This is a genomic window from Acinetobacter sp. SFD (assembly GCF_001647575.1).
Taxonomy (GTDB): Bacteria; Pseudomonadota; Gammaproteobacteria; order Pseudomonadales; family Moraxellaceae; genus Acinetobacter; species Acinetobacter pecorum.
The window spans coordinates 380,370-438,040 of sequence record NZ_LSZJ01000011.1 but is presented as its reverse complement, the minus strand read 5'-3'; the positions used below and the strand labels follow the sequence as shown (position 1 = coordinate 438,040).

General features: G+C 43.2%; 51 protein-coding genes, 1 other RNA gene and 3 pseudogenes (1 of these 55 only partly in view). 41 read left to right on the top strand and 14 right to left on the bottom strand.

Annotated features, from left to right (window positions below):
* A protein-coding gene (locus AY605_RS07425) for a hypothetical protein (protein WP_064095787.1) crosses the window boundary here: on the top strand, positions 1-336 show its final stretch. The gene continues 744 nt to the left of window position 1, outside the view; the window shows 336 of its 1,080 coding nt (coding positions 745-1,080); its start codon lies off the left edge, out of view; its stop codon occupies positions 334-336.
* On the top strand, positions 336-668 hold the full coding sequence (locus AY605_RS07420; RefSeq protein ID WP_064095786.1) for an RnfH family protein: 333 nt from the start codon (positions 336-338) through the stop codon (positions 666-668). The genes AY605_RS07425 and AY605_RS07420 overlap by 1 nt, the downstream gene beginning before the upstream one ends.
* A gap of 100 nt (positions 669-768) precedes the next feature.
* Here AY605_RS07420 and AY605_RS07415 read toward each other — a convergent pair whose 3' ends face one another.
* Complete coding sequence (locus AY605_RS07415; RefSeq protein WP_064095785.1) at positions 769-1,167, bottom strand: outer membrane protein assembly factor BamE; 399 nt, start codon at positions 1,165-1,167, stop codon at positions 769-771.
* Between the two features lie 112 nt (positions 1,168-1,279).
* Here AY605_RS07415 and fur point away from each other — a divergent pair, with 112 nt between their 5' ends.
* Positions 1,280-1,717: a ferric iron uptake transcriptional regulator gene (gene fur, locus AY605_RS07410; RefSeq protein WP_005096051.1), complete on the top strand. Its 438-nt coding sequence runs from the start codon at positions 1,280-1,282 to the stop codon at positions 1,715-1,717.
* A gap of 68 nt (positions 1,718-1,785) precedes the next feature.
* On the opposite strand, the gene AY605_RS07405 is transcribed toward fur, so the two are convergent.
* Both AY605_RS07405 and AY605_RS07400 read right to left on the bottom strand, forming a co-directional pair.
* Positions 1,786-2,907, bottom strand: coding sequence for a PilT/PilU family type 4a pilus ATPase (locus tag AY605_RS07405; protein WP_064095784.1), 1,122 nt, complete (start codon positions 2,905-2,907; stop codon positions 1,786-1,788).
* Positions 2,908-2,934: 27 nt separating this feature from the next.
* The gene (locus AY605_RS07400; RefSeq protein ID WP_064095783.1) at positions 2,935-3,972 is read right to left on the bottom strand and encodes a type IV pilus twitching motility protein PilT; all 1,038 of its coding nucleotides are present in this window, start codon (positions 3,970-3,972) and stop codon (positions 2,935-2,937) included.
* 123 nt (positions 3,973-4,095) lie between these two features.
* Here AY605_RS07400 and AY605_RS07395 point away from each other — a divergent pair, with 123 nt between their 5' ends.
* Positions 4,096-4,785, top strand: a complete 690-nt coding sequence (locus AY605_RS07395) for a YggS family pyridoxal phosphate-dependent enzyme (RefSeq protein ID WP_064095782.1) — start codon at positions 4,096-4,098, stop codon at positions 4,783-4,785.
* Positions 4,786-4,816: 31 nt separating this feature from the next.
* On the opposite strand, the gene AY605_RS07390 is transcribed toward AY605_RS07395, so the two are convergent.
* From AY605_RS07390 to AY605_RS07380, 3 genes are read right to left on the bottom strand one after another with little or no spacing between them, the layout of a single operon-like run.
* Positions 4,817-5,926, bottom strand: coding sequence for an acyltransferase family protein (locus AY605_RS07390; protein ID WP_064095781.1), 1,110 nt, complete (start codon positions 5,924-5,926; stop codon positions 4,817-4,819).
* A gap of 2 nt (positions 5,927-5,928) precedes the next feature.
* The gene (locus tag AY605_RS07385; protein WP_064095780.1) at positions 5,929-9,534 is read right to left on the bottom strand and encodes an AAA family ATPase; all 3,606 of its coding nucleotides are present in this window, start codon (positions 9,532-9,534) and stop codon (positions 5,929-5,931) included.
* A gap of 8 nt (positions 9,535-9,542) precedes the next feature.
* Positions 9,543-10,796: an exonuclease SbcCD subunit D gene (locus AY605_RS07380; protein WP_064095779.1), complete on the bottom strand. Its 1,254-nt coding sequence runs from the start codon at positions 10,794-10,796 to the stop codon at positions 9,543-9,545.
* A gap of 471 nt (positions 10,797-11,267) precedes the next feature.
* Between AY605_RS07380 and AY605_RS07375 the strand changes: the two genes are divergently transcribed.
* Both AY605_RS07375 and AY605_RS07370 read left to right on the top strand, forming a co-directional pair.
* A complete protein-coding gene (locus tag AY605_RS07375; protein ID WP_064095778.1) occupies positions 11,268-11,726 on the top strand; it encodes an ABZJ_00895 family protein in 459 nt (152 codons plus the stop codon).
* A 156-nt stretch (positions 11,727-11,882) separates the two neighbouring features.
* On the top strand, positions 11,883-12,788 hold the full coding sequence (locus AY605_RS07370) for a TIGR01777 family oxidoreductase (RefSeq protein ID WP_064095777.1): 906 nt from the start codon (positions 11,883-11,885) through the stop codon (positions 12,786-12,788).
* Here the strand turns inward: AY605_RS07370 and thiO are convergent.
* A complete protein-coding gene (gene thiO / locus AY605_RS07365; RefSeq protein ID WP_064095776.1) occupies positions 12,777-13,901 on the bottom strand; it encodes a glycine oxidase ThiO in 1,125 nt (374 codons plus the stop codon). The two genes, AY605_RS07370 and thiO, sit on opposite strands and share 12 nt — an antisense overlap.
* A gap of 15 nt (positions 13,902-13,916) precedes the next feature.
* Complete coding sequence (hemB, locus tag AY605_RS07360) at positions 13,917-14,930, bottom strand: porphobilinogen synthase (RefSeq protein WP_064095775.1); 1,014 nt, start codon at positions 14,928-14,930, stop codon at positions 13,917-13,919.
* A gap of 105 nt (positions 14,931-15,035) precedes the next feature.
* On the opposite strand from hemB, the gene AY605_RS07355 reads away from it, so the two are divergent.
* Positions 15,036-15,533: a thioesterase family protein gene (locus AY605_RS07355; protein WP_004646146.1), complete on the top strand. Its 498-nt coding sequence runs from the start codon at positions 15,036-15,038 to the stop codon at positions 15,531-15,533.
* Positions 15,534-15,612: 79 nt separating this feature from the next.
* Here the strand turns inward: AY605_RS07355 and glpK are convergent, their stop codons facing one another.
* The gene (gene glpK / locus AY605_RS07350; RefSeq protein WP_064095774.1) at positions 15,613-17,097 is read right to left on the bottom strand and encodes a glycerol kinase GlpK; all 1,485 of its coding nucleotides are present in this window, start codon (positions 17,095-17,097) and stop codon (positions 15,613-15,615) included.
* A 130-nt stretch (positions 17,098-17,227) separates the two neighbouring features.
* Between glpK and ssrA the strand changes: the two genes are divergently transcribed.
* Together ssrA and AY605_RS07340 are read left to right on the top strand one after the other, a co-directional pair.
* Positions 17,228-17,586: a transfer-messenger RNA gene (gene ssrA / locus AY605_RS07345) on the top strand.
* A 183-nt stretch (positions 17,587-17,769) separates the two neighbouring features.
* A complete protein-coding gene (locus tag AY605_RS07340) occupies positions 17,770-18,906 on the top strand; it encodes a tyrosine-type recombinase/integrase (protein WP_064095819.1) in 1,137 nt (378 codons plus the stop codon).
* 48 nt (positions 18,907-18,954) lie between these two features.
* Here AY605_RS07340 and AY605_RS07335 read toward each other — a convergent pair whose 3' ends face one another.
* From AY605_RS07335 to AY605_RS07330, 3 genes and pseudogenes are all read right to left on the bottom strand, one after another.
* Complete coding sequence (locus AY605_RS07335) at positions 18,955-19,401, bottom strand: hypothetical protein (RefSeq protein WP_212839205.1); 447 nt, start codon at positions 19,399-19,401, stop codon at positions 18,955-18,957.
* Positions 19,343-19,522: pseudogene (locus AY605_RS15245) on the bottom strand (hypothetical protein); the annotation flags it as partial. The pseudogene AY605_RS15245 and the gene AY605_RS07335, both read right to left, overlap by 59 nt.
* A gap of 46 nt (positions 19,523-19,568) precedes the next feature.
* The gene (locus tag AY605_RS07330) at positions 19,569-20,522 is read right to left on the bottom strand and encodes a LysR substrate-binding domain-containing protein (protein WP_064095773.1); all 954 of its coding nucleotides are present in this window, start codon (positions 20,520-20,522) and stop codon (positions 19,569-19,571) included.
* 245 nt (positions 20,523-20,767) lie between these two features.
* Between AY605_RS07330 and AY605_RS07325 the strand changes: the two genes are divergently transcribed.
* From AY605_RS07325 to AY605_RS15400, 15 genes are all read left to right on the top strand, one after another.
* A complete protein-coding gene (locus AY605_RS07325; protein ID WP_064095772.1) occupies positions 20,768-21,991 on the top strand; it encodes an acyl-CoA dehydrogenase in 1,224 nt (407 codons plus the stop codon).
* A 230-nt stretch (positions 21,992-22,221) separates the two neighbouring features.
* Entirely contained in the window at positions 22,222-23,628 is a 1,407-nt protein-coding gene (locus tag AY605_RS07320) for an MFS transporter (RefSeq protein ID WP_064095818.1), read from the top strand.
* 44 nt (positions 23,629-23,672) lie between these two features.
* Entirely contained in the window at positions 23,673-24,926 is a 1,254-nt protein-coding gene (locus AY605_RS07315) for a CaiB/BaiF CoA transferase family protein (protein ID WP_064095771.1), read from the top strand.
* Between the two features lie 315 nt (positions 24,927-25,241).
* Positions 25,242-27,032, top strand: a complete 1,791-nt coding sequence (locus AY605_RS07310) for an IucA/IucC family protein (RefSeq protein WP_064095770.1) — start codon at positions 25,242-25,244, stop codon at positions 27,030-27,032.
* Positions 27,025-28,440: a lysine N(6)-hydroxylase/L-ornithine N(5)-oxygenase family protein gene (locus tag AY605_RS07305; RefSeq protein ID WP_064095769.1), complete on the top strand. Its 1,416-nt coding sequence runs from the start codon at positions 27,025-27,027 to the stop codon at positions 28,438-28,440. Before AY605_RS07310 ends, AY605_RS07305 begins: the two co-directional genes overlap by 8 nt.
* A 13-nt stretch (positions 28,441-28,453) precedes the next feature.
* Positions 28,454-29,890 (top strand): MFS transporter, encoded by a 1,437-nt coding sequence (locus AY605_RS07300; protein WP_064095768.1) that lies wholly within the window; start codon positions 28,454-28,456, stop codon positions 29,888-29,890.
* Positions 29,891-29,913: 23 nt separating this feature from the next.
* Positions 29,914-31,752, top strand: coding sequence for an IucA/IucC family protein (locus AY605_RS07295; protein ID WP_064095767.1), 1,839 nt, complete (start codon positions 29,914-29,916; stop codon positions 31,750-31,752).
* Between the two features lie 10 nt (positions 31,753-31,762).
* Complete coding sequence (locus AY605_RS07290) at positions 31,763-33,679, top strand: IucA/IucC family protein (protein WP_064095766.1); 1,917 nt, start codon at positions 31,763-31,765, stop codon at positions 33,677-33,679.
* Between the two features lie 49 nt (positions 33,680-33,728).
* The gene (locus tag AY605_RS07285; protein WP_064095817.1) at positions 33,729-34,493 is read left to right on the top strand and encodes a (2Fe-2S)-binding protein; all 765 of its coding nucleotides are present in this window, start codon (positions 33,729-33,731) and stop codon (positions 34,491-34,493) included.
* Positions 34,494-34,507: 14 nt separating this feature from the next.
* Entirely contained in the window at positions 34,508-35,143 is a 636-nt protein-coding gene (locus AY605_RS07280; RefSeq protein WP_064095765.1) for an RraA family protein, read from the top strand.
* A gap of 14 nt (positions 35,144-35,157) precedes the next feature.
* Entirely contained in the window at positions 35,158-35,763 is a 606-nt protein-coding gene (locus AY605_RS07275) for a GNAT family N-acetyltransferase (protein WP_064095764.1), read from the top strand.
* A gap of 206 nt (positions 35,764-35,969) precedes the next feature.
* Positions 35,970-38,165: a TonB-dependent receptor gene (locus tag AY605_RS07270; protein WP_064095763.1), complete on the top strand. Its 2,196-nt coding sequence runs from the start codon at positions 35,970-35,972 to the stop codon at positions 38,163-38,165.
* Between the two features lie 73 nt (positions 38,166-38,238).
* Complete coding sequence (locus AY605_RS07265; RefSeq protein WP_004779917.1) at positions 38,239-38,523, top strand: hypothetical protein; 285 nt, start codon at positions 38,239-38,241, stop codon at positions 38,521-38,523.
* The gene (locus AY605_RS07260) at positions 38,524-40,041 is read left to right on the top strand and encodes a PepSY-associated TM helix domain-containing protein (RefSeq protein WP_064095762.1); all 1,518 of its coding nucleotides are present in this window, start codon (positions 38,524-38,526) and stop codon (positions 40,039-40,041) included. It begins immediately after the preceding gene.
* Complete coding sequence (locus tag AY605_RS15400; RefSeq protein ID WP_064095761.1) at positions 40,038-40,376, top strand: DUF3325 family protein; 339 nt, start codon at positions 40,038-40,040, stop codon at positions 40,374-40,376. The genes AY605_RS07260 and AY605_RS15400 overlap by 4 nt, the downstream gene beginning before the upstream one ends.
* A 65-nt stretch (positions 40,377-40,441) precedes the next feature.
* On the opposite strand, the gene AY605_RS07250 is transcribed toward AY605_RS15400, so the two are convergent.
* Positions 40,442-41,173: a Fic family protein gene (locus AY605_RS07250; protein WP_064095760.1), complete on the bottom strand. Its 732-nt coding sequence runs from the start codon at positions 41,171-41,173 to the stop codon at positions 40,442-40,444.
* Positions 41,174-42,462: 1,289 nt separating this feature from the next.
* Here AY605_RS07250 and AY605_RS07245 point away from each other — a divergent pair.
* From AY605_RS07245 to AY605_RS07185, 15 genes and pseudogenes are all read left to right on the top strand, one after another.
* Positions 42,463-43,386, top strand: a complete 924-nt coding sequence (locus tag AY605_RS07245; protein ID WP_064095759.1) for a DnaJ C-terminal domain-containing protein — start codon at positions 42,463-42,465, stop codon at positions 43,384-43,386.
* An 11-nt stretch (positions 43,387-43,397) separates the two neighbouring features.
* Entirely contained in the window at positions 43,398-43,724 is a 327-nt protein-coding gene (locus AY605_RS07240) for a chaperone modulator CbpM (RefSeq protein WP_064095758.1), read from the top strand.
* Positions 43,725-44,646: 922 nt separating this feature from the next.
* On the top strand, positions 44,647-45,594 hold the full coding sequence (locus tag AY605_RS07235; protein WP_064095757.1) for an aldo/keto reductase: 948 nt from the start codon (positions 44,647-44,649) through the stop codon (positions 45,592-45,594).
* Positions 45,595-45,668: 74 nt separating this feature from the next.
* A complete protein-coding gene (locus tag AY605_RS15320) occupies positions 45,669-46,319 on the top strand; it encodes an amidohydrolase family protein (RefSeq protein WP_322843207.1) in 651 nt (216 codons plus the stop codon).
* Positions 46,271-46,753, top strand: coding sequence for an amidohydrolase family protein (locus tag AY605_RS15315; protein ID WP_205630791.1), 483 nt, complete (start codon positions 46,271-46,273; stop codon positions 46,751-46,753). The genes AY605_RS15320 and AY605_RS15315 overlap by 49 nt, the downstream gene beginning before the upstream one ends.
* Positions 46,754-47,053: 300 nt before the next feature.
* Positions 47,054-47,431: a DUF2255 family protein gene (locus AY605_RS07225; protein WP_064095756.1), complete on the top strand. Its 378-nt coding sequence runs from the start codon at positions 47,054-47,056 to the stop codon at positions 47,429-47,431.
* 15 nt (positions 47,432-47,446) lie between these two features.
* Positions 47,447-48,448 carry an aldo/keto reductase gene (locus AY605_RS07220; protein WP_064095755.1) on the top strand — a complete coding sequence of 334 codons (1,002 nt, stop codon included), beginning with the start codon at positions 47,447-47,449 and terminating at the stop codon, positions 48,446-48,448.
* Positions 48,449-48,696: 248 nt separating this feature from the next.
* Positions 48,697-49,110: a RidA family protein gene (locus tag AY605_RS07215; protein ID WP_064095754.1), complete on the top strand. Its 414-nt coding sequence runs from the start codon at positions 48,697-48,699 to the stop codon at positions 49,108-49,110.
* Positions 49,111-49,131: 21 nt separating this feature from the next.
* Positions 49,132-49,803: a DUF1028 domain-containing protein gene (locus AY605_RS07210; RefSeq protein WP_064095753.1), complete on the top strand. Its 672-nt coding sequence runs from the start codon at positions 49,132-49,134 to the stop codon at positions 49,801-49,803.
* A gap of 32 nt (positions 49,804-49,835) precedes the next feature.
* Complete coding sequence (locus AY605_RS07205) at positions 49,836-50,816, top strand: LysR family transcriptional regulator (RefSeq protein ID WP_064095752.1); 981 nt, start codon at positions 49,836-49,838, stop codon at positions 50,814-50,816.
* Between the two features lie 3 nt (positions 50,817-50,819).
* Positions 50,820-51,953, top strand: coding sequence for an acetylornithine deacetylase (gene argE / locus AY605_RS07200; RefSeq protein WP_064095751.1), 1,134 nt, complete (start codon positions 50,820-50,822; stop codon positions 51,951-51,953).
* Between the two features lie 238 nt (positions 51,954-52,191).
* Positions 52,192-52,842: pseudogene (locus AY605_RS15395) on the top strand (amino acid ABC transporter permease); the annotation flags it as partial.
* A gap of 117 nt (positions 52,843-52,959) precedes the next feature.
* Positions 52,960-53,703: an amino acid ABC transporter ATP-binding protein gene (locus AY605_RS15390; protein ID WP_228138647.1), complete on the top strand. Its 744-nt coding sequence runs from the start codon at positions 52,960-52,962 to the stop codon at positions 53,701-53,703.
* A 176-nt stretch (positions 53,704-53,879) separates the two neighbouring features.
* Positions 53,880-54,722 (top strand): ABC transporter substrate-binding protein, encoded by an 843-nt coding sequence (locus AY605_RS07190; RefSeq protein ID WP_064095749.1) that lies wholly within the window; start codon positions 53,880-53,882, stop codon positions 54,720-54,722.
* Positions 54,723-54,750: 28 nt separating this feature from the next.
* Positions 54,751-55,620 (top strand): phytanoyl-CoA dioxygenase family protein, encoded by an 870-nt coding sequence (locus tag AY605_RS07185; RefSeq protein WP_064095748.1) that lies wholly within the window; start codon positions 54,751-54,753, stop codon positions 55,618-55,620.
* Between the two features lie 56 nt (positions 55,621-55,676).
* Here AY605_RS07185 and AY605_RS07180 read toward each other — a convergent pair whose 3' ends face one another.
* Entirely contained in the window at positions 55,677-56,402 is a 726-nt protein-coding gene (locus AY605_RS07180) for a class II aldolase/adducin family protein (protein WP_064095747.1), read from the bottom strand.
* Between the two features lie 164 nt (positions 56,403-56,566).
* On the opposite strand from AY605_RS07180, the gene AY605_RS07175 reads away from it, so the two are divergent.
* Complete coding sequence (locus AY605_RS07175) at positions 56,567-57,415, top strand: ABC transporter substrate-binding protein (protein WP_064095746.1); 849 nt, start codon at positions 56,567-56,569, stop codon at positions 57,413-57,415.
* A gap of 56 nt (positions 57,416-57,471) precedes the next feature.
* Positions 57,472-57,671: pseudogene (locus AY605_RS15075) on the top strand (hypothetical protein); the annotation flags it as partial.

Here is a 57,671-nt window from a genome sequence, read left to right as displayed (position 1 = left end):
GCGGCTGCTGCATTAATGCTGCAAATGGCACGTGAACAGCTACAGCAACGTCAGCTTCATCCTGTAGTGCAATGGGCAATTATCGCTGTAGTCATGCTGATCTGGGCTATTCCAAATCTAAGCCCAATTTTCAATGTGGTCTTGCTCGTCTGGGGGCTAGTGATTTGTCTGATTTATGCACTGTTTGCCGGCTGGATCATGAAGATCAGTCATTTGCGTAAATCAATGAATTTTAGCTCTGAAGCATTCTATAACCTTTGGCGTATTGCAGTACGTGTGGTGTTACCAGTTGGAATTATTCTGGCAATAGCCGCTGTTCTAGGGCAGTCCGTCTGATGAATGAGGCAATGATCTGGGTGGCATATGCGACGCCGCAACAGCAGTTTCATCTGGCTGTGCCATTTCAGCCCGGCATGACGGCACTGGATGCGATTGAGCAAAGTGGAATCCGTGAGCAGGTCGACTTGCCTGAACCGTTATCTTTGGGTATCTTTGGCGTGCGTTTGCAGGATCATCAGCAACCACTGGCAGTAGGGGACCGGGTGGAAATATACCGGCCACTGACCATTAATCCCAAAGATATCAGGCGTAAACGTGCCGAGAGAAATCCGGTAGGACGTTATGCCAGAGGCAATCTTTTAAGAAAGCTGAAACCGTCTTCCGAGTGAAAAGCTGTTGGAAAGAACAGTGTGCTCCATGATCTGCTCAATCAATCAACTTAATCAAAAAAGCCCCTGATGATTCAGGGGCTTTTTTATGAGGAACCGGTTATAGTGGCGGAGCATTTAAAATTGCTTCTTTTGATCCTGGTAAACCGGGTTGAGATTCCGGAATCGTTTCCAGACCTTCAATGCGTTCCACGATCCCAGACTGGTTAAAGTAGATTTTCAAATGCTGGCCTTGGGCCGCCGGGATCTTGGCTTTTTTCGCATAGGTCCCTGGGGTATAGTTATAGATGTAGTCCCAACGTAAAGGATTCAGGGGATCACTTACTGTTGGACTGCCCAGTAAGAAACGCACCTGTTGATGACTCATTCCCACCTGAATTTTAGCGGCTTGTGCCTTGGTTAACGGAGTTCCTTGTGGAATATCTACTTTATAAACACCTAATGTCGAACAGCCGACGAGCAATGAAGTGACGAATAACGTCAGCATGATTTTTTGCATTTTGCTAAACTATCCCAAATTAATTATGATGCATTTGATCCAAGGATAGATCATACTGCATCTAAACTTTGTTGCATATTCCAACTTTGATTTTGTTGAGAGACCTTTTTACATGACTATTTCAAACCAAGATTTACGAAAAGCTGGACTGAAAGTTACCCTTCCACGAATTAAAATATTAGAATTACTAGAAAATTCAAGACAACATCATTTAAGTGCGGAAGATATTTACAAGACTTTACTCGATCAGGGTGAAGATGTAGGTTTAGCAACTGTGTATCGTGTGTTAACGCAGTTTGAAGCCGCGGGCATCATCGAACGCCATAATTTTGAAAATAATCATTCAGTTTTTGAAATTATGCAGGAAGATCACCACGATCACCTGGTATGTTTAAATTGCAGCAAAGTTGTTGAATTTATTAATGATACGATTGAAAAAGAGCAGCATGACGTTGCTGAGAAATTTGGATTTGAATTAACTGGTCACTCACTGAATCTGTATGGCTACTGCGATGCGCCTGCCTGTCAGGAAGTTTTCCGTAAAAAATAATTTGAGCGCTGGTTCAAACAAAAAAACAGGCTTCATGAGAAGCCTGTTTTTTTATGCCTTTACGATCATTAGCTCTGACCATCAAAAGTAATATTGGAATGCGCACGTAATAAGTGGCTGCCACCTTCTTCTGAGAGCTTGATTTGCAGACGCAGGTCGTTGGGTGAGTCCGCATGTTTCAGCGCATCTTTATAGCTGATCTGTTTGGCTTTATACAGATCATACAGCGCCTGATCGAAAGTCTGCATGCCCAGTTCACGGGAACGCTTCATCAGGTCCTTGATCTCATGCACATCACCTTTACGGATCAGGTCGGCAATCAGTGGTGAGTTAATCAGAATCTCAATCGCAGCACGGCGGCCATTGCCATCGATGGTTGGGATCAGTTGCTGCGCCACAATGGCTTTCATATTCAAAGACAGATCCATAAACAGCTGGTTATGCCGGTCTGCTTCAAAGAAGTGAATAATCCGGTCAATCGCCTGGTTGGCATTGTTGGCGTGTAGCGTGGCAAATACCAGATGGCCGGTTTCAGCAAAGGCAATGGCATAGTCCATGGTCTCGCGGGAACGAATCTCACCAATCAGAATCACGTCTGGTGCCTGACGCAAGGTATTTTTCAGAGCAATTTCAAATGAATCCGTATCAATACCGACTTCGCGCTGAGTAATAATACAGCCTTTATGCTGATGCACAAACTCGATCGGATCTTCAATGGTAATGATATGACCTTTGGAATTTTCATTGCGATAACCGACCAAAGATGCCAGCGAGGTTGATTTACCGGTACCGGTTGCCCCGACAAAAATAATGATGCCACGTTTGGTCATCGCCAGTTCTTTCAGAATTGGCGGTAACTTGAGTTCATCCATCGTGGGAATAACCGTTTCAATCCGGCGCAGCACCATCCCCGGTTCATCACGCTGCTGGAAAGCACTGACACGGAAACGCGCGGACTTGTCCGGATTGCTGATCGCGAAGTTACATTCACGCGTTTCGGCAAATTCCTTACGCTGCTTTTCGCTCATGATCGAGTTCAGCAGTTGCCCCACAGCCGGCCCCGGCAATTTCACCGAACCGATGGGTAGAATTTGACCGTTAATTTTGATAGAGGGTTCGACATCGGCTGTGATGAACAGATCCGAGGCCTTTTTCTCTACCATGTAATTGAGTAAGCCGTTAAAGTCCATGATAAAACCCCAATAAAATGAATTTTTTTATAAGAATGATTCAGGCTGTTTTGCTGCAGTACGGGCGACTTGCGGGCTGATAATACCTTTAGACACGAGTGTTTTCAGGCTTTGATCCATGGTAGTCATACCATAATTGGCACCAGTCTGGATTGCAGAATACATTTGAGCCACTTTGTTTTCACGGATCAGGTTACGGATCGCCGGAATACCAATCATGATTTCATGTGCAGCCACACGACCGCCACCATTTTTCTTGAGCAGGGTTTGGGAAATCACCGCTTGCAGCGATTCAGACAACATGGCACGAACCATGTCTTTTTCTTCGGCCGGGAATACATCGATCACACGGTCAATAGTTTTTGCCGCTGAGGTGGTATGCAGGGTCCCGAACACCAGGTGACCGGTTTCTGCTGCAGTTAATGCCAGACGAATCGTTTCAAGGTCACGCATCTCACCGACCAGAATAATATCCGGGTCTTCACGTAATGCAGAACGTAATGCTTCATTAAATCCATGAGTATCACGATGCACTTCACGCTGGTTGATCAGGCATTTTTTGGATTGGTGTACAAATTCGATTGGATCTTCAACTGTTAAAATATGGTCATAGCGGTTGTCATTGATATAGTCTAGCATCGCTGCAAGCGTGGTCGATTTACCTGAGCCGGTAGGTCCTGTGACGAGGACCAAGCCACGTGGGTATTCGCAAAGATCTTTAAAGATTTGGCCCATGCCAAGGTCTTCAATGGTCAAGACTTTAGATGGAATGGTACGGAAGACTGCACCTGCACCGCGGTTCTGGTTAAATGCGTTGACACGGAAACGGGCCACGCCGGGAACTTCAAAGGAAAAGTCAGTTTCCAGATTTTCCTCATAATCGCGGCGTTGCTTGTCGTTCATAATGTCGTACACCAGTTTGTGTACTTCTTTATGTTCCAGTGCAGGCAGGTTGATGCGACGGACTTCCCCGTCTACACGGATCATTGGTGGTAAACCTGCTGATAAGTGTAAATCCGACGCACCATTTTTAGCAGAAAAGGCTAACAGTTCTGTAATATCCATAAGGTCCCCGAGTTCATTAAAATGTTATTTATTTTGCTAGAATAATAAGGCTTTCCCACAGCTTAACCAACACTTAGTTCACGAGCAAGGGAAAAAAATCCGGACGAAATGAGAACCCCATCAATGAATATGCTGCAACAGTCACGAAATCAGGTTTTAGCTCAGATCCAGGCCGCGTGCACTCAGGCCGGGCGTGAGCCCGATTCGGTACAACTATTGGCCGTGTCCAAAACCCAGCCAAGTAGTGTGCTGGCAGAGATGTATCAGACAGGCCAGCGGGCCTTTGGTGAAAATTATTTGCAGGAAGCATTGGAAAAAATCACCGAACTGAAAAACCTGGAGATTGAGTGGCATTTTATTGGACATGTACAGCGTAACAAGACCAAGCATCTGGCAGAAAATTTTGCCTGGGTACATGGAGTCGATCGCCTGATTATTGCCGAGCGTTTATCAAATCAGCGTGGAGATAATCAGTCCGCACTGAATATCTGTATTCAGGTGAATATTGATGGTCAGGATACCAAAGATGGTTGCCAGCCGGCAGAAGTTGCAGCTCTGGTGGCACAGATCAGCCAACTGCCGAATGTACGTTTACGTGGTTTGATGGTGATTCCAGCACCGAATAATCCTCAAGCCTTTGCTGATGCCAAAGTTTTATTTGATGTAGTAAAAACACAACATGCTCATCCTGAAGACTGGGATACTTTAAGTATGGGCATGTCTGGGGATATGACCGAAGCGATTGCTGCGGGTTCTACCTTGGTTCGTGTTGGCACAGCCCTATTTGGTGCTCGGCCTAAAAAAGATGTATAAACTACTAATGTCAGTTTTTTGCAGCAAAGCGTTATCGCAGGGTATTGGATAACGCTTTTTTTCTGGCTGGTTCGAGCCATTTAGCCATCAGCCAGGCAAAAACTATTAAGCTGCACATGCTCGCAAGCAAGGCTAAAATTGCTCCGCCCAGACCATAGGCCAAAGTTGCCGGGATACACCCCAAAATAAATAAAAGTAAAGGAAAATGGGTGACATACAAAGTATAGGAAAAGTCTGCAGATTGAACCCAAACCGGATGATAGTGACTGCGGTGATGCTGGAGTTGTACCAGCCAGCAACTAAATGCCAGACCCAGACAGAAATTAAAAGGGACAAAATTCACAGCACGGTATTGCTGGGCCTCATCCATCACCTGAAACTGGTAAGCATCAAAACAGGCGATTAAAAATGCCAAGCCGAATAGGGCTAATTTGACCGATTGTAAGCGGTTTAAAAAACGTAGCTGGATATATCGAAATGAACAAGCAAAGGCACTAAGCCAGACCAGAAAATAAATAAAAAACTGGATGTTCAGTAATGACAGTATAGCCAGAACCATAAAAAATCCGATTTTGGCTATTTCCGAATTTTTTAAAAAAGGTAGGAATCCGGCCAGCACATAAAACCACACTTCATAGCTCAGGCTCCAGAGCGCGGCATTGGCTGAAACCGTTGGTGTTACAAAGCCATTCAAAAATAGCAGCGAACCAACAAATTCCATCATGTCTACACTATAGTCAGTCCGTATCATCATGCCAAAACTGTGTTGAAAAGCATGAGTATGGCTGGCAAATAATAGTGGAGCGAGTAGATAGAGAACCAGGGTCATCCCCATGGCAAACAGAAAGGGTGGTAAAATTCTGCGGCAACGCTGTCGGGCATATCGGTGCAGATTGAACTGACCATGCTGATGAATGTTGTGCTGGATAGAATAGCCGATCAGATAGCCACTTAGGGCAAAGAAAATCATGACTGCAGCCTGCCCAAGCAGGCGTATCCATGAATAAATGCTGGTATCGAAAGGCGCAATAAATGCCTGAAAGCAGTGACTGAACAGCACCACAATGGCACTGATACCCCGTAGGCTCTCAAGCTGTAGGCTGAAATAGTGCGAGAGCGTGTTCGGGGCTGGGTGACTCATCGTTAACCTATAATCTGAATGGTACTGGCGCCTGCACCGACAGGCTTGACCTGAATTTGTACCGGAATCCGTTCATGCATTTCCTGTATATGTGAGATCAAGACGACTTTACGGCCCTGGCTTTGCAAATGATCCAGCGCATTCATGACCATATGTAAGGATGCTGGATCTAGTGTTCCGAAACCTTCATCAATAAACAGTGATTCCAGTTTCATGGAGCCGGAGGCCATATTGGCAATCGCCAAAGCCAAAGCCAATGAAACCAGGAAGGTTTCACCCCCCGATAGGGACAGCACAGGGCGGACTTCACTATTCATGTCCAGATCAATAATCGCCAGACTCAGGCTGTCCGGAATACGGTGTAACTGATAGCGGGGTGCCAACGGTTGCAACTGCTGATTTGCATATTCCACCAGAATATCCAGATGATGTTCCTGGGCAATTTTCTGGAATTTGGTGCCTTCCTTATGTCCGATCAGATCGTAAATACGTCCCCAACGGTATTCTTCGGCTTTGATCTGCTCAATTTGCTGCTGATATTTGGCATAGGTGTTTTGATTGTTGGCATTCATACGCAGTTTGGCATCAGTTTCATTGAGCACTTCCTGCTGCATTGTTTTTTCCTGATGCAGCCTGCCAAGCTTTTGTTCAATTTCCTCAAATTCATGTTCTGGCTGTAGTTTTAAATGGGCCTGATATTGTTCTTCCAGTAATTGCCAGGCTGTTCTGGCATTTTCGAGTGCCTGTTTCTGGTTAGCCAAATTCTGACGAATCCGTTGATGGTTGCTCAGATCAATACTGAGCCATTGTTCAATTTGAGCTGCCGTCACTTGCGGATGTGATGCTTGCCATGCCTGAATATCTTGCTGATATTGAGCCAATTGCCGATCGATCTGCTGAAGTTGGCTGATAAATTCTTGCAATTTCAAGTGGGTTTGATGCCACTTTTTTTCAGCCTGGGCCGTGCATTGACGCTGTTGTTCCAAATCCTGCTCTAAGGTTTTGGCTTGCTGATCCAGTGCATCACGCCATTCTGCAGCGACACGGTAGACTTGTCCTGCATGCTCTTTGGTCAGTTCAGCCAGTTGTTGACGCAGATCTTTGCCTTGCTGAATCAACTGCTCTACAGACTGGCTCAATTGAGCAAAATTTTGCTGTTCCAATTGTAGTTGATACTGGCTCTTTTCCAATATCTGCTGCTGTTGATGCAGGTCAGATTCCAGCTGCTTTTGTACTGCCAAGTGCTGCATGCGCTGCTCTAATTGTCGTTGCAACTGAGGTAAGCAGAGCATAGGTGGCTGTGACTGGTACTGCTCGGGCAGTACGCTTAAAACTGGATGTATCAGCTGGTCGAGTTGCTGACGTTGCTGTAGAGCCAGTTGTAATTGGTGCAATTGCTGTTGTTGTTGACGCCATTGTTGTAATTGTTGCTGGAGCTGTTGTTCCTGCTGTTGGGACAGTTCTAGCTGCTGGACCAGACTTTGAGTGTGATTTGCCAGTAACTGGATGAATGTAGGAAGATCATTGTGCTGCTCGGTAACCACTTCCAGTTTGAGTAGTTGAGATTTACAGTCAGCAGAGGATTGTTGAATCTGGTTTTGCAGGACCTGGCAACGCTGTTGCTGTTGCTCAATTACTGTTTGTGCTTTGGATATTTCAATGCGTTGCTGCTGCTGAGATTGCAGTTGCTGATCGAGCTGCTGTTTTGCCTGCCGTAACTGTTGCTCCTGTAACTGGCTCAGGCTCTGTTCCAGACGTTCATGGGCGGCATCGACAAAAGGATGGATCATACTCCCACAGACCATGCATGGCTCATCCGGTTTTAACTGGGTACGAAGATCCTGCACACTTTGCGCATGCAATAAACGTTGCTGGGCAAGTATTTGTTCCAGGTGTTCATATGCCTGTTGTTTAGTCTGAATCTGCTGATGCAGTGCCTGTTCGGCCTCTTGCTGCATTTTCAGTTGCTGCTGTTGGCTATGTACAGCAGATTGCAGTTGTTCAAATTCTTGTGATTGTTGAACGATCTGTTGTACCTGCTGTTGCAGCAGGTCGAGCTGACGCTGTTCCGCTTGGCGTTGCTGATGCATTTCCTGAATGGTTTTGAGCTGCTCTTCCAGCTGTTCCAGACTATGATGCTGTTGTATCCACTGGTTCAGATTTTCTGAAAGTGCTGTAACGGTTTTTTCCAGTTCAGGCAAAGGCTGCTTCAGGCTGTCCGGATTCTGTTGCTGCAGTTGCTGATACTGACGCATAAAGTCTTGTATACGTTGCAAGGTACTTTGCGGTTCCAGATCGAACACATTTAAAAAGCCAGATTCAGCCAATTGTTGTGCAACCTTTTCTTGCCGAGCTTGTAGCTGATTCAAAGTCTGCTGTTGCTGTCGAAGTTGTTCTTCTAAAGGCTGTAGACGAAGGATTTGAAACTGGCTTTGTTCTGCATGCAGTTTTTTGTACTGCTCTGATACCGTATCAATTGCATGATCCAGTCTTAAACCTGCTTCCAGATGCGGTTTCAGGCCTGCCAAGTATTGCTGAAACTGTTGCTGCTTTTGTTGTAAGGCTGTAAGTTTGGCTTCTTCTGCTACAAAGCTCTGTTTGAGCGTTTCAAATTCCAGCGTAAATTGGGTGTGCTGGTGCTGAATCTGCTCTTTTTGAGGGGCTAGACGGGTACGACTCACAAACTGATCCCGGATCGACTGGAATTCATCCAGCTGCTCCAGTAGCTGTTGCTGTCCTGCAGACTTATTTACTGCATCCTGTTGTACTTCGTAGACTTCTTTTTTGGCATGGACTTCTGCATAAAGTTTATGTCGGTCCAGATGCCATTGTTTCTCATTTTCCAGCAGTTTTTCAGATTGCTGCAAATTCTGAAGTTGCAAAGACAAAGAGTTCTGCTGCTGTTGTAAAGCGCTGATGTCTTCTTCAGACAAAATTTCAATATGCCCGATCAGCTTTTCCAGATCGTTGCGCTTGTTTTTGACTTCGCTGAATTTCTCTGCGGCTTTCTGACTGACCAGACTGAAAATCTGTGAATTAGTCAGATATTCCAGCAAATCTGCACGCTCATTGTCTTTGGCTTTAAGAAAGGCACCGACTTCCGACTGTGCGAGCAACACTGCGCGAGTAAACTGCTCAAAACTTAAGCCCACCAGTTTTTCAATGAGGGGGGTGACTTCCGATATTTTTTGCGTCAGTGTCGTGTCATCATCCAGACATTTGACGTAGCGGTCTACTTTTAGATTGCCATCGACTTTCTGGCGTGCCCGTTTAATTTCCCAGCGTGCCATATAGCGTTTGCTGTCGAGTGCAATAAATTCCAGTTCGGCAAAACCATGCACGCAGCCACGGCGCAGAATATTTTTGGAATCCTTGATGGACACATCCTGACCGCCAGCATCTTTGAGGCTGCCTGTGGCACCTTTTAGGCGAGGAATTTCATTATATAGCGCCAGGCACATGGCATCGAGCAGGGTGGATTTCCCGGCACCAGTTTTTCCGGTGATGGCAATCAGCCCGGCATGAGCCAAAGGACTCGATTCAAAATCAATATGATGGGTGCCGGTGAGGGAGGCCAGATTATTAAGACTTAGACGTAAAATTTTCATGGCCGATCCTAGGCTTGTTGTTTTTGTGCAAGTTCGTGTTGGGCTTCATTCAGTAATTCCTGAAAATCCCGTTGTACCGAATGATCCTGCTCATAGCCCATTTTTTTCCAGATATTGAAAAATAGCGATTCCGGGGTAGGGGGTGCCAGATCAATTTTAGACTGGCTTGAACTAAGGTCGACCTGTTGCTGGTAAATCCGGCTGATGCGTAGCAGTCGGTAACGGTTAGCAGGTAGGGCCTGTTCTATTTGCTGACGCAGATCTACCGGAGGCGGCGCATCAGTGGTGTATTCTACTTCCAGAAAATGCCGTGCAGAAAGCTGCTCGATTTCTCCGGCAGGCAAGGCCTGAATTGTAGTGATTAAATTTTCCAGCTTTTCACGAATGCGGAACAGCTCGACAGTACGCGGAATGCTTAAGGCATCGTACTGAAAGCGATTTTCCGGGTTTTGTTCGGGATCAATCCGGACTTCAACCACCTGATGCTGGTAATGGATTTCACTAAATGACAGCGGAATCGGGGAGCCACTATAACGAATATGCGGCTGACCGACTTTTTGTGGTTTATGCAAATGCCCCAGCGCGACATAATCAATCACGTCATCAAACAGCGCCGTCGACAGGGCTTCTTCATTGCCGACAATAATCGGACGCTCAGAGTCTGAGGTCTCACCACCTTGCATGTGCGCATGTGACATTAAAATCAGTGCCTGATGTGGCTGTTTGCGGGCTTTGGCTTCGGCAATCAGTTGTTGATGCAGATAACTGATCGCGTTCTGGTTATTGCTGGTATGTTCATTCAGTCCGGTAATTTCGGCACTGCGTAAATAGGGCAGGGTCAGACACCAGGCGATGATATTTTTATCCTGATCATAAATAGGAATAAGCAGACGATCTAGGTTCAAGGTATTTTCTGCCGTGCGGCCTACAATTCCCACTGCTTTGGCATTGAATTTGGTCAGCAAAGGTTCAACCTGCTCAATCCGGTAACCGGAATCATGATTGCCTGCAATCATCAGGGTCTGCATATGTGGCGCCAGGTCGTGGGCATCGGCCAGAAACTGGTACAGCTGTCTTTGCGCACTGGATGCAGGATTGATCACATCAAAAATATCACCGGCAATCAGCAGGGCATGCGGTTGCTTTGCTTGGATTTGCTCAAGTAGCCAAGTCAAAAACTGTGCATGTTCAAATTCACGGTCATGGTTATGGAAAAATTGTCCCAGATGCCAATCGGAAGTGTGAAGAAAATGAACTGCCATGTAATGAACCCCAAGATATCTGCCTTGCTACTATAGGAAAAAGCACAGGTAAAAATCTACTTGTAAAACGATATTTCAGCGAATTGTTAGTGATGTTGAAGCTGAATTTATTTTGATCAGTATGGATATTACTGGACGGTTGTATCCAGGTCATCAGATTTTAAAGGCTCTGCAAGCCCTGAGATTTTAAAAATAGGGATTTAAAAAAATAAAAACCGACGATTCGAGTGATGATGAAATCGTCGGTCAAATTTGTGTTACAGGAAGATTTTGGCTGCTATTCAAAATTTTCCTGTACACTAAGACTTATTGCTTTAGCTCTAAAGGTCAGCAAAAATTCGTGGATGCCAGTCCAAATTTTTGCCCCTTGTACTCTATATAACGTCACCCTCTAGTGGATGGTTGACAATAAAATGAAAAAAAATTTAATTTTTTTTATACTCACCTGTTGAAGATCACCGAGTCATGCACATGTTGCCACTAAGTCGTTATTTTACCTGGTTTTTCTTTATCTGTTTTATTTTTACCTGTATTTGTGGTGTGGTGGCAGCCCTATTACCGATGGGTATGGGCGCAATCTTGACGATTGTTCCCTATCTGGTGGCCATGATTTGGGTGCTTTTTAAATTTCTAAAACAGCAAAAACGTGCGCCGACCCAAGCAGAACGTAAAAAATTCACGCTCGGTTTTAGCCTGATTTATTGGGGCTATAATTTATTGTTTCTCTTGCTCGGTATTGTGATCGCCACCCGTTCCAATCCGAATGCCTGGCAGGACTTTCTGCTGTATCTACAGCAACCACAGTTTATGAGCATAGTGCTGATCATGTTTTTGATGATTGCGATTCCGCTGTATCTGCTGACGTACTGGTTTTATGGCAAGCAGGCCCAGCGTATGGCAGAGAAAATGTTTGGCCATTCGCCTCAGTGAGTATTGATGAATCATTGTGTGACAGCCGATCTTCATAAATTGATTGAATGATGAAAGATACAAATTCTCCACTACAAAAATATTCCTGCTTTAAAAAAGCTGAAGATGAGTGGCGTATAATTTAAACCAAGAAAATAATAAGGCGAAGAATGACTGATGTATAAACCTGTAGTGCTGGTGACGGGAGCGAGTGGTTTTATTGGCAGTCATCTCGTACGGTTTTTATTGGATCGTGATTATCGGGTGACTGGTCTGACCCGTCAGAAAAATAAACCTGAACCACATCCGGACTTTCACTGGATTAACCAGTTGGATGAATTAAAACAGCATCAGCTTGATTATGTGGTCAATCTGGCTGGCGAAAGCATTGGTCAAGGCCGCTGGACGGCAGCACGTAAAAAGAAATTGCTGGATAGCCGTTTAGACACCACCAAACAGGTTTTTGATTATTTAGAAAAAAATCAGCTTAAACCGAAACGAATTATTTCAACATCGGCCGTTGGTTATTATGGCATTGACCCCAATGAGCGCTGGGAACAGGTCTGCACGGAGCAAAGTCCGCCACAAGATATTTTTATGTCTGAACTTTGTGCAAAGTGGGAACAGCTGGCCTTGTCCTATACTAACCAGAACACCAAGATTGTTCGCTTTGCGGTGGTGTTTGGCAAAGGTGGCGGGATTCTTCCGCAGATGCTATTGCCGATTAAATTGAATCTGTTCGGGCGGATTGGTCATGGACGTCAGCCAGTGACCTGGGTGCATCTAGAGGATGTACTGCGAGCGATTGAATTCTTGATGCTCGAGGATACAACAGAGCAGATCTTTAATGTGATCGCGCCAGAAAAGAGCAGTCAGGCCCAGTTTGCGCGAACCGCGGCCCAGATTCTGCAGCGTAAATCCTTACTGCCACTGCCGGCATGCAGTCTGAAAATGATGCTGGGAGAACAGTCACAACTGGTATTGAACGGTCAGTATGTACAGCCCAAAGCCTTGCAGGAGGCTGGATTCCAGTTTCATTATCCAACCCTGAAAGAGGCGATGGATAATATCCTAAAGCACTAAGCGACTGGGCTCGAATAAACGGACTGGATCATAAGGATCTGGATCAACGATTGGCGCTTGTTCAAGGATGAGTTGAGCGAGTAGTTTTCCTGATGCCGGCCCCATACATAAACCATTCCGGAAATGTCCAAAATTGGCCCAGACATTGTGTAGCTTGGGAATTTTTCCAATATAGGGAATACCATCGGGTGAGCTGGGTCTTAATCCGGCCCATTGCTTGACCAGCGGAAAATCTGCCAGTTCCGGTACCATCTCGATACACGCCTGTAAAATATCCTGCCGGATTTCGCTAGAAGGCGAGGTGTCAAAACCGACCTGACGCATACTGGAACCACATAAAACATGTCCATCCTGACGTGGAATCAGGTACATCACCTTATGCATGCACATGGTCGGCAGCCAGTTTTCTGGCGTTTTAAACAGCAGCATCTGGCCCTGAACCGGCTGTACCGGAATTTCCAAACCAAGTTGCTGTGACCAGTGTTGCGACCATGCTCCGGTTGTGAACACATATTGATCTGCCTGAAAAACCTGGCTATGTTCATCTGAGATACTTTTTACACGGCCTTGCTGAATATTGAGCCGAGTGATTTTACAGTCTTCTTGCCAGGTGACACGAGGATGGTGCTTCAAATAGCGAATGATCGACTGTAATAACCGTGGATTACGGATATTGGCCAGTTCAGGGAAATAAATCGCCTGTTTGAATTTGCTCTGATTAATTCTGGGATTGATCTGTTGCAGTTTAGCTTGATCAAGTAATTTTGCCTGTTGCTGCGGCTCTTGATGTGTTGCGGCATAACTTAAACCGATTTCAAAATCGGATTCATCAAAAATCAGCATACCTGTTTCATGAATCTGGAAATCGATGCCAGTGAAAGGTTGCAGTTTTTGATTCCAGTCCTGATACATGGGTTTGGCATGTCGGGCCAAAGCATTTACAGCAGCGGGATAACGCCAGGGATACATCGGGGAGAGGATGCCTCCTCCAGCCCAGGATGCAGCCTGTCCGGCGGCCTGCTGATCAAAAAGGGTAACAGAACATCCCTGTTCAAGCAGTTCCAGCGCCGACATCAGACCGGTGATGCCAGCGCCGATAATGGCAATATGCATTACGCCGAAATCCTTTTACTTCATGTCTTTCAGTTTAAGCGCAGCTTCTTCAGCAAAATAGGTCCAGATACCATCTGCACCGGCACGACGACAGCTCATCAATGATTCTAAAATGACGCTATCAGATAACCAGCCATTTTGAATTGCCGCAGCCAGCATCGCGTATTCGCCACTGACCTGATAAACAAAGGTCGGTACGCCAAAAGTGTCTTTGACTTCGCGGACAATATCCAGATAAGGCATGCCTGGTTTGACAATCACCATGTCCGCACCTTCCTGAATATCCAGCGCAATTTCATGCAGGGCTTCAGCACGGTTACCGACATCCATCTGGTAATTGTATTTATTGCCGCCTTTTAAGTTGCTGGCAGAACCGACTGCATCACGGAACGGGCCATAGAAACTTGATGCATATTTGGCTGAATAGGCCATGATCGAAGTATAGATATGACCATTTTGCTCAAAGGCCTGACGAATCGCACCGATCCGGCCATCCATCATGTCACTTGGAGCAAACACATCTGCACCGGCTTCGGCATGGCTCAAGCCCTGTTTAATCAGGCACTCAACCGTTTCATCATTTAAGACATAACCGTTCTCATCAATAATGCCATCCTGACCATGCGTGGTATACGGGTCTAATGCGCCGTCAGTAATCAGCACCATTTCTGGCAGTTCTTTTTTCAATAAACGTAAGGTGTTTTGCACCAGACCATCTTCACGCCATGCGGCTTCTGCAGTCAGGCTTTTATCTTCTTGTGGGGTGACCGGAAATAGCGCCAGTTTATTGACACCGAGTTCCAGCAGACGTTCTGATTTTTTTAACAGCAAGTCCGCTGACAGACGCTGGATATTCGGCATGCTTGGAATATTTTGGGTCTGGTTTTGTCCTGGCAGGACAAATACTGGATAAATGAGATGATCTGCCGCGAGATGGGTTTCACGAACCATCGAACGTAAATGTTCATTTTTACGAATACGACGCATGCGAGTTGCAGGAAACGCGGGACGATTGAACGTATAAGTCATAAAAATCTCAGTAATCAGTATTAAACTAGGCCTCTATTGTAGCCCTAACTCAAATTTTTGGGCATAAATTAGCGGTTTTTTATTGTGGTGGATTCGGGCAGAGTGATGAGTAAGACAGAGAGAAACTGGACAGGTAATATACATCTGGGCTCGAAAGTGGATATTGATGTAGTCCTGAACCAGCTGGTACATGCTTTTAATAGCTCTCCTTTTTTTAAGCATAACGGCATGACCATGCGGGTGGTTGAGGGCCAGATTGAAGCCTATGTAGAAATGCAGGATTTCATGATTGGTAATGTGGCTTTCCAGATTCTGCATGGCGGTCTGGCTGCAACTGTACTGGATAGCGTCGGTGGTATTGTGGCCATGGGCGAACTGTATAAAAAAGCTGAACCGGAAACGATTGCAGATACCATTAAAAAAGTGTCGCGTCTGGCGACGGTCGATATGCGGGTGGATTATCTGGCGCCTGGACGTGGCAAATATTTTATTGCACGTGCAGAAACCTTACGTTTGGGGCGTAAGGGCTGCACCATGCGCATGACCATGGTCAATGATGAAGATAAGGCAATTGCAACAGCGATTGCTTCTTATGCCTATTAATGAAATCGTGAATTGAGGAAGTTAAAAAGCACTGTTTAACAGTGCTTTTTTATGATGATCAAATATGAACCTAGAGGGTTTAGAGATCAGATTTAGCCCGTTTCAAGGCATTTTTCCATTTGGCTAAATGCATTTCTCTTTCGTCATTTTGCATTTTGGGTTCAAAAGCACGGTCTAGCTGCCAAGACTGGGAAATTTCATCCAGGTTTGAAAATACGCCAGCTTTTAATCCGGCCATAGCGGCCGCACCCCAAGCAGTAGCTTCCAGCATTTTCGGACGCAGTACCGGTACATTCAGAATATCGGCCTGAAATTGCATCAGCATGTCATTGCTGCTGGCACCACCATCAACTCGCAGTTCTTTAAGTGGATGTGCAATATCAGATTGCATCGCACTGAGCACATCCGATACCTGAAAGGCGATTGATTCTAATGCTGCACGAGCGATATGCGCTTTGGTCGTACCGCGGGACATGCCACAGAGTAGGGCACGTGCTTCACTATCCCAATGCGGCGCGCCCAGACCGGTAAATGCCGGAACCACAACCACGCCGTCACTATGCTCGACCTGGTGTGCCAGTTTTTCCACATCACTGCTTTTTTGAATAATTCCGAGGCCATCGCGTAACCATTGCACTACAGCACCAGCCATAAATACGCTGCCTTCGAGCGCATAGGTAGTTTGGCCCTGGGCTTGCCAGGCGAGAGTAGAAAGCAGCTTGTTCTGGCTGAGCTGAATATTATGCCCGGTATTGAATAGCATAAAGCAGCCAGTACCATAGGTGTTTTTAGCGCTGCCCACCTCAAAACAGGACTGGCCAAAAAGTGCAGACTGCTGATCCCCCAAAATTCCGGTAATGGGAATATTGGCCCCAAGTAAGCCAGAAGCAGTGTCAGCGACATAACTATCAGAAGAGATAATTTTCGGTAAGACCGAAGCCGGGATATTAAACAGCTCGAGTAGCTCTTCATCCCACGATTGTTGCTGCAGATTCATTAACATGGTACGTGAAGCGTTACTGGCTTCAATGACGTGCTCTGCGCCTTGGGTCAGATTCCAGATCAGCCAGCTATCGATCGTACCAAATGCCACATGGCCTTGTTCAGCGAGTGCCCGTACTCCCTCGACATGCTCTAAAAACCAGACCAATTTTCCCGCACTAAAATAAGGGTCAATCCGTAAGCCTGTTTTTTGCTGAATTTTGGACATCAAGCCTTGATCAATCAGCCGGTTACACCAGTCAGAAGTACGACGATCCTGCCAGACGATTGCCGGGGCGAGCGGTTTGCCATTTCGACGATCCCAGACTACAGTCGTTTCGCGCTGGTTAGTCAGGCCAATGGCCTGAATGTCTTTTGCCAGAATACCTGCAGTGGCTAAAGCTTGCTGTACCACAGCAATCTGTGAGCTCCAGATTTCTTGGGCATCCTGTTCTATCCAACCGGAGTGAGGGGTGTGGATCTGTGTTTCATGCTGCGCTGTGGCTTGAACTTGCCCGTGTTCATTAAAAATAATGGCCCGGCTTGAAGTGGTTCCCTGGTCCAGGGCCAGTAAATAGCTCATAATTTTTCTGTTATTCGGCTTGAAAAGTAAAATATTAGCGCAATAATGTAATTAAGCGCATCAAGTTGTGTAAATGTTCAGAAAAGGCATCGTAATTTTTGACATTTATGCTATGATTGCCTTGTACTTTGGGGGTGTTTCTGGCTTCGACGCTGGTGATGAAACTCATAGATGCATGCCGAGAGCGCATTTTCTCTCGTAAATCAAATTTGCATTTTTTAGTCGCAAACGACGAATCATACGCTCTAGCTGCCTAAGGGCAGCTTGTCCGCCTCTCCGAATACTTGTGGTTAGAGAGTCCGACTGAAGCGCACGCACACAAGTCCGTATAAAGCCAAGCCTCGGGGCTTTGTACTAAATTAAGAGGATCGCGATTTGTATCCTGTTCGTCGGGTCACAAAGAGTTAAAACAATAGACGATATCTAAGCATGTAGTATTCTCGAGCGTAATGCTGGCGGACGCGGGTTCAACTCCCGCCACCTCCACCAAAATTCTTTCCGAAGTAATCCATCGGAATCTAAAAAAGCCTTTAAACTCAATGTCTAAAGGCTTTTTTATTGGCTGTATTGTCCGACCCTATCCTAAGCTGTTTGACCCTATTTTTGCTTTATGTGGGTCAAAATTGGGACAATTTGACCCACTAAATAAGTTTAATTATGTGGGACAAAGATATGTCACTTACTGATGTGCAATGTAAAAAAGCACTACCGCAGGAAAAACAGTACCGCCTTTCTGATATTAATGGTCTGTCTTTACGAATCGATCCGAATGGCAAAAAATATTGGTCTATCAGATACACGGAAAATGGACAAAGGAAGTCCAAAGCATTAGGTATCTATCCTGAGCTAAGTTTAAAGCGTGCAAGGGAGATCGCGCTTGATCTGAGATATAAACTCAAAAATACAACTGAGGTTGAGCAGGAGCAGCCTTATTTTAAGGAAGTCGCAGAGGATTGGTTCAATAATCAAAAAGAAACCTGGTCATCCAAACATATTAGTAATGTTCGAGCTTCCTTGGATGAGCTTTATATTTCTCTTGCTAATAAGCGTATTAATCAAATTCAGGCACCTGAGATTCTGCAGATCATTAAGAAGATTGAAGCTAGAGGGGCGTTTGAAATTGCAAAACGTACCTTGTCTCGTTGCGGCATGGTCATGAAATACGCTATTGCCCATGGATATCGCTATGACAATCCGGCAGGTGATTTAGTCTATGCCCTCAAGAATAAAAGGGTCAAAAACCTGGCTTCGCTTTCTGCCTCTGAGATGCCTGAATTTCTTAGACGTATTAAGGCTTATCCTGCCGATGCTCAAACACATCATGCCATTGTCCTGATTATGCTGACAGGCGTTCGGGTCAGTGAGTTACTGCAAGCACGTTGGGAAGAGTTTGATTTGGAGGGGCGTAAGTGGGATATTCCTGAAGAACGAATGAAGAACCGACTTCCACATCGTGTGCCGTTGACTGACATGATGATTGCTGAGCTTCATGCTTTGAGACTTACTCATAATCAGGAACTGCTATTTCCACATCGTTTGAATAACAAAGAACCTATGCGTAGCGAGTCTATTTTGGCTGTGATCAAACGTTCAGGCTATGCAGGTCGAATGACCACACATGGTTTTAGATCGTTATTCAGTACAGTTGTAAACGAATCGAATCTGTTTAATCCAGATGCCATTGAACGCCAGCTTGCTCATGTGCCACAGAATAGAATTCGCTCGGCCTATAACCGAGCACAGTACTGGGATGAGAGGGTAAGGTTGATGGAGTGGTATGGAGAAATGGTCAGGATTTGGTTGAATTAAAATGAGTAAATATACCAAGGATTAAGTTCCTTGGTATGAGAATTATGCTCAATATTTTGATCTTCCATTTTCATCTAAAATGGTTATTCGATATTTTTCTTCAATCAGATTTTCTAAAATCTGGCTTTCTGTCTTATTGAGTACTTCACTAAGAGCTTTGAGTTTTCTGTTTGTCTCTTTTGTCAAAGGGATGTGATAAGCTTTTTTAGCTTTTCCACTCATTCTAAATTTCTGTTGGGACCATGCTTTTTTTAATTTTAGAATTAATAGCTCTTGATTTGATAATGGAATTGAAGCTATCAGTAAAAAAATGATTTCATAATGATTACATTTTCTCTTGATAGTATTTAGATAATGAAGTTGATTTAAAGGGATATCAAACTTCAAAGTGTTTTGGAAATAATATAGTATCCATTGAAGTTGTTCATGATTTTCTTTATCTATCCAATTGTAATTTTTTTTCTTGGTCTGGACTGCCACCACTCTCGTAGACAAATATCTTCCATTCTTTGAGTACTGGATCTGATATTAATTTGATGAAGGTTTCAGTGTTTTTGTAAGTCATTGATTGATCAAGAGCTTCATAGCAAGCCAATCGATTTTCCACAGTGATGACATAGGTTTGTGTTAATCCCTCTGATTTTGGGTGCTAAGTCTCTTTGTTATCTTGGGTCATGCAGAGCATATTCACTACTTAATTCTTTCTGAATCCACTCTACAAATTTTTCAATCAGTGGTGAATTTTCTTGACTAGAATGCATTAAATAATAAGCACGCTTTTTTTCGAGTTTCTTGGTGGAAACCATAACCAGTTCACCTTTCTGTAACTCTTTTTCAATCAGCATCTGTGGAATTAGTGCCATTCCCATACCATGATTGGCTGCAACCGCTAACATTGAAAATAATTCATGTCGTTGGCCATGATTAGGGTTTGGATGTTTTATTGGATAGAGACTAAACCATTCCTCCCAAATATGTGGTCTAGTCGTTTGCTGTAATAAAGGGAGCTCTATTAATTGTTGTGCACTTAAATCAAAGCTATTGATATTGATCATAGTTGCATCCGGAAAATAGTGTTTGATTAATCTAGGTGCGCATACGGCAACCACATCTTCATACATTAAAAAGTGACTATATGTACCAGGCCATTGTTCAACTTGTTGAGGGGTGCCTGCATAAATAGCAGCATCTAAAATATGGTCATTAAATAAAAAAGGTCGTGTGCTCGTTTCTAGATGGATCGTAATTTCAGGATAAAGCTGGTTAAAGCTTGGTAATTTGGGTAACAACCACCGTGTAGCGAATGTTGGTACCACACCTAATTTTAGAGTACCTCCTTGTCCTTTATGTGCAATGACATCCAGAGTGGTTTGTTCCAATCCCTTTAAATAAGGAGTGATACTTTTGTAATATTGTTTTCCTACATAAGTTAATTCTACGCCATGACGTGTTCGGGTAAATAAGAGAGCATTTAAATAATTTTCTAATTGTTGTATTTGTCGAGAAACCGCACTTTGACTTAGAAATAGTTCTTGTGATGCGTGGGTATAACTCGCATGCCGTGCTGCTGATTCAAAGCATAAAAGTGCTTGTAGAGGCGGAATTTTACGGCGCATAAATTCATCCTTGAAAATATTAAGATATTAATAAATTACATATGAGTATTCTTTGACTATAAGACATTAGTGTTAAACATGCCCCAATAGGTCAGTCATTTATATTTGAGAGTTGTTAATTTTAATAAGATATGCGGTTTTTGCATAACTGCATGCATATTTATTGTTTGAAAGAAAGATTATTCACGCATACAGTCAGTTCCAGAATAATACAACGTATGGATAGAAAGGACTGGTAGGACACTATGAATCAGATGGTAAATACAAAGAAAGTAAATCAATCAAATTTTAATTGGCAAGACCCATTTTTAATCGAACAGCAACTGACGTCAGAAGAGCGTATGATCCGCGATGCAGCGGCAGCGTACTGTCAAGACAAACTGATGCCGCGTGTACTGGAACAGTTTCGTCATGAAAAAACCGATCCGGCTATTTTCCGTGAGATGGGCGAACTCGGTTTATTAGGACCAACCATTCCGGAACAGTACGGCGGTGCAGGTTTAAATTATGTCAGTTATGGCCTGATTGCCCGTGAAGTTGAACGTGTCGATTCAGGTTATCGCTCAATGGCCAGCGTACAAAGTTCACTGGTGATGGTGCCTATTAATGAATTTGGTTCTGAAGAACAAAAGCAGAAGTATTTACCAAAATTAGCCACCGGTGAATATATTGGCTGTTTTGGTCTGACCGAACCGGATCATGGATCAGATCCTGGCAGCATGATTAGCCGTGCTAAAAAAGTCGAGGGTGGTTACCGTTTAACTGGCGCAAAAATGTGGATTACCAATAGTCCGATTGCCGATGTATTTGTAGTTTGGGCCAAAGAAGTTTCTGCCGAAGGTAATGTCGGTGACATTCGTGGCTTTATTTTAGAAAAAGGCTGGGAAGGGCTTTCTGCTCCAGCAATTCACGGCAAGGTTGGTCTGCGTGCCTCGATCACCGGTGAAATTGTAATGGATAACGTCTTTGTTCCGGAAGAAAATGCATTTCCGGAAGTGCGTGGTTTAAAAGGGCCTTTTACCTGCTTGAACAGTGCGCGTTACGGGATTGCCTGGGGTGCGATGGGTGCAGCAGAATTCTGCTGGCATACCGCGCATCAGTACACCATGGACCGGAAACAGTTTGGCCGACCACTTGCTGCGAATCAGCTGATCCAGAAAAAACTGGCAGACATGCAAACTGAAATTGCCCTTGGCTTACAGGTGGCTTTACGTTTTGGCCGTATGAAGGATGAGGGCGTTGCTTCAGTTGAAGGTACGTCTTTAATTAAGCGGAATAACTGCGGTAAGGCACTGGATATTGCCCGTTTGGCCCGTGACATGATGGGTGGAAATGGCATTAGCGATGAATTCGGTGTCGCCCGTCATCTGGTTAATCTGGAAGTGGTAAATACCTATGAAGGTACCCACGATGTACATGCCTTAATTTTAGGACGTGCACAGACTGGTATTGCTGCATTCTGTAATTAATTTGATTTCGTCCATTCAGGATGTCCATTTATTGAATATCCTGAAAAGATTTCGTATCAAAAATCAATAATTTGAATTAAAGGATTCATCGTGGAACATTCTTGTAAATCTGTGCATTTTCAAGCCTAAAGTTCAAATGAAATGCGAGAAAAAGAATAAAGAACCTAAGGTAAATGTAGAGAAATAATAGGACTACCGATGACTCATTTGGGAAAATGAGAGATATGGAAATGAATAATGATATGCAGGCTGGAGCAGGAACGCTCAGCAGAAAATTACCATCTAATGTAGGCACAGCACATCGCATTCATAAAAACACTTGGAAAATTGCATTTGTCTTTGCATTTATTTCACTGGTGATTGATGGCGTCGATATCATGCTGCTGTCATTTAGCTTGACCAGTTTAAAAGCTGAGTTTGGACTGACTTCATTTCAAGCCGGGATGTTAGGAAGTTCATCACTTGCAGGCATGGCGCTGGGCGGAATTACCGGTGGATGGGCATGTGATAAATTTGGCCGGGTAAAAACTATTGCCTGGTCTGTGGTCTTCTTTTCGATCATGACTTGTATTCTGGGATTCACCCAAAGTTATGAGCAGTTCATGATTCTACGTTTTATCGGTGCATTTGGATTGGGTTCGCTTTACATGGCGTGTAATACGCTGATGGCTGAATATGTACCAACCAAGTACCGTACCACTGTTTTAGGCACATTACAGACCGGACAGACAATCGGTTACATCGTGGCGACGTTATTGGCCGGCGCAATTATTCCCGACCATGGCTGGCGTATGCTGTTTTATGTGACCATTGTTCCGGCTGCCTTTGCGCTCATTTTTATGCGTTTTGTACCTGAACCTGCATCTTGGCAGGAAGCTAAAATTGAACAGTTTAAACGTAAAGAATTGAAAATTGAGCCCACCCCTGAAACAGTCACGGCAAAAGCACCTTCTGAAAGTGTCTATAAACGTATTTTTGGGCATACCCAGCATCGTAAAATGTTCTTGTTATGGATGAGTACCGCTGCTTTCTTACAGTTTGGATACTACGGTGTCAATAACTGGATGCCAACCTATTTAGAAACTGAATTGAACATGAATTTCAAGGCATTAACAGGCTATATGGTTGGTGCCTATACGGCGATGATTCTAGGGAAAATTATTGCCGGCTATGCGGCAGATAAATTAGGGCGTAGGGCAACTTTTGTCTTTGGTACTGTTGCAACAGCCGCATTTTTACCCGTGATTATCTTTTTTAACACGCCAACCAATATTGCCTATTTATTGATTACCTTTGGTTTTCTTTACGGAATTCCATACGGCGTAAATGCAACCTATATGGCGGAAACTTTCTCAACCGATGTGCGTGGTACAGCCATTGGCGGTGCCTATAACATGGGTCGTTTAGGCGCGGCAATTGCACCTGCGACTATCGGTATTATTGCGGCAGGCGGTTCATTTACTATGGCATTTATCGTGATGGGTGCAGCCTACTTTATTGCGGGCGTAATTCCAGGCTTGTTTATACGTGAACGTCAGTATGATCCACAGCAATCTTCATTGGTGATGGCAACAGATACAGAAGAGAAAATACCGAGTACCGCGGCAACAACAGACACAACGCTTACCGCTAAATAATAAAAATAGCCGGCAGCGTCGTCTGCTAGCTTTGGGAGTAGAACATGGGTGCATTGCAAGGAATTCGAGTTTTAGATTTAAGCCGTGTACTGGCAGGTCCATGGTGTGGGCAGATTCTGGCAGATCTGGGTGCGGAAGTAATTAAAATTGAACGTCCAAAAGTGGGTGATGACACCCGTATGTGGGGGCCACCGTGGATGCTGGATAATCAGGGTAGTGCAACCCGTGAATCGGGTTATTACCAATGCGCTAACCGCAACAAATATTCGGTCGCAATAGATATTGCAAGTCAACAAGGTCAGAAACTGATTCGGGAAATTGCCAAAACGGCCGATGTAGTAATTGAAAATTATAAAGCCGGCTCATTGGCAAAATATGGCTTGGATTATGCATCTTTAAAACAAATTAATCCGAAATTGGTCTATTGCTCGATTACCGGATTCGGCCAAACTGGACCGCGTGCCGAAGAACCAGGTTATGACTTTATTATTCAGGGCATGTCAGGATTAATGAGCATCACCGGTGAAAAAGATGAACTTCCGGGTGGTGGTGCGCAAAAAGTCGGTGTGGCTGTGGTCGATATTCAAACGGGATTGTATGCCACGGTTGCTATTCAGGCCGCGTTACTGGCACGCCAGCATACTGGCCGTGGACAATATATTGATTTATCTTTATTAGATGTTCAGGTAGCTACACTGGCCAATCAGGGTATGAATTATCTCACCACCGGCGTATCTCCAAAGCGTATGGGAAATCATCATCCCAATATTGTGCCGTATCAGACTTTTAAGGCCAAAGATAAAGAATTTATTATTGCTTGTGGCAATGATAAGCAGTTTAAAGATTTGTGCATCGCGATTGGATTACCTGAATTATTGGAGGAGAAAAAATTCCAGCGTAATCAGGATCGGGTTAAGCATCGTGATGAACTAATTCCATTACTATCCGAGTATTTTTTGACTAAAAATGCACAAGATTGGGTGGCGGCCATTCATGCAATAAAAGTGCCGGTCGGGGTGATTAATTCAATTGAAGATGCATTGAATGAACCACAAATTAAATCGCGTGACATGGTGGTGGATGTTGCACATCCGTTGAATGATCAGTTTAAAATGATCGGTTCACCGATTAAGTTATCCGATACGCCGGTTGAATATAAGCATGCTGCACCGCAATTGGGAGAGCATACGGGAAAAATTTTATCGCAATTTAAAACCCGAGAAGAACTGGCAGTATTACAGGCGAAAGGCATTATTGATGGTTCGATAAATAGTGCAATAGGCGATTCGGTTGCCTGAAATTGTGTTCCCATAGATGATAAAGGCTGAGAAGCATCTTTTGCTGGCATGATATATAAGACAAATGGAGAGTTAAAATAACTCTCCATTTGTTCATTCAGTAACATTTGAATAAAATAATTATATTCCTAAAACCACTTTATCTTATTGAATTGATTTTATTGGTTTATTTTGTTAGTTCAATTGCCACCATCTCCAAAAAACCTTGAGCTTTATTTTGAATGAAAGTTTAAACAATAATAATTATCATTTGCATTATTTTTGGATGGGTGTATCTTATCCAGCACACTATTTTTACTTAATAGAGTGATGAAGATGAAATCAGTCACGGATAAGATTGCTTTACAACATTTAATCAATGCATATCTACAAGAAACCGGCAATGGTCGTTTTATTCCTATCGCAAACCAATCGCAACAGTTACAAAAGCACAGTCAGGGAAATACCGTATTGTGTATTCCTTTGCAGGCGGTTTCTGGGTTTTTATATGCGCCAGTTGCCTATATGAGCAAAGTGGGCAGACATCGTTTTGCTGCTTTACCTTGGGTAGAACAAGATGGGCAGATACTGGAGTTGAGTCCGGTCAATTTGGCAGCAAATTTGCTGGAAAATTTAATTGCCCAACAAAATCAAAAACAACTCGATACCTCATCTTTGTTGGAATGCTGGATTCAAAGCCGTCGGGCTTTGCAGCAATTTTTGAGTTATCGTGAAGAACAAATTGATGCCGTGATTCTACCCAAGCAACACTTTATTCAAAGTGAGCAGGCACTGATTCTCGGGCATAGCATGCATCCCTCGCCCAAAAGCCGTCAGGGCTTTGTCCAGAATGATTGGCAGCTTTATTCTCCAGAGACCCAAAACACGTTTAAAATGCATTTCCTGTATATCCACCCGGATCAGGTGATCCATGATAATGCCCACCAGCTGGATATTCCAGGCCAGTTAAAACACGAGTTGGCCCCATTTTTCAATGCCTATCACCAGACTAAAATGGCAGAGTATCCAGATTACGCTTTATTGCCGCTGCATCCATGGCAGGCCCGTTATCTAAAAGATAAAGACTGGTATCAGCAGCTGTTACATGAAGGCAAACTGGTTGATTTCGGTGCTTTGGGCTGGTCGATGAAAGCCACCACCTCGGTGCGCACGCTGTATAGTGAACAGGCGCCCTGGATGTTTAAAGCGTCCATGACAGTCGCTGTGACCAACTCGATTCGGGTCAATCTTTATAAAGAATGTCACCGCGGTTTAATGAGCTATGAATTGTGGAATGATGAGTGTCTTGCTGATTTCAGACAGCGTCATCCGCGTTTAAAAACTATTAGTGATCCGGCGTGGATTGCTTTAAAAGTCAATGGACAGGTTTTAGATGAAACCATTTGTATTTTGCGTGAAAACCCATTCCCGCATAACGCAGATGTGAGCTGTATTGCCTCATTGTGCCAAGACCATCCTTTGCAGGCCAAAAACCGTTTTAGCGAAATCTTTGCTAATCTTTCCCAGCAAAGTGGTCAAAGCCAGTCCGAGATTGCGGTAGAGTGGTTTGAGCGTTTCCTGGAGATCACGATTTTACCGCTGATGGAATTATACCATGAGTTTGGTATGGCATTTGAGGCTCATCAGCAAAATACCCTGATTGAGCTTGAACAGGGTATGCCTAAAAATGTCTGGTTTAGAGACAATCAGGGATTTTATTATATTGAGGAATTGGCTGGCGAAATTTTAGCGCGTTTCCCGACTCTGGCTACAGAGGGGCAGGCAGTCTGTCCAATTGCCTTGGTGGATGAGCGTTTCCGTTATTACTTCATTGGTAATACCTTGTTTGGTCTGATCAATGCCATCGGCATGACAGGGGTGGTCAAAGAACAGCAACTGCTTGAAATGTTGCAAGCCGCTTTGATGGAGGCCTATCAGAAATACCCGCAAAGTAATTTATTGAAGACCGTGTTACATCAGGACACGTTCCCCTACAAAGGCAATTTAATGACGCGTTTGTATGAATTAGATGAATTACAGGCGCATATTTCTCAGCAATCCATTTATATCAATCTTAAAAATCCACTGTATGTTGCACAAACTGTAGTGGAGGCTGAATATGCTTGATTTTATCGGAATTGGCTTAGGACCTTTTAACTTAAGCCTAGCAGCCTTGCTACATCAGCAGACTTCGCTCAACTATCAGTTTTTTGATAAACGTCAAGAGTTTAACTGGCATGCTGGTATACAGTTACCGAATGCCATGATGCAGGTGCCGTTTATGGCAGATCTGGTCAGTCTGGTCGAGCCGACCAGTCCTTATAGTTTTTTAAATTATTTAAAAGCCCATCAACGCTTATATAAGTTTTATTTTCGGGAAAATTTATATATCCCACGCCAGGAATACAATCATTATTGTCAGTGGGTGGTGAAGCAGTTATCGCATGTGCAGTTTGGCAGCCGAGTCACCGACATCGCGCCAATTGCTGGCGGTTTTCAGGTCATTACCGAACAAAAAGGTCGTTTTTCGGTGCATCAAACCCGCAAAATGGTGTTAGGCACAGGCACCACACCCAGGTTACCCCAGCCCTTACAGCTAATAGCCGAACAGCATCCACAGTGTCTGCATTCCTCGAATTATCTACATCAGCGTGATCAGCAGTTATCGGGCAATGTAGTGCTGATTGGCTCGGGGCAATCGGCTGCTGAAATCTTTATTGATTTATTTGACCGGCAAATCCATCCTAAGACCGGACAGGCAAAATTCCATTTATATTGGCTAACACGTTCGGCCGGCTTTTTCCCGATGGAAAATACGCCGCTTGGTCTGGAAAGTTTTAGTCCGGACTATATGTCCTATTTTTATCATTTACCCCACGATTTAAAAACCAGCCTGCCTGCCACTCAAGCCAATCTTTATAAAGGAATTAGTGCCAAAACCCTTCGGGATATCTATGAGCGGCTCTATCAACGCAGTATTGGCGCAGCGGAGACGCATGTCACCCTGGCAGGGCATTATCAACTTGAAAATGCCGCAGTGACTCATGGAAAAAATATTCAGCTCAAATTTGTCCAGACCCAGAAACAGCAGAATTTAACGCTAGCGGCCAGTACGGTGATTGCGGCAACAGGTTATCAATATCCGTCTTTGGACTTTTTAAACAAACTCAGTTCCAAGATCGGTTTGAATTCACAGCATCAGTGGCACATCAATGAAAATCATCAACTCGATTATCAGGGGGATGGTGAAATCTATATCCAGAATACCGATTTGCATCATCATGGTGTCGGCACGCCTGACCTGGGCTTAGGGGCTTTTCGTTCTGCAAAAATTGCCAATCAGATTTTAGGCGAGCCTTATTTTGAAATTGAAGGGCGACAGAGTTTTCAGGAATTTCAGGAGCTTCAGCCCAAGGAAATTGAAGCTGCATTTTCCATGCCGGCTATCGCCAAAAATAATTTTCGGGCAGAGGCCATTGCAGCGCAGATTACCAAAAAAGCGACCGATGTATCCGCTCAATATTCGCTGAAATAAATGAGGGATAACCATGGCTGAAATATCGAAGTCAGATTCCCGTTCCGTTTCGGCTCCGATCCTGGCCCAACACTGGGTCATGCTGTCGGTGATGTTAGGGACCGGGACGGTGAGCCTGAATAATAGCAGTTTTAACCCGGCGATTCCCCAGCTGATGCAGGATTTCCAGCTGACAGAAGCTGCGGTCAGTTGGGTCGTGGTGATTTTTCTGTTAACCATGAGCCTCAGCCTGCTGTTAACGGGTTTTTTAAGCCAGCGCTTTGGTCAGCGCCGGGTGTATCTAGCGGCCTTAAGCATTTTCATGTTGAGTTCAGTCTGTGGTGCATTTGCCGCGGACTTTGAGAGGGTGCTGGCCATACGGGCCTTACAGGGTTTTTCCAGTGGACTAATGATTCCCTTGTCCTTGGGTATTATTTTTTCAGCGACCCCGCAACAGCAACGTGGTGCTGCAACAGGACTATGGGGAGCAATGATCATGCTGACTTTGGCCTGTGGTCCGATGCTGGGAGCACTGATGCTGGTCGGGTTCAGCTGGCAAGCACTCTTTCTGCTAAATGTTCCCTTGGCTCTAGTGGCTTTGGCCATTGGCTGGCTGTATCTGCCGAAGCAGCCGGTGACTCAGCGTTTAAAATTTGACTGGCCCGGCTTTGGATTGCTGGCGGTTGCAATCGTTGCCTTATTGCTGGGTCTAAGCACGATTAAACAGTTGGCAGATTTTTCCCAGGCTTCATTCTGGTGGCTGCTCGGTTTAAGTGCTTTCAGCGGCTGCGGTTTTATTTGGTTCAGCCGAAAAAAAACCAGCACCATTATTGCCTGGCCCTTATTTCAAAGTCGTGAGTTTAATTACAGCCTGATCATTTCGATTGTGCATACCGTCGGCTTATTTATCAGCCTGCTGCTGATTCCGTTACTGGTGCAAAATACCTTGCATCTCAGTCCGATCTGGACCGGTGTATTACTGATGAGCAGTGCCTTAACCACCAGTTTATGCAGTAAACGTGCGGGTAAATATTTGGATCAGCACGGTGCCAAACAGCTGATCAGTTTTGGCCTGCTGCTAACCGCAATTGCCTTTGTCGGACTGGGTTTGGCGGCCAGTCTATCCGGTATGTTACTCATGCTCTGCATGATTATTCATGGTCTGGGTTTCGGCTTGTCCTATATGCCTGCAACCACCGCCGGGCTGAATCATTTACCCGATCCGGAACTGGTTACCCAGGGGGCTGCTGTCAATAACCTGTTTCGACGTCTCTGTTCGGCTGTCGCCGTGGTGCTGGCTGCACTTTATCTACAAATTCGTACACAGCATTTTTTACCAAATCATGAACTGCCGCTTGCACAACTGTATGCAATCCGCGAGCTGTTTTTCTTCTGTGCCGGCATGACGTTATTGGGCTTGCCCTATGCATGGAAATTTCAACATCCAAAACAGCCCGCGCTTCATGATTAAAATTAATGATTAAGGAAAACATCATGGGTCACTTAGCTTCAGCATTCGTACAAAATAACTCTTCTGCTTTGACTACCTTGGCCTGGCAACAGCCTGATCAGGCTGCCATTCAAAAGGTCGAGCAACGTGTCATCAAGCAGTTACTGCAAGCCCTCATTTATGAAGGGGTGATTGCAACCACAATCGAACAGGGCCGATTTGTGATCAGTGCCCGGGATCAGAACCAGCAGGCTGTGGAGTATATTGCCGCAGGTCAGCATTATCTGAGTTTTGGTCTGGTGCGCATGGACGATCAGGATGTCATGCGTCGGGATGCTGCCGGGCAAAGCAGTGTCGCACAATTAAATCAGGTGATTGAGGAAATTGTCAGGGCCATTCCGGATGCGGCAAAACTGGAAGATTTTATTCATGAATTAAAACGGACTTTTATCCATGATGTGCAATCCCAGCCGAGTCTAAATGAGTTTTCGCTTCCTGCTGCCCAGCACCGTTATGATGTGCTGGAAACCTATCTGATGGCGGGGCATCCTTATCACCCTTGTTATAAATCCCGTGTCGGTTTTAGCCTGCAAGACAATCTGAAATACGGAGTAGAGTATGCGCAGCCGATCCATCTGGTCTGGCTGGCCGTGCATGCTGCTTTGTGTTCAGAAAATGCCTCTTGCTCCATTGATGCCGAGCAGTTTTTACAGCAGCAACTGAGTGCAGCCGAGATAGAAGCCTTCCATCAGATTTTGACAGCGCAGGGCTTAAATGCCGCCGAATATATCTGGCTGCCTGTACATCCCTGGCAGTGGGAAAATACCCTGGTTCATACTTTTTTTGAGGAAATAGCAACACAAAAAATGGTGTATTTAGGCCGTGGTACCGATGGCTATATTGCACAGCAATCTCTCAGAACCCTAACCAACTTGCAGCATCCGGAAAAACCTTATATCAAGCTGTCAATGAGCTTGACCAATACCTCAAGCTCGCGAATTCTGGCTGCGCATGCTGCCATGAATGGTCCGTTAATTACCGACTGGTTGCAAAGCCTGATTGACCAGAGCGAGCTTGCCCGGTCTCTAGATTTTGCCATTCTCAGAGAAGTACATGCGACGGCTGTCGATTTCACCAAGCTTCCCGCATCTCATGCCAGACAGGCCTATGGCACGATTGGAAGTTTATGGCGTGAAAGCATTCACCACTATTTAAAACCAGGGGAAGATGCCATTCCGCTGAATGGTATCAGCCATGTCCAGAAGGATGGCCAACTCCTGATTCAGCCGTGGTTAGAGACCCATGGAACCGAAGCCTGGCTGGAGCAACTTCTCTCGGTGGTGATCCAGCCGATACTGTTCTTACTACATGCTGAAGGGATTGGCTCGGAGTCGCATGGTCAGAACATCATTCTGGTCCATCAAAATGGCTGGCCAACCCGCATTATTTTAAAAGATTTCCATGACGGGGTGCGTTTTCATCCGGAGCATTTAACCCATCCGGATGCCTATCCCGATCTGCATGCCTTACCGGCAGAGCATGCCAAAGCCAATCGTATGTCCTTTATTCTGACCGAAGATTTAAATGCTGTGCGGGATTTCAGTTGTGCCTGTCTGTTCTTTGTGGCGCTGAGCGATATTGCAATCACCCTGCAACAGCAAATCGGCTTGTCTGAGCAGCAGTTCTGGCAGCAAGCGGCCGATATTATTCATCAATTCCAGCAACGTTATCCGGAGCATCAAAGCCGCTATGAAAAATTTGATGTCTTTGCGGCCCAGTTCTGCATTGAATCTTTAACCAAAAGACGTCTGTTCGGTGATGCCGAGGTACAGCTTCGCCTAGTGAATAATCCACTGCATGCCTTTCGTCAGGCCTCAGTTTAAGGGGGAGCACATGAATACGATGTTGTTTTCACCTACCCTTGGCACACAAATGCTTCTGGTTGATCTGGTGAACAGTTTGTTGGTAGAAGGCTATATTCCTGAGCCAGCCATTGTCACCCGGCAGCAGGCAAAAGCCCGCTTAAAAGCCCGTTTCGGACAGGATTTTGAGGCATTGTTTGAAAGAGAGGTAACTCAAGATTATTTTGCTGTGCTGTTCAATTCGCAGCTGGCCGAATTTATGCTGCTGCCTGTGCGCAAAGCCATTAAACAGGACTGGCAACTTCAGCCCTTGGCCTGTAGTTTTCAGGTCGAGGTTCAAGCGGAGCAAGGCTTTCAAGCTCATCTCTGCAATGCCCTGCAACTGTTTGATGCTATGCAGCGTCTAGGATATTTTGCCGAGGGCGAAGCATCGAAGTTAGCTAGATTGAGAGCCGAGCTGGAATCAGCCCTGATGCAAAACCAACTCAGCAGCCATCATCAGATCCGCTCCGAAACCTGGCGAACAGATCAACCTGCTGAATTGTTTATTCAGCTGGAACAATATGCAGCTCTACGTGACCGACCTTATCATCCACTGGCCAAACTTAAAGCGGGTTTTTCCAATGAGGAATACCAGCAATTCAGTCCAGAATTTTCACAGCCCATCTGCCTTAACTGGGTGGCGATCAAAAAAGAAAAACTGGTCTTTGGCCAGGATATCAACCAGCTTAAAATCCAGCAACCTGCCAAAATTTTTCTGAACAGTGAGCAGTATTTACAGTTACATCAGGAGCTAACAGAGCAGGGCCTCAGTGAAGACTATCTGGCCATACCGATGCATGCCTGGCAGTTTGAGCATGTACTGACAGAGCAGTTTCAACCCGAACTTGCCGGGCAGGTCATTATTCCCTTGCAATTTCAGTCTGCCGAAATGTATGCCAGTTCTTCCTTAAGAAGCTTGCTGTCTGCATCCACCCCACAGGACAGTTTAAAGCTGCCATTAGCGGTGAAATCTTTAGGCTCGCTGCGGTTTTTGCCGATTGTCAAAATGATCAACGGGCAGAAAAACCAGCAACTTTTGCAAGTCGCCAAACAAAAAGATGAGGTGTTAAAAAAACGCCTGTGGTTGTGTGACGAAAATCAGTGGTGGGCCTATTTACCGCATCAACCTGAAAATTTAACCCCCGACAATCTCACTTTATTTGCAGAACGGCCAATGCACCTAGCAGCTCAACGGCGCCGTATTCCTGCCGAATTGTTGCAGCAGCCCTACCAGATTATTCCAATGGCCAGTCTAGGGCATTGCATTGACGGAGAAATCTATCCATTTGAGCTGATTCTCAAGGCTCAACAGCTTGAGTCGAACCCGGCCAATGTCATTGCGGTATTTAAAAGCTTATGCCGGGATTTTTTTGAGGTGAATTTACGCTTATTCCGCTTAGGTTTAATGGGAGAAATTCATGGTCAAAACATCTGTATCGTGCTGAATCAGGGGCACTTTTCCGGCTTTATGCTGCGTGATCATGATTCGCTGCGGATCTATTTACCCTGGCTGCAGCAACATGGCTTGGAAGATCCAGCCTATTTAAGCCCGCATGATTTTAGAATTACCCTTTATCATGATGCCGTTGAAGATCTGATCCTGTATTTACAGACCTTGGGCATCCAGGTCAATCTGGCCAGTATTTTAGAAGTGCTTGCTGAATATTATCAAATGGATGAGCTGCAACTGTGGCAGGTATTGGCGCAACAGTTACAGCAGGCTTTAAATGATGTGCCATTCTGTGCAGAGGCGCGGGCCGAGTTACAGCAGCTGTTGTTTGAACAAGCCCAGTGGCCGTATAAACAGTTGATTCGCCCCTTGCTGGAGCAGCAGAATCGGATTGGGAGCATGCCCAGCAGCATGGGCAAGACCTGTAATATTTTAAAAAAAGTGTCGCGCTTGTGATCATGCTGCATACCACAGGTCTCTAAACGTGCGTTCTCCTATCCCTGTCATCAGCATCGATTTAGCCACGGAATCTGAACAGCCCGGTTTAGCCCGGGCCAGGCAGATGCTGGCCGAGCAACTGAACATTCAGCTGAATTTACACGGGCAAGATGCACCGAGCTTTGCCGATTTATTAGAGCAAAAGCAATGTGCTCGGGTGCTGGGTGAATTTCAGGCACGTATTCAGGCGCTCAACCTGACCTGTTCAGGCTCGATGTTTATCAAATATTGGGCCGTTCCATTGTTATTTCCCTATTTCTATGCCTTGCTCACGAAACAGCTAGATTTAGTCTGGGAGCTTTCAGCAATTTCAGTCCACATGACGCCCAACTGGTCCTGGGACCGGCATTTAAATTTTAAATCTGCAGGGATACTAGCAACAGCACTCAGCACTCAAACTTCTACTGATGAAGTCTTTGTGTTAAGAATTTTTCATGACCTCAATCAGGTGTTTGCAGTGATCAGTCAAGTGGCCAAAGTACAACGATTTTTGCTGTGGGAAAATACCGCATTGCGCCTTTTACAGTTCTATGACCTGATGCAGCGCAACAACCTAAGCGAACTCCACAAGATTCACACACAACGTCAATTTCTGCTCGATCTGCCGGCCGAAAAGTTTGGCCTAAAACATAATCCATTTTTACTCTTAGAACACAGCCGCCAGGTCAGTCCTGAAACGTATAGGCGTAAAAAATGCTGCTTTTATTTTCAGCTGCCTGAAGCGGACCGTAAATATTGCAGCAGTTGCCCATTAGCAAAAACACATTCTTAAAGTGATCAAGCTTCATGTCAGACTCATTAAATCGTTTATTAGTATCCTATTCCCGTATTGCCAGTTCAACCATTGGTCATGTGCTGGATAGCGGTTATTTACCCGGCATTCATGCGATGAATCCGGTCCAGCATGTCGTCGGTCGAGTCAGAACGCTGAGCTTAAATTCTGTAAACGCCATGCAGATTCGCGAGGCACTTTTAGCCAGTCAAGCAGGTGATGTGCTGGTGATCGATGCGCGCAACATTGGAGATCGCGCCTGTTGGGGCGAACAGCGTCATCGTGCTGCCATTTACCATCAGCTGGCTGCGGTTGTGGTGTTGGGTGCAGTCACCGATATACGGGCCCTAAGAGCTATGAAAGTACCGATTTTTGCACGTACGGTGAGTTGTTTAACTACCCGGGCCGAAGGGGAAAGCGGGGTCGATTTTGATCGGGATATTCATTATTTTGATGCCGTTATTTCCACGGGCGACCTCATGGTCGGAGATGCAGATGGTGTGTTTATTTTAAAGCCCAAGATGGCAGAGCGATATGTGGCGCAATTTCAAAAAATGGAATTGGCCGAACGACAAAAACGCGACCAGTTTTTTAAACAACATCGGCTTGAAGATTATTATCACCCATTAATTCAAGCAGATGATTCATAAAGGGACATCATCAAATGAAGACCTTATCTTCCAGCCTGCCGGATCATTTTAATTATCAGGAAAAAGGTATCCACTATGCGTTGCGAGCCTTAAGCCTGCCAGACGACTTTGCTCTGCTGTACAAGTGGATGCACGAGCCGCATGTCATTCCCCAATGGCAACTGAATAAGCCCGAATCTGAACTAGCTGTATACTTCGAAAAAATGCAGGTAGATGACCATCAAAGGCTTTATATTATCCAGATTGCAGGACAGGATGTTGGCTATTTGGAGATTTATGAAGCCAGACGCGATCGACTATCCTTGTATTATCCTGCATTGGAAAATGATCTAGGTTGGCATATTCTGCTCGGTGAAAAGCATGTGGTGGGAAAAGGGCACTTTAGAGCTGTCATGCGCCTGATGATCTATTTCATCTTTGAAAACTCTCCGGCAGAAAAAATTGTGGGCGAACCTGATGAAAATGTCAGGTCTTATGCATACATCGCGCAGGATATTGCGTTTACAGCTCAGAAAAAACTTCTAATGCCGGAAAAGATTGCCGTTCTATATCATTGTTTCAGAGAAGAATTTTATAAGAAATGTGGTCATATTAGTCTTCTTGAAACTATTGAGGGTTAGGCAAGCTGATACCTATATTTTTGATCGGGAGAGAGGGTGGGATCTTTTTTAAATTAGGATACTACCCTTTAGGGATTTAGGCCAATTCAAAATGTGGATTAACTAAGCTGTTAAAAAAACAATAAATATTGCAATAAAAAATTTACATTAATAATAGTAATGATTATTATTTGCACCATTATAATATTTACGTAAAGGGATTAACAATGCGACTATCTCAATTCAGTCTGTGTCTTCTTAGTGTCGCCATTTCTTCACAGCTGTATGCAGAAGAGTCAAGTCCTGCATCTAAGGAGCAGGAAAGATCAAATAAAACTCTCAAGCTTTCTCCTATTGTGGTAACAGCGACCCGTACCCCTAAAACAATTGCTGAAGTTGCGGGAACTGTGCAGACCATTCAAGGTGAAGAAATTGCTCAACAGGCTGGAGCGGGTCGAAAAGTCGCAGATGTTTTAGCGCAGTTGGTACCCTCACTGGCACCTAGCAGTGGAACCACCAGTAACTATGGTCAGACCATGCGTGGACGGAATGTATTGGTCATGATTGATGGAGTTTCACAGACCGGTTCGCGCGATGTGGCGCGTCAGCTCAACAGTATCAGTCCCAATATGATTGATCATATCGAGGTGGTTTCAGGTGCGACCAGCATTTATGGTTCAGGTGCGACGGGCGGGATTATTAATATTATTACCAAACGTGTGGACAAATCGAAACCAGTCAGCTTTCAGACCAAGTTAGGCCTGACATCGGCTGATAATTTCCGTCGTGATAGTTTGGCTTATCAAGTGGGGCAAACTGCTTCATTTAGTAATGACAAGATTGACGGTTTTTTAGGGGTAGATTATACCAGTCGGGGTTCACAGTTTGATGGTAAGGGGGATCGTATCTCGCTAAGCCCTTGGCAGGGCAGCACCATGGATACCGATACTGTTGATGTAAATGGTCGTTTAAACTTTAATTTAACTGACAGTCAAAGCTTAAGTTTTGGTGCACAATATTATAATGATGAACAGGATACCGAATACGGTCCTGACTATTCTTATCTGCAAACCGGCACACAGCCTTCTTATAAAGCTATTAAAGGGTGGAGCTTAGATAAACAACCCTTTACAGAACGCTATGCGTTTAATACCCAGTATCAAAACCAGGATTTCCTGGGCCAAACTTTGAATGTTGAAGCGTATTACCGGAATGAAAAAGCGCGTTTCGTACCTTATGGTTATTCAAAAGATGGCGTGAATGTGAAGCAAAGCCAATCCAATGTGGACTATGCAGGGATTCGCTCTACCGTTCAATCTGACCTGCAGGTGGCCGAGCGAGATTTAAAACTGACTTATGGTCTGGACTATGACTGGGAGAAAGATCACCAGTGGGCTGATTACTATACACCAAGTAATAATGGCCTAGTCTACACTCCAACAGGGGAAAAACAGGGTTCCGGACCTGATACAGAAATCCAGAATATCGGTACATTTGTACAAGGGGATTATGCACTGACGGATCGTTTAAATGTGCAGGCCGGTGTGCGTTATCAGTATGTTCAGGCAGACACTGACAGTTATTTAACCGCACGCAATCCAGTTACTTTAATGGCGGCTGACTCTACCGATGCTGATAAGTTTCTGTTCAATTTAGGTGCAGTCTATGAGTTAACAGATGCGCAGCAAGTTTATGCCAATTTTTCACAAGGTTATAGTTATCCGGATGTACAACGCGTGCTGCGTGATGTAGCTGCCTATACCTTAACGACGTCAGGTATTGCACCGATCACGGTCAACAGTTATGAATTGGGTTGGCGCTTAAATCAGGATGACGGCTTAAACTTGGGTCTAACAGGTTTCTATAATACCTCTGATAAGGTGGTACAGTTCAACGCTGACCGTTCAGTAAATGTGGTAGATACAGATCAACGCATTTATGGAGCAGAAGCTACGGTAAGTTATCCATTTATGGACAACTATAAGGTGGGTGGGACCTTGGGCTACACACGCGGACAATATAAAGATGCAGCAGATCAATGGCATGAACTGAATGCTTTTGCCGTGTCGCCTGTGAAAGGCACCCTGTTTGCTGAGTGGAATAATGAAGAAGGTTATGGTGTACGTGCACAAATGCTAGCCATCAAAGGCACTGATGAAGCCTATAAAGATGACCAAGCATTAATAGCCGCAGGTTTAAGTGATGGTAATAGTGCAGCAGAGATTAAAGGCTATACCACGATGGATGTCCTGGCACATTTCCCTGTGGCTAAAGGCCGTGTCGATTTTGGTGTCTATAATGTCTGGGACAAGCAGTACAGAACCGTATTTGCACAACAAGCTGCTGTGACCAATGGTAATGCGCTGTTGGCGATTCCTGCTGAAGGTCGTACTTTTGGCCTAAGCTATACCATTAATTATTAATGCTTACCCGGGAAGTATCTGTAGCAATACAGATACTTCTTCACTTCCTGAGATGGGATGAAAGATAAGGTCAATGGATAAACAAAAACCAGAGTGGTTATCTATTAAAGAAATTTTTTATATCTGCCTGGCTGCTTATGGCTATAGCTTATGGATCTCTTGGGTTTTACCTGATTATTTACCCTTTGCAACAGCTGAAAATATCTATTTATCTGCCCTCCTAAGTTTTACTTTTCTCATTTTTTATATTGTTTTAGTTCCTTGTATTCCGTCTAAATTATGGCAAAAGAGCATCAATTATCTTAGTTATATTTTATTGCTGAGCTATTGGATCATAAAAAAATTTGGAGAAAATTAAATGCAATTTCGCCAGATACAGGCAACTTTACACAGCTGGTTAGGTATCGTTGTATTGTGGTCGGTTTTCCTGATCTTTTTTACCGGCTCTATTGCCTATTTCAGAACTGAAATTAATCTTTGGTCTAAACCTGAAAATTTTTTATATCTAAAAGCGCCTCCTAGTTCCTTTGAGTCGGCCCAGGTTGCCTATGATTATTTAAATACTCATGCCCCAGATGCCAAAAGATGGCGAGTGAGTCTTGCCAGTTCCCGTATGCCTTTTAACACCTTGGAATGGCAAGACCAAAACCATAAGTACTATAAGCTGCAAGACCCCAATACAGGGTTAATTTTAACAGAGGGAAGGGAAAGTCTGGGAGGCGACTTTTTTTTTAAATTACATTACAGTCTGTATCCTTTGCCCGATGTCGTCGGTAGAACGCTTGTGGTTATTGTCGGGGTGCTATTTCTCATTGCATTAATTACCGGGATCTTTACCCATAAAAAAATAATTAAAGATTTTTTTGTATTCCGGAGTTTTAAGGGACAGCGTACCTTATTGGATTTGCATCATATTACCGGTGTAGTGACCCTGCCTTTTTTTCTGATTATGGCCTTTACCGGGATTATGATTTTCTTCTATCTGCTTGTGCCAGCAGGAATCAATAAACACTATGGCGAGAATGGAATAAAGAAGTTTTATAGTGAAATACAATATATCAATCCGCCAAAATCGACAGCAAATTCAGCTCTTCAATTAAAAGAATTTTCTGTATTCTCCCGTCAACTACCTCAACAGGCAAGTAATGGAGCTGCACTGGAGAAATTTGAAGTCAAAAATCCAAATACTGCGGAAGCCTTAATTACGTTTGATTATGGATATAACCAATTAATTACTTTCAATAATCCGCAATTTATTTTTGCAGCAAATACCGGACAGAATCTGAATTCCGAAAGAAATCTGCATCCTGTCGCTCAAATAAGCTCAGCAACTTATGGTATTCATTTAGGATATTACGCCAGTCAATGGATGAGGGGGATACTAGCGAGTTTAGGTCTCGTCGGTTGCATCATGTTGGTCGCAGGGGCTTTATTGTGGCAAAAGAAACGCATTAAACAGCAACATACCTTAAGTTATAATGTGGTTGCTTACCTTAATTATTTTACTTTTCTGGGCTTGCCGTTTGCGACAGCTATGTATTTTTTGGCTAACCGGATTTTGACGGCTAGTCTCGAACAACGGATTCAGTATGAGTTAGGTATATTTTTTATCAGCTGGGTGGGTATTCTATTCATTCCGATGCTGGTTAAAATGCAAAAATCCATAGTTTTGGCCTTTATCCTCACTGCTGTTATTTTATGGATGACAGTATTTATTCCCATATTCATGACTTCTCACGCGTTCCTTTTGAATACCATGTTGAATCAGCAATGGTCCATAGCAGGTGTTGATCTTGTATTGATGCTCATCGCCACGGGATATATATTTGCCTGTTTTTATTTCAAAAAAATAAAGATGCGTGAGGTGGCTAAATGAGCCTGGCTGCAATATTGTGGGCCATGGTTGCAATGATGCAGCTGTGTATGACCAGTCAAAGTGGAATGAAAAAACTTGGGTATCCTTTTCTGAGCTTTCATTATGCCCAAGCTTTGTTAAAAATATATTCAGTGATTTGTCTGGCACTATCTTTATATCTGAACTGTCTGGACCATGGTCTTTCTGTAGGAATTATTACTTGGATTTTTCTGATCATAACTTCAGCATTTTTTTTACAATTTTTACTGTATTATCACTTTAAACGATGGTTTTTTTTCGCCTGGATATTTTTATTTTTTCTATCTGTTCTGTATTCATTAACTCAATATAGCTAATGATATTATAGATATAAATTAAAAGTTAAAGTTGTAATATTTTCCTAAGTTGTTGAAGAGGAAGTTCAAATTTCTAGAACCAGCTTATAAGGCTTAAATCCTTCAATAACAGCATCAGAAACTAAGTGGATAAATGCATCAGTTTTCCCATAAGCCATCCATTGATCAAGAGCTTCATAGTAAGCCAATCGATTTTCTACAGTAATTACGCAAGGTGGATAGCCTGCTTTGAGCAATTCTAGATTCATTAAAAGGCGTGATGTGCGACCATTACCGGCAATGAATGGATGGATACCAACAAAATCGGCATGTACTTTAGCTGCACGTTCAATAGGATGAAGCTTATGTGCTTCAATGTTATACCAATCGACTAGCTGAGCCATCTTGTCATTTAGAAGTGTATAGTCGGGAGGTGTGGTTGTAGCACCTGAAATTAATACGTTTTGCTGACGATAATGTCCAGCATTATCATCATCAATATTCTTTAAGATAAGCTGATGGATATTACGAATTTGCCATTCAGAAAAAGACTCCTCTTTCCGAATGATATCTTCAACATAGTAAATTGCATTTCTATGGTTGATCGCTTCGAAGTGTTCTCTTAATGCCTTTCCACCAACCGTTATGCCTTCTAAAACAACTTTTGTTTCAAGCAATGTAAGTGTATTGCCTTCAATTGCATTCGAGTGATATGTCCAACGGACAATAAGATCTTCTTGTAAATTCTTTACAATTGCAGGAGAAAGAGGACGATGCTGATCTAATTTATTTTTTAAATCATCAATAATTTCAAACATTACCTTGTCACTAAATATATCTCAAAGAATGATACATCAAAAAAGAAAATCAAATAAATAATATGTTATAACATATTATTTTATAGTGAGCTCGATGTTAGTATAATCAGTATGCCATTTCAAATCCTGAATTCGGATTTGAGCAAGATTTTAAAGTGTTTCAATGCACTAAATCTAATTTGGGTCAAAATTGGGTCAATGAATTTTTTTATTCAATAAAAGATCTTTAGAATGAATAGGTTAGGCTTTGAGTTCAATTGACGCCACCCCAAAATTTTTTCCGAAGTAATCCATCGGAATCTAAAAAAACCTTTAAACTCAATGTTTAAAGGCTTTTTTATTGGCTGTATTGTCCGACTCTGTCCTACGCTGTGTGACCCCATTTTTGCTTTGTATGGGTAAAAAATAGGTAAAAAATTTTCTTAATATATTAAAAATTAGTATGTTATACAGTTGATTCAACTGATGCTGCTTAGACTCTACTTTCTTTTTGACTTTTATAACTTCTGCACTATTGAGCAGATGCAATGACTTCGATACGCCCTATAAGACATTTCTTAATTCTGGAGTTATGCATAAGTCTTAATTTTGAATATTCGTTTGAATTGGAGTTTATTCAACACGATCTGTAGAAATTCATATCAATATTTAAAATCTGTTTCTGAATTAAAAAAGAGTCTTATATGGACTCTTTTTTATGGGTAGTTATTTGGAGACCCTGCTTTATAAAGATAAGGTTCTGTATTTATTCTATAAATTTCTCTGCCAAAAATTTATTGAAGTTTATATATCCAGGCGTAAGCTGATCTATATGTCTGTGTATCAACGAAATCGGATGGTAGATCTACATTTAAGTATAAAGTTGATGTAACGATCTATCGGGATAGGATAGATCGTAACTGAGGACGATACTTTGTATCGAATGTTCCACGATTTTAATAAGCCTTAGCGAGTAACCAGATCTGCCCAACAGGTTAAAGAAGCGGCTGCAGAAGTTTTTTTATCGGGTATTGTTTCCACTTGTGCAGAAATCTAGCATGATTTTAAAATCATGAGTACAGATATACCTATGGGTAAGAGGCTATTTTATAATATTTTTTATTATGATAATCCATTAAGTAATCAGCTATAGCAGCTGTCATCAGAAAAACTATATTATGCTATAATTTTAATGTGTTATTTTTTGTGTGCAACGAAATAATTTATAACAAGAAAAATCCTTAAAAGGTTTTTTTATCTTTAAAAAATTTGAATAATGATTAAAACATAAACAATAAAATAGAGTAGATATGGCCAAGAATTATTATGAAATATTAGGTGTATCTCGAGATGCAACTGATGAGCAAATTAAAAAAGCTTATCGTAAACTTGCAAGAAAATATCATCCAGATGTCAGTAAAGAAGCTGATGCTCAAGAGCGTATGCAAGAAGTAAATGTTGCCTACGATGTGTTAAGTAATGAAGAAAAAAAAGCAGAATATGATTTTGAATTAGACCATCCACAGAGTAGCCGTAGCCAAGGTGGGAATAGTCATCAATATTATTCCAATATGGGCGGGCAGGATTTTTCAGGGTTTGAGGACTTGTTTGGTCGCTTTGGCGGTGGTTTTGGTGGTTTTAATGAACAGCGTTATCAAGGTCGAGCATCCTATAAAGGGGATGATCAACATGCGACTCTAGAAGTAGATCTGGATGTTGCATTCCATGGCGCAACTCAAAATGTCACATTACAGATTCCCACTATCAATGCATATGGGCAAGCAGAAGTACAGCGTAAAGTCTTAAAAGTTAAAATTCCAAAAGGCATGAAAGCAGGCCAAAAAATCCGTTTAACAGGACAAGGACAACCGGGTATTCATGGTGGTGAAAATGGCGATCTGTATATTGAAATCCAATATAAAGCTACAGATTCAACTTATGTTGAAAACGCGGATGTCTATCATCATCTGAAGATTAGTCCATGGGAAGCAGCACTTGGACAATCCATTATGGCAAGTTTACCTAATGGCAAACAACTCAATATTCAGATTCCTAAAAATGCCAAAACAGGTCAACAATTACGTTTAAAAAATCAGGGTATTCCTGCTAAAGATCCAGGGCATTTATTCCTGATCCTCGATATTGTGCAACCAGCTGCACAAACTGAGCAACAAAAACAGGCTTATGAAGCATTTGCAGCAGCATTTTCAAACTTTAAGCCAAGATCATCATAAGGAGTAAAATTATGACAACAGTTAAATATTATGAGGTGGTCTTAGAAGATATCCAGCAGGCAGAAGTTTTAGATGAACAACAACATTATGATTTAAATAGTTTTGCTCAAGTCTGTGGTCAAAGTCCTGAATGGGTTCTACAACTGATTGAATACGATATTTTGCCACATCGCTTAAATGCATCAGATTTATATTTTTTAGTGGATGATGTGTCACGTGCACAAAAAGCGTATCGTTTACAGCGTGATTTTGATGCAAGTTTTACTGCTGTGGCCATGATGCTGGATTTAATCGAAGAATTAGAGCAACTTCGACGTATAACTAAATATCAGAGATAGATTTAAAATATTGGGTTTATCTCTAAAAATTAGAGCTTAACTCAATATTTAATCATTATTCTTTAGCTAAGGTTTAAAAATCGAAAATTAAAATATAATCAGTATGCGTTTTTGAAAGGTCTCCTAATTTCGGATAAATGATATTATCTTTTTTAAATTGTAGTTCTATTAATAACATACTATGGAGTACTAATTGGAATATAGTCAGAATAAGAACAACTATTATAAATTCATTTTAATCTTAAAAATTATCATATAACAGAGGCTTGTGGATTTAATAACATTTTTTTAATCATCTTTTTGGTTGCTCAGATAAGGAAATATTCACAGTATAAATTGGTATGATCTCGTATAATTAATAATAATGGAAAATCTGTTTTATGGCTTCTGCAATATAGCTTTCGTGTCTAATTCTTTATTAAAAATAGTTAAATATATTTGATCTAATTTTCCCTTATTTTTGCTTTACAAAAACTCAAGATTATTAACAACTCTAGCCTTAAGATCCATGCCCTATAAGCGTTTAATGTGATTATGTCTGCTGTTCATGACGGGTTTTTTTGACTTATAGCCTCAAAAGATAAAGGGCAATTTTGCATCTGGATTATTTGGACTCAGACATTACCCGAAAAAATATGCAGTTAGCCTGATTCGGGAAGTCATATCACCTTGAAATCCGCATAATCTCTGGATGTGGCCGGGCATAATTTTTTGTCGGAAAGAGGTGAAATGTATCTATAAAAAGAAGAGAGAGCAAGTTCAGGATCATAAGTTTCTTTTTTATGAGAGAGTACTTTACTAAGTATATTGCAACGGCATTTATCTTGTAAAAAACATCCAATTCTTCAACAGATTCTTTTCTTTATTGACTCTCATTTGGCTGGATACTGAATGACTTCACCGGCTGTTTTAGGAGTAGAAAATGAAAAAATTACCGAAAGTAGCATTGGGCACCTGGTCCTGGGGAACAGGATTTGCAGGAGGAGATACCGTATTTGGCAATCACCTTTCTGATAGCCAGATGGCCGAGATCTTCAGCAAGGCTATGCAGCAAGGGCTGAATTTATGGGACACAGCTCCTGTTTACGGGATGGGGAGTTCCGAAACGGCGCTGGGTAAGCTGATTCCTCAATATCCGCGCGAAGATATCATTATATCAACCAAGTTTACGCCGCAAATTGCAGATGAGCAGTCAGCTGAACCCGTAACAGCCATGCTCAATGCCAGCCTTGAGCGTCTGGGTGTGCAAGATATTGATATTTATTGGATACATAATCCTGCTGATGTAGAGCGATGGACGCCAGGTCTGATTCCTCTTTTACAGAGTGGAAAGGTAAAGCAGGTCGGTGTTTCAAATCACAGCTTGAAACAAATAAGTCGTGTAAACGAGATTTTAAAACCAGCCGGTTTCTCGGTCAGTGCAGTTCAGAATCACTACAGTATGCTCTATCGTTCCTCTGAAGAAGCCGGGATTCTCGATTATTGCCATCAAAATAATATGACCTTTTTTGCCTATATGGTGCTCGAGCAAGGTGCTCTCAGTGGTCGTTATGACTCGCAACATCCTATGCCTGCGGGTAGTGACCGTGCTGAAACCTATAACAATGTTTTACCGCAGCTAGAAAAACTAACTGCTGCAATGAAGGAAATGGGAGACCAGAAGAATGCCAGCGTGGCCCAGATTGCCATTGCCTGGGCAATTGCAAAGGGAACGCTCCCCATCATCGGCGTAACCAAAGTTGATCATGTTACAGATGCTTCCAGAGCAGCAGAGATTCAGCTTAGCGCTGACGAAATGGTCACCTTGGAGGAGTTGGCTAAAGCAACAGGCGTGGATACCCGAGGTGCCTGGGAAAAACCGATGATTTAACAGGTCTGATGCCAGCAAAGAGGTCCCTTTGAGTAGACTTTTAACCATATTCAGTTGATGGTTGTGTTGGCCCTTTGTATGAAAGACATCAGCAGAAACAAGTTGGCGTCATCTGTATCACTTGCGAGAAAAAAATGAAAATAATTTGTGTGGAAGAACACTATCTCGATAAGGCATTTTCTAAAGCGTCCATGGCTGTCGCGCTTGCACAGGCTCCATTTCTGCTTGACTGGGCAAAGACGGTTACAGATGGTAATTCTCCGGATCGAAGCCGTCCTCAAATTGAGAAAAATGATCTAATAAATTTAAAAGGTTCAGACCTAGGTAGCGGACGTCTGGCGGATATGGATCAAGCTGGGATTACAATGCCGGTTCTTTCTGTTGGCGGATTTCCTCATTTGGCACCTGCTGCTGAAGCGGTAAATTTAAGCCACGCCGCGAATGACCGCCTTGCTCGAGCAGTGAATGCTCATCCCGACCGGTTTGCGGCATTCGCAACGCTCCCTTGGGCTCAGCCGGATGAGGCCGGAAAAGAGCTGGAGCGAACGGTCAAAGAATTAGGTTTCAAGGGTGCTCTGCTCAATGGGCGGCTTTCATCCCATTTTATTGACCATCCCGATTTCAACCGGCTACTGAAATGCTTTAACGCGCTGGGCGTGCTCACCCCGGGCTTCCTGTGCGCAGCGTACAGCAGGCGTATTACAGCGGTTTCAATAGTGAGGTGACTGCCAGACTTTCCATGTTTGGCTGGGGTTGGCATCACGAGGCAGGTATTCAGCTGCTGCGCTTAATCCTTTCAGGTGCTTTTGATAAATATCCAAATCTTCAGGTCATTAGCGGTCACTGGGGAGAGATGTTACCGTTCTGGTTGCAACGCCTAGATGACAGCCTTCCCCAGGCCGCGACAGGATTAAAGCGTACCCTGACCCAAACCTTTCAGGAACAGGTATATGTGACCCCATCAGGTATGCTCACGCTGCCACATTTTCAGTTTATTTATGGACTGATGGGGCCACAACGGATTCTTTTTTCTGTGGATTATCCTTATCAGACTCTAGATGGCATACAAGAATTTATTCAAAGTTTACCCATTTCGGAAGAGGACAAAGAAGCAATAGCCTTCCGCAATGCTGAACGGTTACTCCAAATAAAGTCATGATGAAACAGGCTATAGAGCACGATATGCATGCGCTGCTGAATAGGCTTAAACGTAATTAAGCGTATTCATACGCTAATAAAGAATAGGGTCGACTTATACCTGAGACTTGAATGGCTAGAAGAATTTTTTTGATCAGTAGGTTGAGGATAATCAAAGCTGGTTAAATCTAAAACTCTCACCAGACTCTGCAAGCTGGTCAGATCAATAATGTGAATCGTGAAGCTAATGCCAATTTCTGGTGTAAGTTCTTATTTTCACGATTTGGTTACTTATAAAGTGTGTGAATATTAGGAGGTGGAGATGAGCTGGGATCCAGATCTACTTGATCAAATCAACAAGGCAGATGATTTGAAAATTGCCCCATATCATCATGATATGCAAACAACAGGTACACCGACCTGGATATGGGAGGTGGTCGTTGAAAACCGTCTTTTTGTACGTGCATACAGCGGAGTAACATCCCGTTGGTTCAAAGCTGCCTTTAAGCAAAGGGCTGGCAGAATCTATGCAGCAGGCAAGGTTCATGAAGTCAGTTTTTCACCTGTGTCTGATCCCTTGTTACAGCAAAAAATTGACAATGCTTACCGCCAGAAATATGCGCACAGCAGCTACCTGCCTAGCATGATTAGTGAACGAGCTATCTCAGCTACGGTTGAAATTTCACCCAAAAATGATTGAGGAGTGAATAGTCAAATGCAATATACACAACTGGGCAAAAGTGATTTAACGGTATCTCGTATTTGCATGGGATGCATGGGTTTTGGCAATCCGTCCACAGGTCAACATAGCTGGACACTAGGAGAGCAGGAAAGTCGTGATATTATCCGCTATGGTCTGGAACAGGGAATTAATTTTTTCGATACTGCCATTGCTTATCAAAATGGATCAAGTGAGCGTTATGTGGGTCAAGCGCTACGCGATATGACACAGCGCGATAAAGTCGTTTTGGCCACCAAATTCTTACCGCGTACACCCGGACAAATTGCCCGCGGTATTGACGGGAAGCAGGCGATAGCACACTCCCTTGATCAGAGCCTGCAAAATCTGGGCATGGACTATATTGATCTCTATATTTACCACATCTGGGATTACAATACGCCCATCATTGATGTGCTTGAGGCCCTGCATCAGGCTATCAAAGCAGGTAAGATCCGTGCGATTGGTATCTCCAACTGCTATGCATGGCAATTGGCCAAAGCGAATGCATTGGCGGAGTGTGAAGGGCTTAGCCAGTTTGTTTCCGTGCAGAGTCACTACAACCTGATCATGCGTGAGGATGAGCGTGAACTTTCGGGTCTGTGCGCTGAAGAAGGGATTGCAATGACGCCTTACAGTGCTTTGGCCAGCGGTCGTCTCGCCCGGCAGAAAGACTATCAGACCCGACGCGCCGTTGAAGATGATTATGCAAAACTGAAATACGATAAAACGGCTGCTCAGGATCAGATCATCATCGATAGGGTGGCTGAACTTGCCAGACGTTATCAGGTTTCAATGACTGAAATTTCACTGGCATGGCTGCTCACAAAAGTTACAGCTCCAGTCGTAGGCATAACTAAAAAATATCAGATTGATGATGCAGTAAATGCCGTAAATTTACAGCTCAAGCAAGAAGATATTGATTATCTGGAAGAACGTTATCAGCCACATTTTCTGTCTGGAGTCATGGCACAAAACACACCGCTCCCTAAACGATAATTGTCGTATTAAATTTCACCCTGATTTTAAAGGAAATCAGCTCGAGCAGGGAAGTGTTGCATACCCCTAGCTTAGTTTTTTCTGAAAGCAGATAAAAATCGAAGAGTTAAAAAAATATTTATAAATACTCTATAAAAACAAAATATTAACTGGTAAGGAATTTTTGAATTAGCACCACGGAAAAGGGAAATTGCCTTCCAGACGGATTAACTCATACTGAAGATGTACCAAAGCGAGGAACATCTTAAATGAAACATACACGTATTAGAACATTCAACACAAAAGCCACTTATCCGGAACAAAGTTTAGATAACGATTTATGCCAGGCAGTAGTGGCACGTGGCAGCACAGTTTTTCTTCGTGGCCAAATTGGCCAGAACCTGGATACCTCTGAAAGTGTATGTATTGGCGATGCTGCAGGTCAAGCTGAACAGGCGATGTATAACATCAAAATGTTACTGGAAGAGGCGGGCGGCGAGCTGGAAGACATTTGCAAAATCACAATCTATATCATTGATCCACGTTACCGCGAAGAGGTTTACCGTGTGGTTGGCAAATGGTTAAAAGGTGTTTTCCCAGTATCGACCGGTATTGTCGTTTCTGCCCTGGCACGTCCAGAATGGCTGGTCGAAATTGATGCAACCGCAGTCATTCCTGATTAATGCAGAAAAGGATAACTGCCTATGACATTTTCTATTATTGCTCGTTGCCACAAAACGGGGCAATTTGGAGGGGCAATCAGTTCCTCTTCTCCAGCTGTAGCAGCACGGTGCATCCAGGCCAGAGCGGGCGTAGGGGTTGCTACATCTCAGAACATCACAGATCCACACTTGGCAAACATTTTGCTAGATATGATCAAATATGATCTGGCTCCAGAAGAATCGATCGTGGAATTAGTGAAAAATACGGAATTTATCGAGTATAGACAGCTAACAGTGATCAATTCTGACGAAAAACCTGCTGCATTTAGTGGCAAGAATACACTGGGTGTTTATTCACAGTGCATTGGTGAGCATGCTGTTGGTGCGGGAAATCTTCTTGCCAATGAAACTATTCCCAAAGTGATGGTCGAGGTGTTTCATCAAACTGAAGGTAGTTTGGCAGAGCGCCTGTTAAGCGCTTTACAAGCAGGTTTAGCAGCAGGAGGCGAGGCTGGTCCAGTTCATTCAGCAGGTCTTTTGGTGGTGGATAAGCTGGAATGGCCTGTAGTTAATTTACGGGTTGACTGGTCTGAAACGCCAATAGAAGACCTCTATCAATTGTGGAAAGTCTATGAGCCGCAAGTTGAAGATTATGTTATTCGTGCTTTAAACCCATCTGGCTCTCCGAGCTATGGGGTTGCTGGGGATGAATAAGACTTCAATGAGCGCTGACCAAGGATGTAAGCGTGCTAAACAGAATCTCATTACGCCAAATGCAATACTTTGTTGCTACCGCAGAAAGCGGTAGCATCATCATTGCTTCAGAAAAAATTCACGTATCTTCACCTTCTATTTCAGCTGCGATAGCACATATTGAATCTGAATTGCAGGTTCAACTGTTTATACGCCAACATGCAAAAGGTTTGATCCTGACCAGTATTGGTGAAAAGGTCATGCATGAATGCAAGTTCATCTTAAGTCAGGCCAATAGTTTATATGCCCTGGCCGCAGATTTTTCAGGCTCTATCCGCGGGCCGTTAAAACTTGGATGTTTTACTGCATTTTCCCCCATGATTTATGCCGAAATCATTCACGGATTTACCAATTTATATAAGGGTGTGACGCTTGATTTATGCGAGGATGACCAACAGGTTTTGCTAAATGCTCTGGTTCGGAATGAGCTTGATGTGGTGCTGACCTATGATTTGAATATTGACCATAACCTCATTAATTTTGAGCCACTGGCCGTATTGCCACCGCACGTATTGGTGAGTGAAGCTCACCCCTTAGCACAGAATGTTGCAGTTACTTTAGAAGAGCTTGCAGAACTTCCAATGGTGCTCCTCGATCTGCCATTCAGCAATGACTATTTTATTTCGTTATTCCGCAATCATAAGCTCAGTCCGAAAGTCGTGCATTCTTCGCGTCATGTTGATGTTGTACGTTCCATGGTCGCCAATAATTTGGGCTATACCATTTTAAATGTACGTCCAAAAAACAATTTTTCTCTCGATGGAAAACGTCTGGTCCGTTTGCGAATTGCAGGTGAACACCGTCCTATGCAAATCGGGCTGGCAACGGCAAAAAACGCCAATCTGAATACAGTATCTCAAGCTTTCATTAGCCGTTGCCGTTCCTTTTTATCCAATCAATATATTCCGGGAATGGGAGATGCGCATTTCTTTGACCCACACGTCAAAATGAAACGTGAGACGGAAGAGGTTTAATTTATGAGTGATTTAAGTAGAGTGGCGCTTTTATCGAGACTGATCGCATTTGATACCACATCATATAAAAGCAATCTTGATTTGATCTTATATGTTAAAGAGATTCTGGAACAGAGCGGAATTCGCGTAGAGCTGAATTTTAATGCTGAACAAAACAAAGCCAATTTATTTGCGAGTACAGGCCCGATTGATCAGCCTGGAATTTTGCTGTCTGGACATTCAGATGTCGTCCCGGTCGAAGGACAGCTTTGGGCCAGTCCGGCATTTGAAGCTATCGAAAAAAACGGCAATATCTATGGTCGTGGCAGTGCAGACATGAAAGGCTTTTTGGCCTGTGCCATTGTAAGCATGTTGAAAGCCAGCCAGTATCCCTTACAACGGCCAGTACATTTATGTATTTCCTATGACGAAGAAATTGGCTGTATTGGTGTACGTGGTATTTTGGATCAACTCGCTTCCACGATTGTTTCTCCGCTAATGTGTGTTATTGGTGAACCTACCATGATGCAACTGGCTTTAGCTCATAAAGGTAAAACAGTATTCAGAGCAAAATGCTGTGGCGAGGAAGGCCATTCAGCTCTTGCACCCCGATATGTGAATGCGATTCATGTGGCGAGTAAATTGGTCGAATCACTACAACAGGTTCAACATGATCTGCGTGACTATGGTGCACAAGACTCAGGTTACGATATTCCGTATACCACAGTTCATGTCGGGAAAATTTCGGGAGGAACCGCACTCAATATTGTGCCGAATCAATGCGTAGTTGATTATGAGATTCGTCATCTAGCACAGGACAGTAGTCAGCGTATTCAAGCGCAGATTTTTGAATCGATTCAATCCGAATTTCAGCAGCACATTGATGTTGAAGAAGTGAATCAGTATCCGGGACTCAGTACATCATCGACCATTGAAGCAGTGCAGTTTATTCAAACTTTACTCCCCAAAGAAACATCTCTTGGAAATATTTCTTTCGGTACGGAAGGAGGCTTGTTCCAGGCTGCTTTAACTTGTCCGGTTGTAGTTTGTGGGCCTGGGAATATTGCGGTCGCACACAAGCCAAATGAATATGTGGCTATAGAGCAGTTAAATCAGTGTGATATTTTTCTTGAAAAATTATTAATGAGTCTATGTTAGTTTTTTAAGTGCCGTAACTTACATTTTTTAGTTTATAAATATTATTGAGTTTGCATGTTTGTATTATTTCGCCGTTTTTTATTTATTTTAATCAAAGAGACCTGTTTATTTTTATGGTCTCTTTTTTATTGCTTAAAAAAAACATTGCTAATACATCAATTTTTCAAAATTACTTATTGATATAAATTCCGATATAACAAAGGTAATAGGAAATAATCATGCAAATAGGGGGTTATGAATGGATTTTAATTGGTCATATACATTTAGTTTATTGTCAAACAGCAATTTCTGGAAGGCAACCTGGACGGTTGTTGAGCTGAGTGTGCTGGTGTGGGTCATCGGGATTATAGCAGGCTTTGTCCTTGCATTGGGGAAACAGTCCCGTTTTAAACCGCTCGCATGGTCAAGTGATGTATATATCTGGTTCTTTCGCAGCCTTCCATTGCTGGTTCTACTGGTTTTTGTTTATAACCTGCCACAAATTTTCCCAAGTTCAAGCGTAGTTTTAGCTTCGCCTTTTCTTGCAGGTTTAATCGCAATGACCTTGAGTGAAGCCGCCTATATTGCAGAAATTCATCGGGGTGGTTTAACTTCAATTCATAAGGGACAAATTGAAGCAGGTAAAGCGCTGGGTATCAAATATTCGGGTATTCAGCGTCTGATTGTGATTCCCCAGGCATTTCGCGTGGCACTGCCCGCTTTAGGCAATGAATATGTGTCGATTGTAAAATTAACCTCTTTGGTCTCGGTCATTTCCTTGACAGAAATTTTGCTGGTGGGCCAACGCCTCTATACCCAGAACTTTCTGGTTATGGAAACCATGCTGGCAGTTGCATTTTACTATGTATTGATTGTGACAGTATTTGGCTGGGCGATTAACTGGTTTGAACGCAAAATTGACATTACCAATCGTAACCCCGGACTGCTGAATGAAAATGACCCTTTATATCAGTTACCTGTTGCCTCGGTTCGGGCACGTAAAGAAATTAGTGGCGAACGTTCAGGTATGTATGCTTTGGAAGCGATTGATATCCATAAATCCTATGGCGATCAGGAGGTATTAAAAGGGATTAACCTGAATGTGAAATGGGGTGAGGTGATCTCCATTATCGGTCCATCGGGTTCAGGAAAAACGACCTTTATCCGTACCTTGAATGGTCTGGAAGCATTAAATAAAGGTACAGTAAATTTACTGGGTCAAGCATTTTTAAAAGACCAGGAATTAACCGATGAATCTGCTGCCTATAAAAAACAGATTATTCATGTAGGAATGGTATTCCAGAGCTTCAATCTGTTCCCGCACAAAACGATTTTAGAAAATGTCATGCTGGCACCTCTGTACCACAACATGGGAACAGTACTGGACAGCAAAATTACTGCATTGGCCATGCTTGAAAAAGTGGGTATGAAACAACATGCGAACAAGTACCCGCACCAGCTGTCCGGTGGACAACAACAGCGTGTTGCGATCGCACGTGCCTTGGCTATGCAACCTTCGATTATTTTATTTGATGAGCCGACATCCGCACTTGATCCAGAACTTGTGAATGAAGTACTAAAAGTGATCGAAGAACTGGCGAGGGAAGGTTTGACCATGATTATTGTAACTCATGAAATGCATTTTGCTTTCAAAGTTTCAGATCGGGTCGTATTTATGGAAGGTGGGCATATTGTTTTAAATGATAGTCCTGAAGCATTAAAACAAGCGGGTAGTGAGCGTTTAGATAAATTTATGGCCAGAGCTGCTTAAATTTTAAATATCGGTTTAAAGCAGTCTGTTTATGACTGCTTTTTATTTTAGGTTTGTGCAGATTATCGAAATTTATTTTTATAAAGCATTACATAAAAAAATCCTAATCGGATTATTCAACATATTCTTTTATATTTTAAATAAGAGAAAAAAGACCATTGAGTCTGGGGTGATAAATGAAACATAAATCTATTTTAATGAGTGCTTTAGTCGGAAGTTTATTATTGGCCGGCTGTACAAAAAATGAAGAACCTGCATCTACAGTAACAGATGCATCAGTTAAAAAATCAGTCAGTGTGGGTTCGGACCTCACTTTTCCTCCTTATGAATATTTAGATAACGGTGTACCTGCAGGCGTCAGCGTTGCCATTATGGAAAAGATTGCAGAGGTTGACGGTACTTATAAACCGGAATGGGTAGATACCCGTTGGGCCAATCTGATACCAGGTTTAAAAGGTGAGAAATTCGATATTTTATTCTCATCAATGTACATCACCAAAGAACGTCTTGAGCAAATTGACATGATTCCGTATTACAAAACGGATATTTCCCTATTGGTGCGTAAGGAGAACGATATTTCACCAAAAGGTCCTGAAGATCTATGTGGTCGTGTTGTCGGTGCAATGAAAGGTACGGCATTTGCAACACAAGTCGTCGAAATTTCCAAAGATCGTTGTGTTGCACAAGGTAAGAAGGAAATCACTATTCGTGAATTTGAAACTTCACCGCAAACCACTCAGGCATTATTGGCCCGTGCAGTAGAAATTCAGTATGACGATGCAGCAGTAATGAATGCGGCTGTGAAAAATTTACCGGATAAAGTCAAGATTACATCGACTGAACAGTTCTTCCCAACAGTGGGCGGGATCGGAATCCGTAAAGGAGATACAGCGACTTATAAAATGGTGGAAGAAGGACTGAATAAACTTAAAGCTTCTGGACAATTTGAAAAAATCCTCAGTACTTATGGTTTACAAACACCAACTAAGGCAGACATTGCAGCAGTGATGAACAAGTAATTAAAGTAAAAGCATGAAGGTAAATACAATGTTAAGACAAGAGCAAATTGAACAATTCCATCGTGACGGTTTTTTAGTTGTTGAAAATGTAATGAGTCCTAATGAACTGGCAGGCCTGCGCGCGCAGCTTGAAACATGGGTGGACGAGAGCCGTCAGTATACGGAAGCGTACGGAGAAGCGATTGATGGTCGTTCACGTTTTGATGTGGATCCTGTCGACCATGATGCCGACCATCCAGCATTACGCCGTGTGAGTTCGCCGACTGAAATTTCAGAGGTATATTATGAAACCGCGATTCATTCGAGTATGGCGGAAATGGCAGGACAATTGATAGGTGGCAGTGGCACACGTTTTCATCACAGTAAAGTGAATGCCAAACTATCCCATACCGCTACCACAGTGAAATGGCACCAGGACTTTCCCTTTACCCCGCATACCAATGACGACATGATTACTGCATTACTCATGGTAGGGGAAGTCACAGCAGATAATGGCCCATTACAAGTCATTCCGGGAAGTCATAAAGGTGAGTTATTTAATCACTGGCAAGATGGACGTTTTAGCGGAAAAGTGGAAGCGGAAGTCGAAGCCGCACATTGCCAAAACTATATCTCATGTATTGGCCCTGCGGGTTCAGTATGCTTTATGCATACCCGTTTGCTGCATGCTTCTGGTGCTAACAATACTGAACTGCCACGTTATCTGTTTATTACGGTATATGCAGCTGAAGATGCGGTAGCCTTGTCGGACAATCCCTTGCCAAGCATACACCAAGGGCAATTAGTATATGGTGTAGAAAGTGGACAGGTTCGTATGACAGTGAATCAATTAAAGCTTCCTCAAAAACCAAAAGGGGCATCATTCTTTGTCCAGCAAGCTGGTTTAGAAATGGCATAAAGCACCTATAAAAAAGAGCTTCAACTGAAGCTCTTTTTTATGCATGAAATATCACATTAGTCGAGTACGCTCGGATCTTCTTCCACGAGAATCGCTTTCATTTGTTCAAAATGCGCAATGCTGAAATCTTCAATTTTTTCCCAATCCTGGGCGGTCTTTTCTGCAACATGATCAGCCAGAATATTTAAAGTCTGCCCGGTAGAATAGGCATGAACCAGGATCTGGCTGGCTCGTTCAAAGGTATACATATCGTCAAATGCCACACCAATATCATGTGAGCCAATCAGAATGCCATGATTGCCCATGAGCAAGCGCGAATTGTTGTTCAATAAATTTGCAAGGCGTTGACCTTCTCCCAATTGGTCTGCCATCCCGCCATAATGGAAGTCATAAGATACGCGATTAAAGTAGCGGGCACTGTTTTGTTCAATAGGCAACAAGGTCGGATTTTTTAAGCTTGAAAGGGTGGTGGCATAGACAGGATGCAAATGCATAATCACTTTAATGTCCGGTCTTAATTGATGGATCTGTCCGTGAATTGCCCAAGCCGTCGAATCAATTTTTCCTTTCTCAAAACTTTCTGGATCATCTGCATGAACCAAAATCAGGTCACTGGCTTTGACCTTGGAAAAATGCACCCATTTGGGATTTAAAAGAAAGGATTTTCCATCCTCAGATACAGCTGCACTAAAGTGATTGGCTACTGCTTCATGCATGCCAAGTTTTGCACTAAGACGGAGTGAAACGGCTAAATCAATGCGTATTTTGGATTCACTTTTCACTGGTTTTATCTCCTTGAAATATAAGAAAAGTCTAATATTTTTTAGAGTAAATACTGCATCGTTTTTTCTGGATTATTAGCACGGAAATTCAAAATTACTTTCTACGAAAAACTCACGTATAACAATTTTAAAGTCATTCCAAAGATGGTCTCTTGAGGTGAAATATGAAGGTAGCGTTGAAAGTAAAACCATTGATTATGGCACTCAGTTTGGCATGTGGATTATCTGCATGTAGCGATAAGCCAACTGTTCAGGAAGCAGTCACAGCAGAAAGTACAGGAAAGGTATATCAAATTGGAAGTGATATGACCTTTCCGCCATTTGAATATATGGAAAATGATAAACCTGCAGGTTTTGATATTGATATTGCCAATAAAATCTTTGAACAATCAGGTGATAAAGCAAATTTTGTAGACAGTCGGTTTTCAAATCTGATTACAGGACTGGAAGCCAAAAAATTTGATCTGGTAATGTCAGCTTTATATATCACCCAGGATCGTCTCGAAAAAGTTGATATGGTGCCGTATTACATGACCACAGAGGCTCTCGTGGTATTGGCAGATTCTGAGTATCAACCTAAAACCCGTGACGATTTATGTGGCAAAACGGTCGCTTCACAAAATGGTTCCATGTTCCCTGAACAACTCCGTCAAATGTCGCAAGAAAGCTGTGTGTCCAAAGGAAAAAAGCCAATTACCATCCGTGAATTTGTGACGTCCCCCGAAGCGGTTCAAGCATTGCTCGCAAAAGCAGTCGATGCACATTATGACGATGCCAGTGTTGCAAAAAGTACTGTAGAAAAATTAAAAGACCGTCTGGTGATCAGTTCAACTGAACCATTCTTTCCAGTTTTAGGAGGCATTGCCGTACCTAAGGGAGATCAAAAACTTCTTAATAAGGTTAAAAACGGTTTAGACGCGATTAAACAATCTGGGGAATACGATCAGTTGATTGCCAAGTACAACTTGCAAGCACCGACGGATGAAGAAATTCAGAAATATATGCCGAATTGATTGATCGGCATCAAAACTAAGCAAAGCTAAATATTTGAGAAGTTATTTTAATGAAAATGAATATTTTAACTCAGTCCTGTTTATTGGCTGTTGTTACCAGTGTAAGTATGCCGGTATTTGCAGGACTCAGTATTGGGGATGCAAAGACGGCTACCGGCGAGCTGAGTGTTTCGGGGTTTGTACGTGCAAAATATCAGGATAAAAGCTGGACAGATAATGATCATAAACTGACATTTGATGCGGCGCGTATTAATGT

Coding starts and splice junctions, on each gene's coding strand:
- AY605_RS07420 (WP_064095786.1), top strand. CDS start 336: ATGAATGAGGCAATGATCTGGGTGGCATATGCGACGCCGCAACAGCAG.
- AY605_RS07415 (WP_064095785.1), bottom strand. CDS start 1,167: ATGCAAAAAATCATGCTGACGTTATTCGTCACTTCATTGCTCGTCGGC.
- fur (WP_005096051.1), top strand. CDS start 1,280: ATGACTATTTCAAACCAAGATTTACGAAAAGCTGGACTGAAAGTTACC.
- AY605_RS07405 (WP_064095784.1), bottom strand. CDS start 2,907: ATGGACTTTAACGGCTTACTCAATTACATGGTAGAGAAAAAGGCCTCG.
- AY605_RS07400 (WP_064095783.1), bottom strand. CDS start 3,972: ATGGATATTACAGAACTGTTAGCCTTTTCTGCTAAAAATGGTGCGTCG.
- AY605_RS07395 (WP_064095782.1), top strand. CDS start 4,096: ATGAATATGCTGCAACAGTCACGAAATCAGGTTTTAGCTCAGATCCAG.
- AY605_RS07390 (WP_064095781.1), bottom strand. CDS start 5,926: ATGAGTCACCCAGCCCCGAACACGCTCTCGCACTATTTCAGCCTACAG.
- AY605_RS07385 (WP_064095780.1), bottom strand. CDS start 9,534: ATGAAAATTTTACGTCTAAGTCTTAATAATCTGGCCTCCCTCACCGGC.
- AY605_RS07380 (WP_064095779.1), bottom strand. CDS start 10,796: ATGGCAGTTCATTTTCTTCACACTTCCGATTGGCATCTGGGACAATTT.
- AY605_RS07375 (WP_064095778.1), top strand. CDS start 11,268: ATGTTGCCACTAAGTCGTTATTTTACCTGGTTTTTCTTTATCTGTTTT.
- AY605_RS07370 (WP_064095777.1), top strand. CDS start 11,883: ATGTATAAACCTGTAGTGCTGGTGACGGGAGCGAGTGGTTTTATTGGC.
- thiO (WP_064095776.1), bottom strand. CDS start 13,901: ATGCATATTGCCATTATCGGCGCTGGCATCACCGGTCTGATGTCGGCG.
- hemB (WP_064095775.1), bottom strand. CDS start 14,930: ATGACTTATACGTTCAATCGTCCCGCGTTTCCTGCAACTCGCATGCGT.
- AY605_RS07355 (WP_004646146.1), top strand. CDS start 15,036: ATGAGTAAGACAGAGAGAAACTGGACAGGTAATATACATCTGGGCTCG.
- glpK (WP_064095774.1), bottom strand. CDS start 17,097: ATGAGCTATTTACTGGCCCTGGACCAGGGAACCACTTCAAGCCGGGCC.
- AY605_RS07340 (WP_064095819.1), top strand. CDS start 17,770: ATGTCACTTACTGATGTGCAATGTAAAAAAGCACTACCGCAGGAAAAA.
- AY605_RS07330 (WP_064095773.1), bottom strand. CDS start 20,522: ATGCGCCGTAAAATTCCGCCTCTACAAGCACTTTTATGCTTTGAATCA.
- AY605_RS07325 (WP_064095772.1), top strand. CDS start 20,768: ATGAATCAGATGGTAAATACAAAGAAAGTAAATCAATCAAATTTTAAT.
- AY605_RS07320 (WP_064095818.1), top strand. CDS start 22,222: ATGAATAATGATATGCAGGCTGGAGCAGGAACGCTCAGCAGAAAATTA.
- AY605_RS07315 (WP_064095771.1), top strand. CDS start 23,673: ATGGGTGCATTGCAAGGAATTCGAGTTTTAGATTTAAGCCGTGTACTG.
- AY605_RS07310 (WP_064095770.1), top strand. CDS start 25,242: ATGAAATCAGTCACGGATAAGATTGCTTTACAACATTTAATCAATGCA.
- AY605_RS07305 (WP_064095769.1), top strand. CDS start 27,025: ATGCTTGATTTTATCGGAATTGGCTTAGGACCTTTTAACTTAAGCCTA.
- AY605_RS07300 (WP_064095768.1), top strand. CDS start 28,454: ATGGCTGAAATATCGAAGTCAGATTCCCGTTCCGTTTCGGCTCCGATC.
- AY605_RS07295 (WP_064095767.1), top strand. CDS start 29,914: ATGGGTCACTTAGCTTCAGCATTCGTACAAAATAACTCTTCTGCTTTG.
- AY605_RS07290 (WP_064095766.1), top strand. CDS start 31,763: ATGAATACGATGTTGTTTTCACCTACCCTTGGCACACAAATGCTTCTG.
- AY605_RS07280 (WP_064095765.1), top strand. CDS start 34,508: ATGTCAGACTCATTAAATCGTTTATTAGTATCCTATTCCCGTATTGCC.
- AY605_RS07275 (WP_064095764.1), top strand. CDS start 35,158: ATGAAGACCTTATCTTCCAGCCTGCCGGATCATTTTAATTATCAGGAA.
- AY605_RS07270 (WP_064095763.1), top strand. CDS start 35,970: ATGCGACTATCTCAATTCAGTCTGTGTCTTCTTAGTGTCGCCATTTCT.
- AY605_RS07265 (WP_004779917.1), top strand. CDS start 38,239: ATGGATAAACAAAAACCAGAGTGGTTATCTATTAAAGAAATTTTTTAT.
- AY605_RS07260 (WP_064095762.1), top strand. CDS start 38,524: ATGCAATTTCGCCAGATACAGGCAACTTTACACAGCTGGTTAGGTATC.
- AY605_RS15400 (WP_064095761.1), top strand. CDS start 40,038: ATGAGCCTGGCTGCAATATTGTGGGCCATGGTTGCAATGATGCAGCTG.
- AY605_RS07250 (WP_064095760.1), bottom strand. CDS start 41,173: ATGTTTGAAATTATTGATGATTTAAAAAATAAATTAGATCAGCATCGT.
- AY605_RS07245 (WP_064095759.1), top strand. CDS start 42,463: ATGGCCAAGAATTATTATGAAATATTAGGTGTATCTCGAGATGCAACT.
- AY605_RS07240 (WP_064095758.1), top strand. CDS start 43,398: ATGACAACAGTTAAATATTATGAGGTGGTCTTAGAAGATATCCAGCAG.
- AY605_RS07235 (WP_064095757.1), top strand. CDS start 44,647: ATGAAAAAATTACCGAAAGTAGCATTGGGCACCTGGTCCTGGGGAACA.
- AY605_RS07225 (WP_064095756.1), top strand. CDS start 47,054: ATGAGCTGGGATCCAGATCTACTTGATCAAATCAACAAGGCAGATGAT.
- AY605_RS07220 (WP_064095755.1), top strand. CDS start 47,447: ATGCAATATACACAACTGGGCAAAAGTGATTTAACGGTATCTCGTATT.
- AY605_RS07215 (WP_064095754.1), top strand. CDS start 48,697: ATGAAACATACACGTATTAGAACATTCAACACAAAAGCCACTTATCCG.
- AY605_RS07210 (WP_064095753.1), top strand. CDS start 49,132: ATGACATTTTCTATTATTGCTCGTTGCCACAAAACGGGGCAATTTGGA.
- argE (WP_064095751.1), top strand. CDS start 50,820: ATGAGTGATTTAAGTAGAGTGGCGCTTTTATCGAGACTGATCGCATTT.
- AY605_RS15390 (WP_228138647.1), top strand. CDS start 52,960: ATGTATGCTTTGGAAGCGATTGATATCCATAAATCCTATGGCGATCAG.
- AY605_RS07190 (WP_064095749.1), top strand. CDS start 53,880: ATGAAACATAAATCTATTTTAATGAGTGCTTTAGTCGGAAGTTTATTA.
- AY605_RS07185 (WP_064095748.1), top strand. CDS start 54,751: ATGTTAAGACAAGAGCAAATTGAACAATTCCATCGTGACGGTTTTTTA.
- AY605_RS07175 (WP_064095746.1), top strand. CDS start 56,567: ATGAAGGTAGCGTTGAAAGTAAAACCATTGATTATGGCACTCAGTTTG.